The organism is Albimonas marina, from assembly GCF_029223255.1.
Taxonomy (GTDB): Bacteria; Pseudomonadota; Alphaproteobacteria; order Rhodobacterales; family Rhodobacteraceae; genus Albimonas.
In genome coordinates this window covers 113485-169120 of sequence record NZ_JARHUC010000007.1, presented here as the reverse complement: position 1 = coordinate 169120, position 55636 = coordinate 113485, and the positions used below count along the sequence as shown (strand labels likewise).

The following is a 55636-nucleotide window of genomic DNA, read 5'->3' as shown; positions in this document are numbered from 1 at the left end:
CGCCGCCCCGGCTGGAAAGCGAAACGCCCCGCGGCCTGTCCGGCCGCGGGGCGTGTGGTTTCCGTCGTGCGGCCTGCGGGCCGGGGCGTTCGCCTCAGGCGGCGCCCTTGCGCGGCTCGACGACCGGCTCGGCCTGGGCCTCGACCGCGTCCTCGGCGGCGTCGGCCACGTCCTTGCGCGCGGTCTCGGGCGGCGTCGCGGTCTGCCCCTCGAGGCTGGCGAGGATCACCGGCAGCAGGGCCTGCTGGGCGGCCGCGCTCTCGCCCGCGCCGGCCGGCTGCTTCCAGCTCAGCGAATCCACCGCCCGGCACTCGCCGCAGACCGGGGTCCAGGCCTCGTGCACCGTGCCGCAGGCGTCGCAGGTCCAGGCCTCGCCGCGCGGGGCGGAGAGGGCCTTGGCGAGCCAGGCGCGCACCACGTGGTCGTCGGCGCCCGAGCCGCGCTCCACCGCGGCCATGATCGCCAGCGAGCGGGTGGTGGGCCGGGTCTCGGTCAGGTCGCCCAGCGCGCGGCGGGCGCCGGGGAAGTCCTCGGCGGCCAGCGCCAGCTCGGCCTCCAGCAGCTTCGATTCGACGTGGTCGACGTTCTCCGAGGTCAGGCCCTTGAAGCGGCGGCGGCGCGCCTCGGGGCTCTCGTCGGGGACGAGGGCGGCGAAGGCGCCGGCGATCTCGGGATGCGGCGACTGCTTCCAGGCGGCGCGCAGCACCTTCTCGGCCTTGGCGACCTGGTTCTGCTGGGCCAGGGCGCGGGCCGCGGCCACCGCGGCGGGGGCGAGGGCGGGGGAGCGGCGGTTCGCCTCCAGCGCGGCGTCGCGGGCGCGCTCATGCTCGCCGTTCGCCTCGGCCACGCGGGCCTCGGCCAGGGCCAGCACGGCGTCGCGGCGGGCGCCGACCTCGCGCGGCAGGGCGCCGGCGCGGACCTCGGCGGCCAGGGTGCGGCGCGCGGCGCCCCAGTCCTCGGCCCCGGTCTGCAGGTCGAACAGGCGCGTCATCACCCCGGCGTCGCGCGGCCGCAGGGCGAAGGCGCGCTCGGCCAGCATCAGCGCCTTGTCGGTCTCGCCCCGCTCCATCGCCTGGTCCAGCAGGCCGCGGACGCCGATCGCCTGGGTGCGCTTGGTGCGCGCCAGCGCCTTGAAATAGACCTCGGCGCGATCCTCCTGCCCCGCGGCGCGGGCGGCCTGGGCGGCCAGCAACTCGGCCAGTTCGGGGCGGTCGAGAAGCTTGCCCGCCCGCTCGGCCTTGGCCAGCGCCCGGCGCGGATCGCCCTCGGCCATGGCGATCATGCCGCCCTCCAGCGCCTCGAGCCCCCGGCGGGTGCGCGAGCGGCCGAAGAAGCGGCTGACCGCGGTCTCGTCGCCGGTGAGGAAGGCGATGCAGGCCATCGTCAGCCCGATCAGCTTCCACAGCAGCCACAGCGCCAGCACGGCGCCGAGGAAGATCGCCACGAAGGTCAGCGGATCGAAGGAATAGGCGCGCCCGTCCCAGACGATCTCGATCCCGCCGGGCGTGTCCAGAAGCACCCCGATCCCGTAGGCGACCGCCGCGGCCAACGCCACGAACACGCCCACGCGCACCAGAAGCCAGATCATCCCCTGCATCCTTCCTTCTTGCGTCCGGTCGCGCCGGACGTGTCAGCGGCGCGCCGCCCCGCGTCCGTCGCGCCCGGGGGCGCGTCGGTCGAGGGGCGGCGCGGCATTCTCAGTTCGCGCCCAGCAGCTCGCCGCGCCAGGTCTCGGCCGCGTCGATGGCGGCGACGCGGGCGCGGGCGCGCTCCATCCACGGGCCCATCGCCTCGCCCGCGGCGGGGGGCAGGCCCTCCAGCGCCTCCAGCGCCTGGGCGACCTCGCCCTCGCGCAGGGCCGCGGCGGCGGCGCCGAGCTGGGCGTCGAGCCCCTCGCCCTCGACCTTGTCCACCGGCACGCCCTGCAGACGGGCGCGGAAGGCGGCCAGCGCCTTCGAGGCGAAGGCGTCGCCGGCCTCGGCGGTGGCCTGCGCCTCCATCGCGTCGTGAGCGGCGGGGGTGAAGCTCTCGCGCAGGTCGGCGATGCGGGGCACGCCCGCGTCGGCATGGGCGGCGAGCGGGTCCGGCGCGGGGCCGAACTCGGTCAGCGAGGCCATCGGGCCGGCGTAGGGCCGCCCCTCGTCGAGGGCCAGCATCAGCTGGGCGAAGCCGGCGTTGACCTGGGCCTTGCGCTGGGCGTCGGCGGCCTCGGTCTGGGCGGTCTGCGCCGCGCTCTCGGCGGCCGAGGCGCGCTCGTCGAAGCGGGCCTCCGCCTCGTCGAGCCGGGCGGCGAGCTGGTCGACCCGCTCGTTGACCGAGCCCATCTCGGCGCGCAGCGCCTCGGTGGCGGCGGCGAAGCCGGACAGGCGCTCGGCGGCCTCGGGGGGCAGGTTCCCGGCGGCGTCGCCGAGATTGGACAGGCTCCCCGACAGCGAATCGAGCTGCGCGCGCAGGTTCGACTGGGCGGCCGAGAGATCCTCGACCTGCTGGGCGAGGCCCGCGTCGCCGCCCGAGGCGGCGCCGCCGAGGGTCTCGATCCGGCTCTCCAGCTCCGCGACCCGGCCCTCGAGGGTCGAGAGGTCGGCGCCCGCGGCGCCCCCCTCGGCCTCGGCCAGGCGGGTTTCCAGCGCGGCGATGCGGGTGGCGTTGGCCTCCTCGATCTCGGCGCGCAGGGCGGTCAGGTCGGCCTCGGTCACCATGCCGGGGGCGCGCACGGCCTCGGCGATGGGGGCGGGCAGGTGCGGGGCCACGCGCGGCAGCGCCCACAGGGCGATGGCCGCGCCGATCAGCAGGATCACCAGCGCCTGCAGGGCGCGGGCGGCCAGGCTGGTGCGGCCATGCTCGTCATGCTCGTCGTGGAACGGGTCGTCCTCCGCCGGCCGCTCGCGCTCCTCGTCGCGCGCATCGTAGTCCGAACCGCTGTCGAGCCCGGCGGCGAGCTCCTCCGGGCGGTCGTTGGGCCAGGTGGAGCCGTCGCCGTGGGGGAATTCCTCGGCCGTCGCGCCCTCGCGCAGCTCCTCGCCCGCCACGGGGTCGAGGCCGGCTTCGGCCGCGTCGCTTCCGGGCGCCGTCTCGGGGTCGCGATCCGGCTCGGGACCGGCCAGCGTCACGGGGTCGACGCCGGGCTGGGCCGCGGCGAGCTCGTATTCCTCGGCGGTCATCGCCTCCGCGTCGGCGGGGCGGGTCTCGGGCGTCGGCGCCTCGTCGGCGGGCTGCGCGTCCTCGATCTCGTCCGGGCGCGGCTGCGCGTCGATCGGATCGGCGGCCGCGGGTCCGGCGGCCTCCGCCTCCGGCGCCGCGTCGGGCGCGCCCTCGGGGGTCTTGGTCCCCTTGCCGGGCGTCTGATCGGGGTCCGTCTTGTCGCTCATCTCGCCGTCCTGATCTCCCGTTCGAGGGGCCGCGGCCCCCTATGGGACGTTATGGGATGCGCCCGCCGCAGAACAACACCGGCGGGTGCGGCGAACCGCGCGGATCGGCCCCGCGAGGGGCCGGCGCGGCCGGTCTTCGGGCCTTGCGGCCCCTGCGCTCAGGCCTCCCGGCCCGTGTCCTGCGCCCCCGAAGGAGCGGGATCCTGCGCCCCGTCCGGGGCGGATCGCGCCGCGCGCCGGCGCGCGGCCTTCGCGACGTCGCCCATGGCGGCGCGCATCGCCTTGCGGGTCGGCGCCGCGGCGATCTCGACCCGCGCGAAGCCGCAGGCGTCGAGCCCCTCGGCCGCCGCGCGGCTGATCGCGACCGCCACCGTACGCGACAGATCGTGACGCCGCGACAGCAGCCGCGCAAGGATGGCGCCCGATCGCGGCGAAAAGACGGGGATCATCTTCACCTCGCCCGCGGCGAGCGCGGCGTCCGCCTCGGGCGGCAGCGCCTCGGCCGCCGACATCGCGTAGACGACCGCCTGGCGCAGGCGCAGGCCGCGCGCGGCCAGCGCCTCGGCCAGGTCCTCGCCGCCGTGGCGGCCGCGCAGGTGCAGGATCTCGGCGCCCTGCGGGGCCTGCGCCGCGATCAGCTCGGCGAGCGCGGCGGCGTCGCCGTCGGCGGCGCGCACGTCGGCGAAGCCCGCGGCGCGGGCCGCCTCGGCCGTCGCCTCCCCCACGCAGAAGCAGGGGGGCGCGCGCAACGCCTCGCCCGCCGGCGCGGCGCGCGCGCCGCTGGCCGAGGTCAGCGCGATCGCCCAGGCCCCGGCCGGATCAGCGGGGGCGGGCAGCGTCTCGAACCGCATCAGGGGCGCGGAGAGCGTGCGCCAGCCCTCGGCCTCCAGCGCCGCGGCCAGCCGGGCGGCGGCGGGCTCGGGCCGCGTGACGAGGGCGAGCGGCGCGACCGGAGCCTCGGGCGCCGCGCCCGCGGGCGCCTCCGCCTCGGGCGCTCCGGCTGCGCTCATGCGAAGAAGTCCGGGCCGCCGCGCCCGCGCAGCTCGGCGGCCGCGTCCGCGCCCATGGCGGCGGCGTCCGAGACCGGCCCCTCCCGTTCCGTCGCGTGGCGGACCGAGCCGTCGGGGCGGATGATCTCGCCGCGCAGGCGCAGGCGGTCGCCGGGCAGCAGCTCGGCCAGCCCGCCGATGGGCGTGCGGCAGGAGCCGTCGAGGCCGGCGAGGAACGCCCGCTCCGCCGCCAGCCGCTTCTTCGTGTCGGAATGGTCGATGGCGCCCAGCAGGGCCGAGACGGCGGCGTCGTCGGCGCGCTGCTCGATGCCGATGGCGCCCTGCGCGACCGCGGGCAGCATCTCGTCGGTGGCGATGGCCTTCTCGGCCAGCTCGTCCATCCCCAGCCGGCGCAGGCCGGCGCAGGCGAGGAACGTCGCCGCCGCCACCCCGTCGGCGAGCTTGCGCAGCCGGGTCTGCACGTTGCCGCGGAACTCCACCACCTGCAGGTCGGGGCGCCGGTTCAGCGCCTGCGCGCGCCGGCGCAGCGACGACGTGCCCAGCACCGCGCCCTGCGGCAGGTCCGAGAGGCCCCCGAAGGCGAGGCTGACGAAGGCGTCGCGCACGTCCTCGCGCGGGAGATAGGCGGTCAGGGCGAGCCCGTCGGGCTGCTCGACCGGCATGTCCTTCATCGAGTGGACGGCGATGTCGATGGCGCCGGAGGTCAGCGCCTCCTCGATCTCCTTGGTGAACAGGCCCTTGCCGCCGATCTCGCTCAGCGCGCGGTCCTGCACCCGGTCGCCGGTGGTCTTGATGACCACGATCTCGAACGCCTCCAGCGGCAGGCCGTGGGCGGCGGCCAGGCGGCCGCGCGTCTCCTCGGCCTGGGCCACGGCAAGCGGCGAGCCTCGGGTGCCGAGGCGGAGCGGGCGGTCGGGGCTGTAAGGCGTCTCGGTCATGAAACCGGCTTAACGTCCGGCGCGCGCGGAGTCACGGGACTCCATCGCCTCCATCAGCTCATGGAACCGCGCCAGGAAGCGCTCGCGCGCCTCGCGCGGGGAGAGGGGGGTCAGGCGGAAGCTCTCGGCGCCGGGGAACCTGGGGCGGCCGAAGAAGCGGTCCGCCTCGGCGTGGGAGAAGCCGGCGAGCTGCGTCGCCTCGAACCAGGCGCAGGCCCGGTCGGCGCGCTTGATCTGGGCCTTCACGCCCTTGGGCGTCTCGGAGGGCAGGCCGAAGCGCACGTGCACGGCCCGCTCCAGCCGCGCCTCGAAGGCCTTGTAGTCGATGCCCAGCGCCGCCTTGAACGGCGAGATCATGTCGCCGATCACGTATTCGGGCGCGTCGTGGAGCAGCGCCAGCAGCCGGTCGCGGGGCTTCGGCGCCGCCGTGAGCGTGCCGAAGATCTCCTCGACCAGCAACGAATGCTCGGCGACCGAGAACGCCCAGTCCCCCAGCGTCTGCCCGTTCCAGCGGGCGACGAAGGCGAGGCCGTGGGCGATGTCCTCGATCTCCACGTCGAGCGGCGCAGGATCGAGCAGGTCGAGCCGGCGGCCCGACAGCATGCGTTGCCAGGCGCGGGGGGGCGTGCCGGACATGGAACCTCCGAAGGCGGCGAGGGGCGGGCGCGAGGCTTAGCGCCCCGCGCACGCCCCGTCGAGAGGGCGCGCCGCGGAACCCGGGCCGGGGGGCGCGCGGCCGCTTCGGCGGGGCGCGCGTCTCAACCGGAAATTCATCTCTTGCCGGCATAGCCGGCGCCGCCGCGTCCGGGGCGCCGCGCGCCGTCTCGTTGCGATGCGGCGCCGGCGCTGATAACGATCCAATCCAGATGACAGGACCCCTCCCGGCCGCGGCCGACACAGGCCGCGCCGCCCCGCGCAGGAGACACGCATGACCGACTATATCGTCAAGGACATCAGCCTGGCCGAGTTCGGCCGCATCGAGCTCGACATCGCCGAGACCGAGATGCCCGGCCTGATGGCCCTGCGCGAGGAGTTCGGCGAGCAGAAGCCGCTGAAGGGCGCGCGCATCGCCGGCTCGCTGCACATGACCATCCAGACCGCCGTGCTGATCGAGACGCTGGTGGCGCTGGGGGCGGAGGTCCGCTGGGCCTCGTGCAACATCTTCTCGACCCAGGACCACGCGGCCGCCGCCATCGCCAAGGCCGGCATCCCGGTCTTCGCGATCAAGGGCGAGACCCTGCCCGAGTACTGGGACTACGCCGACAAGATCTTCCAGTTCCCCGAGGGGGGCTGCAACATGATCCTCGACGACGGCGGCGACGCGACCCTCTACATCCTGATGGGCGCCCGCGTCGAAGAGGGCGAGACCGACCTGATCGAGAACCCGCAGTCGGAGGAGGAGGAGGCCCTCTTCGCCCAGATCAAGAAGCGCATGAAGGAGAGCCCCGGCTGGTTCATCAAGCAGCGCCACATGATCAAGGGCGTGTCGGAGGAGACCACCACCGGCGTCCACCGCCTCTACCAGCTGATGGAGAAGGGCCGCCTGCCCTTCCCCGCGATCAACGTCAACGACAGCGTCACCAAGTCGAAGTTCGACAACAAGTACGGCTGCAAGGAATCGCTGGTCGACGGCATCCGCCGCGCCACCGACACGATGATGGCCGGCAAGGTCGCGGTCGTGTGCGGCTACGGCGACGTGGGCAAGGGCTCGGCCGCCTCGCTGCGCGGCGCGGGCGCGCGCGTGATCGTGACCGAGATCGACCCGATCTGCGCGCTTCAGGCGGCGATGGACGGCTTCGCGGTCTCGACGCTTGAGGACGTGGTCAAGACCGCCGACATCTTCATCACCACCACCGGCAACAAGGACGTCATCCGTCTCGAGCACATGCGCGAGATGAAGGACATGGCGATCGTGGGCAACATCGGCCACTTCGACAACGAGATCCAGGTCGCGGCTCTCAAGAACATGAAGTGGACCAACGTGAAGCCGCAGGTCGACCTGATCGAGATGCCCAGCGGCAACCGGATGATCCTGCTCTCCGAGGGGCGCCTGCTGAACCTGGGCAACGCCACCGGCCACCCCTCGTTCGTGATGTCGGCCTCCTTCACCAACCAGACGCTCGCGCAAATCGAGCTGTGGACCAAGGGCGACCAGTACGAGAACAAGGTCTACGTGCTGCCCAAGCACCTCGACGAGAAGGTGGCCAAGCTGCATCTCGACAAGCTGGGCGTGAAGCTGACCGAGCTGTCGCAGGCCCAGGCCGACTACATCGGCGTGACCCCCGAGGGCCCGTTCAAGCCCGAGCACTACCGCTACTGAGGCTCCGGCGGGCGTCCCCGCCCGCCCGCGCCGCCCCGCCCGCGGGCCGGCACGCCCCTTCCGCGCATCGCCGCGCCGCCCTTCCCGGGGCGGCGCGGTTTTCGCTTGCGGACCGGCGGGCGTCGCGCGCGGTCCCCAGCGCACCTGCCCGAGCGCACCGGCCCGAGCGGATCGCCCCCGGCGCCGCTTCCGGCGCGCCCCCGCCTCTCCGTCCCCTCCCGACCTTGAGCCGAGCGGCCCGCCCGACGCGCGGAGGCGCCGCGTCGGGCCGCGCGCCCGTGCGACGGCTCCGCCCGCGGCGCGCGGCGGGCGCGGACGCCGGGGGCGACCGCCGCGGGCGGGACCGCCGGGCCCGGGCGCCGCGCCGGCCCGGCGCCGCGGGCGGGCCGCCGGGGCCCGCGCGACGGCGGACGCGGCGCCTGCGCGGGGGCGGGCGGGACGGCCGCGGGGGTCGAGGCGATCGGGCCGCGGCGGATGACGTCCGCGTGATCGGCGAAACCCTGCGCGCGGCTGCGCGTAGCTGACCCCAGCGACGGGCCTCCTGCCCGCGCGTGATAGGGAGACGTCCATGACCCGCATCCTCGCCTCCGCCGCCGCGCTCGCCGCGCTGTTCGCCGCCCCCGCGCTCGCCGACGCCGCCATGGTCGAGGCCTCGGACCAGAGCGTCGCGAACGGGGTGGTCTCGGCCGAAAAGGTGCTGGCTCCCGCCAACGGCTGGCTGGTGGTGCACCGCACCGACGCCGCGATGAAGCCCGGCCCCGTCGTCGCCCACGCCCCTCTGCGCATGGGCGAGAACCGGGACGTCGCCGCGATCCTGACCGAGGCGGTCGCGCCCGGCGAGATGCTGATGCTGATGGTTCATTCCGAGGAGGGCGGCATGAAGACCGGCGTCTTCGAGTACACCCTCGGCGCCAAGGAGGACGGCCCGATCAAGCCCGACGGCAAGCTGGTGATGACGGTCGTCTCCGCCCAGTGAGCGGAGACGGGCGGGGCCGCCGGGCGCCGGTCCCTTGATGATCGTAGCCCCGGGGAGCGCCGCGCGCTCTCCGGGCGCGATCGTCGAGAGGGTCCTCGCCGGGCGCCCGCGTCCGCAGAGGACCGTCGACGTCCGGGGCCGCCCTGTCCGCCGCCTTGGACGCCCCTCGCCGTCCGGCCTGCTCGCTTCGGAGCCTAGACGTCCGGGCGCACCGGGTCGGCGCGACGCACGAGGTTCCAGCGGAGACGCGACAGTCTCGCGGGACATTGCTGCAACAGGCCGCCAGAGCGCCCGACGCGCCCGGGCGGTCCAGCTTTTCGGAGCCGAGGACCGAGCGACGGGTTCCTGGCATTGGGTCCGGGCGCCGGACGCGGCCGCAGAGGGCGCCCTCTGCACCCCCCTGGAAAATTCTCCCTCGGCCCTCCTCGACCGGGACCGATCAGGCGGCGGCGCCAGCGGCGCCGTCGCGGAGGTCCAGCTGCACCAGGGTCTGGTTGAGCAGGATGTAGGCGATCTCGCCGAAGGTGGCGGGGCCGAGGTAGCCGCCGGCGGCCTTCCCCTCCAGCCCGCCGTGGAGGTAGTTCAGCACGCAGTTGCACGACAGCCGCTCGGCCGCGTCGCCGGGGGCGGCGGCGGCGAAGGCGGCGGCGTAGTCGGCCAGCGGCCGGGCCTGGCGGTATTCGACGCCCGCCACGACCGGCGCATAGAACCGCACCTCGCCCGAGCCGGCGTCCACCGACCGGAACGAGACGTTGACCCGCGCGCCGGCATAGTTCGCCACCAGCGGCAGGCGCAGGTCGACCGCGGCCTTGGTCAGGTAGTCCGCCAGCGCCACCTCCCGCCCTTTCACCGTCGCGGTGCGGGCGGAGAAGCCGGTCTCGGCGAAGACGAAGCGGGTGGCGGGCTCCTCCCCCGGCTCGAACGGGTTGAGGATGTCGAGCTCGACCGAGACCCCCGGCGGAAGCGCCAGGTGCATCAGCACGGCGCCTTCCTTAAGCATCCGCCCGCTCTCGCCGTCGATCACCTTGGCGCGCGCCCGCTCCGCCTCGTCGGGGTGGACGCCCGCGATCCAGCCCATCAGCGGCTGCTCGAACAGGCCCGGCCAGGTCGCGCCGTCGAGGGCGAACCGCTCGTGCGCCTCGCAGAAGGCGGGGATCAGGATCAGGGTCGCGCCATGGGCGTAGCGTTCCTGCGCCAGGGTGGGCAGCGCCTCGGGCGTCAGCGTGCGCACGCGGGCCTCGAGCGCGCTCTCGATCTCGGTGCACATCAGGCGCGCGCGATCCTCCCGCCCGCCCTGCGCGGTGATGAAATGGCTCGCCGTGCCGCCGATCCAGCGCCCGCGGGGAAGCTGGGCGAGGGCGGGCGCGGCGCCGGCCGCCAGCATCACGGAGCCCGCGCGGATCCGCTCCGACGCCTCGGCCACGGTCATCATCCGGGTCTGCATCAGCCGCTCCCCCTGCCCGCGCGGATCACAGGCGCGCGACGTCGGCGCGCACGACGTCGTTCTTCTCGAAGAAGCCGCGAAGCTCGGCGACCTTGGCGGACAGCGAGGGCGGGTCGGCCTGAACCTCCCGGCGCAGGCGCGCCACCAGCAGACGGGTCGCGAGCGCAGCGGAGGCGTAGTCGCAGTCCGTCGTCAGCGCCCGTTTCCAGCGGGGATCGGAGATGTCGGGGATCACGCCTCGCCTCCTGCTCCATGGCTCGCGCAGGGATCTAGGACCGAAAGCGTTGCGAGGGCGTTAAGCGCCGCGCGCCCCCGTCCCCCGGACGCCGAGGCGCCCCGACCGGCCGGCCGGTCTTGCCTCCGGCCCGCGCTGCCGACACTCTCCGCCCCCGACAGGGCGGACCGCCCGCGAGGAGGAGACCCCATGGCAGACCGGCTGAGCGACTTCGTCACCTACGAGCGCGTGGACGGCGTCGCCGTCATCCGCACCGACAACCCGCCCGTGAACGCGCTGGGCGCCGACGTCCGCGCCGGGATCGTGGCGGGGATGGAGCGGTTCGACGCCGACCCCGACGCCGCCATCGCCCTGATCCACTGCGACGGCCGCACCTTCCACGCCGGCGCCGACATCAAGGAGTTCGGCACGAAGCGCGCCGATCCGCAGATCTGGACCCTGTGCGACCGGATCGAGGCCGCGACCAAGCCCGTGGTCGCCACCCTGCACGGGACCGCGCTGGGCGGCGGGCTCGAGGTCGCCATCGCCGCGCACTGGCGCATCGCCCAGCGCGACGCGAAGGTCGGCCTGCCCGAGGTGCACCTGGGCGTGATCCCCGCCGCCGGCGCCACCCAGCGCGCGCCCCGCCTGATGGGCGCGGCCCGGGCGCTGGAAGCGATCACCACCGGTCGCCACATCCCCGCGCCCGAGGCCCGCGACCTGGGCCTGATCGACGAGCTGGACGACTCGGGCGACGCGCTCGCCGCCGGCCTCGCCTATGCCCGGCGCCTCGCGGCGGAGGGCAAGGGCGTGCGCCGCACCGGCGAGATGCCGGTCCCCGACGCCACGCCCGAGCTGTTCGCCGAGTGGCGCGAGCGGGCGGTGAAGACCGGCCGCGGCCTGAACGCCGTGCTCTACTGCGTCGAGGCGGTGGAGGGCTGCCTGCTGCCCTTCGAGGAGGGCCTGCGCCACGAGACCGCCGTCTCCGACAAGTCCCATGCCGATCCGCAGCGCGACGCGATGGTCCACGCCTTCTTCGGCGAGCGGGCGGTGGCCAAGATCCCCGAGGCCTCGGCCGCGCCCCGCAGGCTCGAGACCGTGGGCGTGGTCGGCGGCGGCACCATGGGCGCGGGCATCGCCGCGGCCGCGCTGAACGCCGGCCTGAAGGTGGTGATGGTCGAGATGGATGCCGAGGCGCTGGCCCGCGGCGAGGCGAACCTGCGGCGCAACTTCGCCTCCTCGGTCGCCAAGGGTCGGATGAGCCAGCAGGCGCTGGACGAGCTGCTGGCGACGCGCTGGACCGGCGCGGCCGATTTCGCCGCGCTCTCGGACGTCGACCTGGTGGTCGAGGCGGTGTTCGAGAAGATGTCGGTGAAGAAGGAGGTCTTCGCCAAGCTCGACGCCGTCGTGCGCGAGGGTGCGGTGCTGGCCACCAACACCTCCTATCTCGACGTGAACGAGATCGCCGCCGTCACCCGCCGCCCGCAGGACGTGCTGGGCCTGCATTTCTTCTCGCCGGCCCACGTCATGCGCCTGCTGGAGGTGGTGGTGGGCGCCAAGACCCTGCCCGAGGTCGTGGCCACCGGCTTCGCGCTGGCCCGCAGGATGGGCAAGATCGCGGTGCGCGCGGGCGTCTGCGACGGGTTCATCGGCAACCGGATTCTGGGCGCCTACCTCAAGGCCGCCGACATGATGGTCGAGGACGGCGCCTCCCCCTACGAGGTCGACGCGGCCGTGCGCGGCTTCGGCTACCCGATGGGGCCGTTCCAGATGGGGGACCTCGCGGGGCTCGACATCGGCTACCTCAACCGCCGCGGCAAGGACGAGACCCGCGATCCGGGCGAGCGCTACTCCGAGGGCTTCCTCGACCGGATGTACGAGAACGGCTGGCTGGGCCAGAAGACCGGGATCGGCTTCTACGACTATGCCGGCGGCGCCCGCTCCGGCCCGCCGAACCCGCAGGTCCTGCCGATGATCGAGGCCGAGCGCCGGCGCCTGGGGATCAACGCCCGCAGCTTCACGCGCGAGGAGATCCTGCGCCGCTACATCGCCGCGATGACCAACGAGGCGGCGAAGGTGGTGGGCGAGGGCATCGCCCTGCGCCCGCTCGACGTCGACATGACCGCCATCGCCGGCTACGGCTATCCCCGCTGGCGGGGCGGCCCGATGCACCATGCCGACACGGTGGGCCTGGCGAAGATCCTGAGCGACCTCCAGGAATTCGCGCAGGAGGACCCCGGGTTCTGGGCCCCCGCCCCGCTGCTGGAGCGGCTGGTGGCCGAGGGCCGCAGCTTCGCGGACCTGAACGCCCCCGCCGCGGGCTGAGAAGCGGCTCCGGCCGCGGCGCCGCGACCGGCCCTGCAGGATCCGGGGGCGGCGTCTCGGCGTCGCCCCCGACCCGACGCGGCCGGGCGCCCTCCGCGGCGCCCGGCGGCGGGGGCCCGCGCCATCGTCCCGCCCCCGCCGACGCCGCCATTCGGGACGGCGACGAATTGCGGCGGGCGGCCGTCAAATGATCATGAAGTCTCCCCTTGCCCCGCGCCCGCGCATGGGCCACGCTTGCCTCACGCCCGGCCTGATCGGGCGCGGCTTGCTTCCTGATGGAGAGCCCTTGGCGCAGACCGTCCTGTCCGCCGAATCTGGTCGCCGGAGCCCCTCCGACGACGGCCCCGCGATGTCGGGCGCCCCGTCCGAGACCCTCCTCGACTTCCCTGACAACCGCCTGCTGATCGACCTCTGCGGCGGCTTCGACCGGAACCTCGCCCAGGTGGAGCACGCGCTGGGCGTGCAGATCCTGCGCCGGGGCAACGTCCTGGCCGTGCATGGCGAGCCGGAGGCCGTGAACGGCGCCGCCGACGCGCTGCAGGCGCTGTACCGACGGCTCGAACAGGGCCGCCCGGTGGAGCCCGGCGACGTCGACGCCGCCCTGCGCTTCGGCGCGGCGCCGGCGCCCGAGCCGTCGAAACCCGGCGGCCCCTCGCCCGAGAGCCAGCTCGAGATGTTCGCGGGCGGCCGGCTCGAGATCCGCACCCGCAAGAAGACGGTCGAGCCGCGCACGCGCACCCAGCGCGACTACGTCAAGGCGCTGTTCGACAACGAGATGGTCTTCGGCATCGGCCCCGCCGGCACCGGCAAGACCTATCTCGCCGTGGCCGTGGGCGTCTCGATGTGGCTGGAAGGCCGGGTCGACCGCATTCTCCTCAGCCGTCCCGCCGTCGAGGCGGGCGAGCGCCTGGGCTTCCTGCCCGGCGACATGAAGGAGAAGGTCGATCCCTACATGCAGCCGCTCTACGACGCGCTGAACGACCTGCTGCCGCCGGCGCATGTCCAGAAGGCGATCGCGGAGAAGAAGATCGAGATCGCGCCGCTGGCCTTCATGCGCGGGCGCACGCTCTCGAACTGCTTCGTGGTGCTCGACGAGGCGCAGAACGCCACCGAGATGCAGATGAAGATGTTCCTCACCCGACTGGGCGAGGGCGGGCGCATGGCCATCACCGGCGACCTCAGCCAGGTCGACCTGCCGCGCGGGGTCCACTCGGGCCTGCGCCAGGCGACGCGGCTGCTGGAGGGGGTGAAGGGCGTGGGCCTGGTGCGCTTCGCCGCCGAGGACGTGGTGCGCCACCCGCTGGTCGCCCGCATCATCGAGGCCTACGACCGCGAGACCGGCCGCGACCAGCCCTACGAGCCGGGGCGCGACCGCGCCCCCGGCCGGGGCTACGAGCCGGGGCGCGACCGCGCCCCCGGCCGGGGCTACGAGCGCGGCCAGGATCGGGGCCAGGATCGGAGCCGCTCGCGCAACGCCGCGCTGGAGGCCGCCGACGAGACCGCGAAACGGGAGGAGGGCGATGCCTCCCCCGGCTGACCGTCCCCCGACGACGACCGAGCCCGGCGCGGACCTCCCCGCGCCGGTGGTCGAGCTGGCGCTGGAGGAAGAGGCCTGGGCGGACGCGCTGGGGGGCGAGGCGGAGGTGGAATCGCTCGCCGCCCGCGGCGCGGCCATGGCGCTCGCCGCCGCCGGCGTCTCGGCGCAGGGCCGGGCGGTGAGCTTTCTCTTCGCCGACGACCGGACCATCGCCGGGCTCAACGACTTCCACCGCGGCAAGCCCACGCCCACCAACGTGCTGTCCTGGCCCGCGTGGGAGCTGGGGGCCGCCCCCTCGGGCCTGCCCGACGGGACCCGGCCGCTGGACCCGCCCGAGCCCGAGCCCGCGCCCGAGATGGCCGGCTTCCCCGCCATGGACGACGAGGGCGAGAGCCTCGGCGACCTCGCGCTCGCCTACCAGACCTGCGCGCGGGAGGCCGAGGCGCTCGGCCTGCCCCTGCGCGACCATGCGCTGCATCTTATATTGCACGGAACGCTCCATCTCCTGGGGTACGATCACGTTCGGGAGGCGGACGCGGCATTGATGGAAGGGCTCGAGACCGAGGCGATGCTTGCGGCCGGGCTGGCGGACCCCTACAGGTCCGCCGACGATTTCGAGGAGGCCGGGCGTCCTGCCGCGGCCGAACGGACTGGGAGCGATGGACTCTGATCAAGGACGCGGCCGGGAGGCGAGAGCCCCGGCCACGGAAGCGGGCGCCGCGGGCGGCCAGGACGACGGCGCCGAGGCGTCGAGTCGAAGCCTGATCGCGCGGCTCTTCGGCCGGGCGAGGAACGTCGAGCCGAACCCCGACCAACGCAGCGCCGCCGAGGAGGCGGCGCGCAGCGCGGGCGAGCGGGCGATGCTGCTCAACGTGCGCCGGCTGCGCGAGCTGAAGGTGCTCGACGTGATGGTGCCCCGCGCCGACGTCGACGCGGTGGAGGTCGACGGCGGGCTCGAGGAGCTGGTCTCGGCCTTCCGCAAGACCCGCCACACCCGCCTGCCCGTCTACCGCGAGACGCTGGACGATCCGCTGGGCTTCGTGCACCTCAAGGACCTGGCGCTGCGCTTCGGCTTCAACGGGGCGGTGCAGGACGACTTCGACCTGCGGCCCCTGCTGCGCCCCATGCTCTACGTGCCGCCCTCGATGCCCATCGACGCGCTGCTGCAGAAGATGCAGGGCGGGCGGATGCACATGGCCCTCGTGATCGACGAGTACGGCGGCGTCGACGGGCTGGTGACCATCGAGGACGTGCTCGAGACCATCGTGGGCGACATCGAGGACGAGCACGACGTCGCCGACAGCTTCTCGTTCCGCAAGGAGGCCGAGGGCGTCTACATCTGCGCCGCGCGCCTCGAGATCCCCGAGTTCGAGAGCGAGGCCCGCGTCGACCTGCTGGCCGACGACCTCGACGAGGACGTGGACACGCTGGGCGGCCTGGTCTTCATGCTCGCCGACCGCATCCCCGAGCGGGGCGAGGTGATCCTGCATCCCGACGGACACGAGTTCGAGGTGCTCGACGCCGATCCCCGCCGCATCAAGCGCCTGCGGGTGCGGCTGAAGCGGGCGGGGGAGGACACGTCGGAGACGGTCGACACGGCCGAGACCGACGCCGAGGCGACGCTGGCCGCAGCCCCGGCCTCGACGGCCTCGATCCCCGCGGAGGCGCGGGCGGCCGAATGACCGCGCGATCCGGGGGCCGCCGCTCCGAGAGCCGATCCGGGCGGGGGGCGACCCGCCCCGCCGCGCCCCGGCGCCTGGCCCCCGGCCTGCGCGGTCGGCTGGGCCGCGCCGCCGGGACCCGCCGCGGGCGCCTTCTGCTGGCGGCGGCCTGCGGCGTGGGGCTGACCCTCGCCCAGCCGCCGGTCGGCCTCTGGCCGCTGGTCTTCCTCTGCATCCCCGCGCTCGCCTGGCTGGCGCTGGCGAAGGGCGAGCGGGCGGAGGCGTTCCGCATCGGCTGGGCGGCGGGCACGGCCTTCTTCCTCACCGGGCTCTACTGGGTGGCGGAGGCGTTCCTGGTGGACGTCGCCCGCCACGGCTGGATGGCGCCCTTCGCGGTGACCGGGCTCGCCGCCGGGCTGGGCCTGTTCTGGGCGCTGGCCTTCTGGGCCGCGCGGCGGCTGTGCGAGGCGACCTCGGCCCGGGGCCTGCCCGCGGCGCTGGCGCTGGCCGGCGCCTGGACGCTGGCCGAGTTCGCCCGCGCCCATGTCCTGACCGGCTTCCCCTGGGCCCTGCCCGCCTACGCCTTCGCCCAGACCTGGCTGGCGCAGACGCTGTCCCTCTTCGGCCCCCACACGCTGGGGCTGCTGGTCCTGGCCTTCGCAGGCGCCCTCGCCTCGCCCTGGCTGACGCCGGGCGGCGTCATCCCGGCGGCGCGCGCCGAGGGCCGCCTGTCGGCGATGGCCCTGCGGGCCGGCCTTCGGCCGGGCTTCGCCGCAGCTTGCGCGGCGGCGGTCCTGGCGCTGGCGGTCGGCTTCGGCTGGTCGGGCTGGCGGCTGGCCGGCGCCCCCGCCGACCCCGCGCCCCCCTCGGCCCCCGAGGTGCGCCTAGTGCAGCCCAACGCCGCCCAGCGCGCCAAGTGGGACCCCGACGAGATGCCCCGCATCTTCGCCCGCCTGCGCGCCCTCTCTGCCCCCGAGCCCGGCCGCCCCGCCCCCGACGTGGTGATCTGGCCCGAGACCGCGGTGCCCTGGATCCTGGAGCGCGAGCCCGCCGCGCGCGAGGCCATCGCCGCCGCCGCCCGCGGCGCGACCGTGCTGGTGGGCGCGCGCCGCATCGTCCCCGACGCCTCGGGCCGCAACTCCTGGCGCAACGCGCTCGAGGCGATCGGCCCCGGGGGCGAGATCCTGGCCGCCTACGACAAGCGCCACCTGGTGCCCTTCGGCGAATACATGCCGCTCCATGGCCTGATGGCCCAAGCCGGCCTCGGGCCCCTGGTGGGCGAGAGCGGCGGCTTCGCCTCGGGCGAGGGCGCGGCGCATCTCGACCTGCCCGGCCTGCCCGCCTTCGCCCCCCAGATCTGCTACGAGACGATCTTCCCCCACGAGATGCCCTCGGCCGATCCCGAGGCGCGGCCGCGCTGGATGGTGCAGATCACCAACGACGCCTGGTTCGGCGCCTCGGCCGGGCCCTGGCAGCACTTTCACCAGGCGCGGATGCGCGCGATCGAGCAGGGCCTGCCGCTGGCGCGCGCCGCCAACACCGGCATCTCGGCGATGATCGACCCCTGGGGCCGGGTGGTGGAGCGCCTCGGCCTGCTGGAGGCGGGCGCCGTGCAGGCGCGCCTGCCCATCGCGCTCGCCCCCACGCTCTACGCCCGCAGCGGGGATCGGCCGTGGATGACGCTGGCGATCCTCGCGCTGCTCGCGCCCGCGGGGGCGGCGGGCCTGCGGCGTCTGCGCGCGGAACCGGCCCGGAACGGGGGCTGACGCCCGCTTCGGCCCCCCGCCGCCCGGCGCTCGCCTTGACCGCGCGGAGCCGGCCTGCTTAGACGGGGGCCGTTCATGTCCAAACTCGCCGCGTCCCCCAGCGCGGCCCGTGTTCGAGGGAGCGCCCGCTTGGCCCGGAACAGCTACATCTTCACCTCGGAGTCGGTGTCCGAGGGACATCCGGACAAGGTCTGCGACCGCATCTCCGACGCGGTGCTCGACGCCTTCCTCACCGCGGATCCCTACAGCCGCGTCGCCTGCGAGACCTTCGCCACCACCGACCGCGTGGTGATCGGCGGCGAGGTGCGCGGGCCCCAGTCGGTGATCGACTCGGTCGAGGACATCGCCCGCAAGGTCGTGAAGGACATCGGCTACGAGCAGGACGGCTTCCACTGGAAGACGATGAAGGTGCAGAACTACCTGCACGCCCAGTCCGCCGACATCGCCCAGGGCGTGGACGCCGCCGGCGACAAAGACGAGGGCGCCGGCGACCAGGGCATCATGTTCGGCTACGCCACCGACGAGACCGACGCGCTGATGCCCGCGCCGATCCACTACTCCCACGCGATGCTCAAGAAGCTGACCGAGGTGCGCAAGAACGGGACCGAGCCGTGGCTCGGCCCCGACGCCAAGGCGCAGCTGACCATGCGCTACGAGAACGGCATGCCGGTGGCGGTGACCTCGATCGTGCTCTCGACCCAGCACCTCGACGCCTCGCTGACCTCCGCCCAGGTGCGCGAGCGGGTGGAGCCCTACATCCGCGGCGTGATCCCCGACGGCTGGATCGCGGCGGACGCGGTGTGGCACGTGAACCCCACGGGCAAGTTCGTGATCGGCGGGCCGGACGGCGACGCGGGCCTGACGGGGCGCAAGATCATCGTCGACACCTACGGCGGGGCCGCGCCCCACGGCGGCGGCGCCTTCTCGGGCAAGGACCCGACCAAGGTGGACCGCTCGGCGGCCTACGCGGCGCGCTACCTGGCCAAGAACGTGGTCGCCGCGGGCCTGGCGAAGAAATGCGTGATCCAGCTCAGCTACGCCATCGGCGTCAGCCAGCCGCTGTCGATCTACGCCTCGACCTTCGACACCGGCGAGGTGCCCGAGGAGCGGATCGAGGCCGCGATCGGCAAGGTCATGGACCTGTCGCCCCGCGGCATCCGCGAGAAGCTGCAGCTCAACAAGCCGATCTACGAGCGGACCTCGGCCTACGGCCACTTCGGCCGCGCCCCCGAGGCCGACGGCGGCTTCTCCTGGGAGGCGACCGACCTCGCCGAGGCGATCAAGGCCGCCGTCTGAGGCGCATCCGGAGGGCTCCGCCCCTCCCCTGCCGGACATCGCGCCGCCCCTGCCCCGGGGCGGCGCTTTCGTTTCCGGGCGGCTGACGCCGCACCTCTCGTCTCCGCGCCCCCGACGTTCGCCCGACGTCCCTTCCTCGCCCGCCTGTCGCCGCCGCGGCCGCCCCGACGCCCCCGTCTCGCCGGCCTCGACCTGGCGCCGCGTCGACCCTCCTGCGCGGGGCCGGCCTTCCGTCCGCGGCGCATCCCGGCGTCCCGCCTCCGGCGACGGCCGCCCCCTGCGCGCCGTCCGCCCTGAGCCGCGGGCGCGCCCCGCGCCACGGTAGCGTCCGCCGACGCGGCGCCCGGCTCCGACGGCCGGTCCGGGCTGCGACGGCCGAGGCGGTGGCGCGGGCCGGCGCCGCGAGGCACTGTGCGGCGCGTTCGTCCCAGGTCGTTTCGAAGGAGCTCCGCCGTGTCCGATCCCGCCGCGCCCGCCCCCGCCCCCGCCGCCGACGCCGACGCCTCCGGCTGGCGCCTGCCCTGGGCCGGCGGCTGCCGCTGCGGAGCGCTGCGTTTCGCCGTGACGGCGCCGCCGATGCTCTCGGCCGCCTGCCACTGCCGGGGCTGCCAGCGGATGACCGGCTCGGCCTTCTCGCTGACGCTGATGCTGCCCGAGGCGGGCTTCGCCCTGACGCAGGGCTCTTCGATCCGCGGCGGCCTGGGCGGCGCGCTGGAGCGGGGATGCGCCGGGGCCACGGGCCTCGCCGAGGCCGAGGCCGCCGAGCAGGGCGGCGACGGCCTGCCGCCGTCCGGCATCGACCACCGGATCTGCCCCGCCTGCGGCTCCTGGGTGTTCACCCGCATCGCGGCCTTCGGGGGCCTCGTGAACCTGCGCGCCACGATGCTCGACGACGCGGGCTGGACGGTCCCGTTCCTCGAGACCATGCGCGCCGACGCCCTGCCCTGGGCCGGCACCCCCGCCCCCCATCGCCACGACCGCTTCCCCGGGCCGGAGGCCTTCCCGGCCCTCCTCGCCGCCTACGCCGCCGAAGGGGCCCGTCCCGGCCGGCCCGGCTGAGCCCCGGCGAGGCCGCTCCGCCGCCCGCGCGCCGCGCGACAGGCTCGACAGCGGCGGCCGACCTCGCTAGAGCGCGCGCCATGACCGAGACACCCATCCGCGAGGACGGCGCCCCCTGGCGCAATTTCCACGGCCGACGGCACGGCAAGAAGCTGCGCCAGGGCCAGGCCGAGCACCTGGAGACCACGCTCCAGGCGCTGCGCCCGCCCCGCGTCGGCTGGGACGAGAACCCCGACCGCGAGCCCATCGACCTCGCCGCCCTCTTCGGCGACGCCCCGGGCGCGGCGCGCCCGGTGTGGCTCGAGGTCGGCTTCGGCGGCGGCGAGCACATGCTCTCCCAGGCCGAGGCGGACCCCGCGATCGGCGTGATCGGCTGCGAGCCCTTCATCAACGGCGTGGCGATGTGCGTGGCCGACCTCGCCCGGCGCGGCATCGACAACGTGCGCATCCACCCCGGCGACGCGCGCGACCTGATGGACGTGCTGCCCGCGGGCTCGGTCGCGCGGGCCTTCGTGCTCTACCCCGACCCCTGGCCCAAGAGCCGCCACCACAAGCGCCGCTTCATCAACCCCGAGGGGCTGGACGCGCTGGCCCGGGTGATGGCGCCGGGGGCCGAGCTGCGGGTGGCCACCGACATCGAGGACTACGTGCGCCACTCGCTGGTCCAGTGCCGCGCCCATCCCGCCTTCGAGTGGCTGGCCGAGCGCCCCGCCGACTGGCGCGAGCCGTGGGAGGGCTGGACCCGCACCCGCTACGAGGCGAAGGCGGTGCGCGAGGGGCGCACGCCCCACTACCTGCGCTTCCGCCGCCTCTGACCGCCGCGGCCGGCGGCCGGCGGGGGAGCGCCGCGTCGCCCCGCGCGCCCGGCCGTCCCCGCCGGCCCGCGGCGCAGGGCGAGCGACGGCGCCCGGCCGGACCGAGGCCCGCGACCGCGCTCGGCGCCTCCGCCGTCGTCCGGCACCCGCTCCCGGGCCGATCCTCCAGCAGTCCCGCATCCCCGCGCCCGCCCGTCCGGCGCCGCTCGCCGCCCGCGCCACGCCGGGATGCGCCGCGGGCGAAGGGCCGGCCGCGGGCGCGCGGGCCGACGCGGCGCCCCTGTCCGCGGGCGCGCCCGGTGGACGACGCCGCCCGGATCGTCTAGGCGTTCCCCGTCCCCAAGCCGGAGCCCGCCCATGTCCGCCCACGGCCAGCCCGTTCCCCTGACCGCCCGCGCGGGCGCCCCCTTGCGCGGCGAGGCCGTCGTGCCCGGCGACAAGTCCGTCTCCCACCGCGCGCTGATCTTCGGCGCCCTCGCGCTGGGCGAGACGCGGATCACCGGCCTGCTGGAAGGCCAGGACGTGCTCGACACCGCGCGGGCCATGTCCGCCTTCGGCGCGCAGGTCGAGCGCACGGGCGAGGGCGCCTGGCGGGTCCGCGGCGTCGGCGTCGGCGGCTTCGCCGAGCCCGAGGACGTGATCGACTGCGGCAACTCCGGCACCGGCGTGCGGCTGATCATGGGGGCCATGGCCACCACCGCGATCTCGGCCTGCTTCACCGGCGACGCCAGCCTGCGCCGCCGCCCGATGGGCCGCATCACCGATCCGCTCGCCCTCTTCGGCGCCGAATCGCGCGGCCGCCGCGGCGGCCGCCTGCCGCTGGTGCTGACCGGGGCGGCCGACCCGCTCCCCGTCTCCTACCGCCTGCCCATGGCCTCGGCGCAGGTGAAGTCCGCGGTGCTGCTCGCCGGCCTCAACGCGCCGGGGATCACCGAGGTGATCGAGCCCGAGGCGACCCGCGACCATACCGAGCGGATGCTCGCCGGCTTCGGCGCGACGCTGGAGAGCGAGACCCTGCCCGAGGGCGGCCGCCGCATCCTGCTGACCGGCCAGCCCGAGCTGACCGGCCAGACGCTGGCCGTGCCCCGCGACCCGTCCTCGGCCGCCTTCCCGATGTGCGCGGCCCTGCTGGTCGAGGGCTCGGAGGTGCGCCTGCCCGGCATCGCCATGAACCCCACCCGCACCGGCCTGATCGCCACGCTGCAGGAGATGGGCGCCGACCTGAGCCTCGAGAACCTGCGCGAGGAGGGGGGCGAGCCCACCGCCGACGTCGTCGCGCGCTTCTCGCCGAACCTCAAGGGCGTCGAGGTCCCGCCCGAGCGCGCGCCCTCGATGATCGACGAATACCCCGTGCTCGCCGTCGTCGCCGCCTTCGCGGAGGGCGCGACGGTGATGCGCGGCATCGGCGAGCTGCGGGTGAAGGAGAGCGACCGCATCGACGCGGTGGCCCGCGGCCTCGAGGCCAACGGCGTGCGCGTAGAGGAGACGGAGGACAGCCTGACCGTCCACGGCCTCGGCGCCGGGGGGATGCCGGGCGGCGGCACGGTGGCCACCCACCTCGACCACCGCATCGCCATGTCCTTCCTCGTCGGCGGGCTGGCCGCGAAGGCGCCGGTGACGGTCGACGACGGCGGGCCCATCGCCACCTCCTTCCCCGACTTCCGCCCCCTGATGGCGCGCCTCGGCGCCGCGATCGGCGAGACGGAGGACGCATGAGCGACGACGACGCCCCCGTTCCCGATCCCGGCCCCACCCCCGGCGGCGTCCCCGGGACCCGCGCCACCGGCGGGTGCCTGTGCGGCGGCGTGCGCTACCGGGTGACCGGGCCGCTCCGCCCTGCGGTCGGCTGCCATTGCGAGATGTGCCGGCGCACCTCCGGCCACCACGTCGTCGCCACCGCCTGCCTGCCCGAGCACCTGGTGCTGGAGAGCGGCGGCACGCTGACGTGGTACCGCTCCTCCCCCTCCGCGCGGCGGGGCTTCTGCGGGACCTGCGGGGGCAACCTGTTCTGGGCGCCGGACGCCGAGACCCATGTCTCGATCATGGCCGGCACGCTCGACATGCCCTCGGGCCTGACGCTGGTCGGCCATATCCACGTGGCCGGCAAGGGCGACTATTTCGAGCTCGACCCCGCCCTGCCCGCCTTCGCCGGGGACGAGCCCGAGGATTACGGCTGGCTGAAAGGGGGCTGGTCGTGATCCTGGGCGGCGGATGCCTGTGCGGCGGCGTGCGCTGGCGCGTCGAGACCGGGCCGGTCCCCGTCGTCGCCTGCCATTGCGAGGATTGCCGGCGCACCACCGGGAACCACGTCGCCTGCGCCACGTTCCCCGCCGCGGACGTGCGCATCGAAGAGACCACGCTCCGCTGGTACGCGTCCTCGGAGACCGGCCGCCGCGGCTTCTGCGGGACCTGCGGCGGGAACCTGTTCTGGACCGCCACGGACTGGGACCGCCTCGAGATCTGGATGGGGACCGCCGACATGCCCACCGGCCTGCGCCTCTCGGCCCATGAATTCACCGCCTCGAAAGCCGACTGGGACGCGATCCCCCCGGACGGCCTGCCCCGCTACGACCGGATCGCCCCGGGCGAGGTGGCGGGCCGATGAGCGCGCCGGGACGGTTCGTCGTCGCCATCGACGGCCCCGCCGCCGCGGGCAAGGGCACGCTGTCGCGCGCGCTGGCCGAGCGCTACGGCTTCGCCCATCTCGACACCGGGCTGCTCTATCGCGCGACCGGCCTGAAGGCCCTGCGCGACGGCCGCGGGACCATCGACGCCCCCGTCGCCATCGCCGCCGCCCGCGCCCTGAAGCCCGAGGACCTGAAGGCCGACGGCCTGCGCACCGGCCCGGTGGGCGAGGCCGCCTCGGTCGTCGCCGCGATCCCCGAGGTGCGCCAGGCCCTGCTCGACTTCCAGCGCGCCTTCGCCGCCCAGCCCTCGGGCGCGGTGCTGGACGGGCGGGACATCGGCACGGTGATCTGCCCCGACGCGGACGTGAAGCTGTTCGTCACAGCCTCCGACGCGGTGCGCGCCCAGCGCCGCCATGCCGAGCTGGTCAAGACCAACCCCGCGATCACGCTCGAGGAGGTGGCCGGCGACCTCGCCCGCCGCGACGCCCGCGACGCCCAGCGGGCCGACGCGCCCCTGAAGCCCGCGGACGACGCGCTCTTGCTCGACACCACGGAATTGACTATAGACGCGGCCATCGCCGAAGCGGCGGCGCTGATAACAAGAAAACGCGAAGGCTGATCGAGCAGGCCTGGGGCACGCCCCCGGGCCTTCGCGTTTGCGCCAGGGTAAGCGCCTCGCCCGCCTGAGGTTCAACGCAAGACCGCCGGACCCAACCGGCTGGCCCGAATACGCACGAAACGGAGAATGACTGCACATGGCTAATGCCACCATGGAAGACTTCGAGGCCCTGCTCGCAGAGAGCTTCGAGCTCCACATGCCCGATGAGGGCAGCGTCGTCCGCGGCAAGGTGCTCGCGATCGACAACGGCCAGGCGCTGATCGACATCGGCTTCAAGATGGAAGGCCGCGTCGAGCTGAAGGAATTCCAGCGTCCCGGCGAGAAAGAGATCGGCGTCGGCGACGAGGTCGAGGTCTATCTCGACCGCGTCGAGAACGCCAAGGGCGAAGCGGTCCTGAGCCGCGACAAGGCCCGCCGCGAGGAGGCCTGGGACCGTCTCGAGTCCGCCGCCTCGCAGAAGGACGCCCGCGTCGAAGGCCAGATCTTCGGCCGCGTGAAGGGCGGCTTCACCGTCGACCTCGGCGGCGCCGTGGCCTTCCTGCCCGGCTCGCAGGTCGATGTGCGCCCGGTGCGCGACATCACCCCGCTGATGGGCGTTCCGCAGCCCTTCCAGATCCTCAAGATGGACCGCCGCCGCGGGAACATCGTGGTCTCGCGCCGCGCCGTTCTCGAGGAGAGCCGCGCCGAGCAGCGCGCCGAGGTGGTGGCCCGCCTGACCGAGGGCGACACCGTCGACGGCGTGGTGAAGAACATCACCGACTACGGCGCGTTCGTGGACCTGGGCGGCGTCGACGGCCTGCTGCACGTCACCGACATGGCGTGGCGCCGGGTCAACCACCCCTCCGAGATCGTGAACATCGGCGAGACCGTGAAGGTCCAGGTGGTCAAGATCAACAAGGAGACGCACCGCATCTCGCTCGGCATGAAGCAGCTTCAGGCCGATCCGTGGGAGGGCGTCGAGGTCAAGTATCCCGCCGGCATGAAGCTGATGGGCCGCGTGACCAACATCACCGACTACGGCGCGTTCGTCGAGCTGGAGCCGGGCGTCGAGGGTCTGGTGCACGTCTCCGAGATGTCGTGGACCAAGAAGAACGTCCATCCGGGCAAGATCGTCTCCACCTCCCAGGAGGTCGAGGTGATGGTCCTGGACGTCGATCCGGTGAAGCGCCGCGTGTCGCTGGGCCTGAAGCAGTGCCTGCGCAACCCGTGGGAGCTGTTCGCCGAGAACTTCCCCGCCGGCACCCATGTCGAGGGCGAGGTCAAGAACATCACCGAGTTCGGTCTGTTCATCGGCCTCGAGGGCGACATCGACGGCATGGTCCACCTGTCCGACCTGGACTGGGATCGTCCCGGCGAGCAGGCCCTGGCCGAGTACCAGAAGGGCGACATCGTCCAGGCCGTGGTTCTCGATGTGGACATCGAGAAGGAGCGGATCTCGCTGGGCGTCAAGCAGCTCTCCGAGGACTCGTTCACCACGACGGCCGGCGGCGTGAAGCGCGGCGAGATCGTCACCGTCACGGTCACCAAGATCGAGGACGGCGGCATCGAGGTCGAGTACGAGGGCATGAAGGCGTTCATCCGCCGTTCCGACCTCGCCCGCGACCGCGCCGACCAGCGCCCCGAGCGCTTCAACGTCGGCGACAAGGTGGACGCCCGCGTGACCAACATCGACAAGAACGCCCGTCGTCTGGGCCTGTCGATCAAGGCGCGCGAGATCGCCGAGGAGCGCGAGGCGGTCGAGCAGTTCGGCTCGTCGGACTCGGGCGCCTCGCTGGGCGACATCCTGGGCGCCGCCCTCAAGACCCGCGACGAGTGATCGTCGCATCCGCAGGGCTCCGGCCCCGCGGAGGTCTGGAAAGACTGGAGAAGGGCGCCCCTCGCGGGCGCCCTTTTTCGTTGCCCCGACTCCCCTCGGCGGCCAAGGTGCCGGCGAGAGGCCCGACCTGACGTTTCCATTCCCCTCCCCCGCCCTCGGCGCCCGCACCGACGCCGACGCCGACGCCCCGGGCGAGGCATTTCCCCGACCCCGGCGCCTCTCCGATCCGGCCGCCCCGGCCGCCTCGCGGTCCGGCGCAGGCGCGCCCCCGTCCCCGCACGCCCGCGCCTGACGCGGCCGACCCGGCCGCGCGGCGCCCGCCGGACCTAGCAGGGCCGGCCCCTCGCCCGCCGGGGCGCCCCGCCGTCCGGGCGGGGCCTCCGCGACCAAGAAACGACCCGCAAAGGGAGAGACGCCATGACCGACGCGCGCATGACCCCCATCGGCAGCCCCGCCGCCGGGGCGCTGCTGATGTGCGTGGGGGTGGCGAGCCTGAGCGTCAACGACGCCATCGCCAAGACGCTGACCGCCACCTACTCGCCCCTGCAGATCCTGTTCCTGCGCAACGCCATCGCCCTGCCCTTCGCCATCGCGCTGGCCTGGGCGACGGGGGGCGCGGGGGCGCTGCGCTCGCACCGGCCGGCGGCGCACGTGGTGCGGGGGGCGCTGTGGATCGTCGCGACGCTGCTGTTCTTCACCTCGATCAGCCGCATGGGCCTGGCCGAGGCGACGGCGCTGGCCTTCGTCGCGCCCCTGTTCATCACCGCCCTCTCGGCCCTGCTGCTGGCCGAGCCGGTGGGCTGGCGGCGCTGGCTGGCGGTGCTGGCGGGCTTCGTGGGGGTGCTGATCGTGGTCCGCCCGGGGGCCGAGACCTTCCGCCCCGTCTCCCTGCTGCCGGTCGCCACCGCCTTCGTCTACGCCTTCCTGATGATCGGCGCCCGCTGGCTCGACCCGCGCGAGAGCGTGTGGACCCTGCTCCTCTACCTCACCGGCGCCGCGGCGCTGCTGAGCGGGATGGTCGTGCCCTTCGTCTGGATCCCGCTGCGGGCGCAGGACCTGTGGCTGTTCGGGGCCATCGCGGTCTTCGGCACCGCGGGCATGACGATGATGACCCAGGCCTTCCGCCTCGCGCCCGCGGCGGTGGTGGCGCCGCTCGACTACACCGCCCTGATCTGGGCGACCCTGCTGGGCTGGCTGATCTGGCGGGAGATCCCCGACGCCCCCGCCGTTCTGGGCGCCGCGGTGATCGTGGCGAGCGGCGGCTTCGTCCTGTGGCGAGAGCATCGCCTGCGGGGGTGAGCCCCGCGCCCCGGCGCAGGAGGCGCCGCGGCCGACGTCGCGCCCGGCCTTCCCCTCCCGCCCGCGGCGCGCGGCGGCCGGGGGCGCCCGGACGCACCCTCTCCCGCCGCCCGCGTCCGGGAGAGCGGGCCGACGTCGCCGCGTCCGCCGCGCGCCGCGGGCGCGGCCTCGCCCCGGGCGCACGGGTCGACGCGGCGCCTCCGGGCCGGGACGCGCCGCCGCCCCCTCTGGTCCTCGGCCCCGCGCGGGTCCATATCGGTCTCCACCCGCCGTGCAGGAGACCGCCCATGACCGACGCCGCCCCCGACGACCGCCCCGCGCTGCATGGCGAATACAAGGTCCACGGCGGCAAGCTGGTGATCGCGGACTTGGGCGTGCGCGACGGACGGCTCGCCGACGTGCGGATCTCGGGCGACTTCTTCCTCGAGCCGGACGAGGCGCTCGACGACATCCTCGCCGCGCTCACGGGCCTGCCTGCGGACGCCCCGGTCGAGACCCTCGCCGCCGCCATCCGCCGCGGCCTGCGCCCCGAGGCGGCGCTGGTCGGCTTCTCGCCCGAGGCGGTCGCCATCGCCGTGCGCCGGGCGCTGGGCCTCGCGCGCACCTGGCGCGACCACGAATGGCGCATCATCGGCGAGCAGCCGGTGACCCCGCCGATGCAGATGGCCCTCGACGAGGTGCTGGCGCGCGAGGTCGCGGCCGGGCGCCGCCCCCCCACCCTGCGCTGGTGGGGGTGGGAGCGGCCGGCCATCGTGATCGGCAACTTCCAGTCGCTGAGCAACGAGGTGGATCTCGCGCAGGCGCAGGCCCATGGCATCGAGGTGGTGCGCCGCGCCACCGGCGGCGGCGCGATGCTGGTCGAGCCGGGCGCCACGATCACCTATTCGCTCTACGCCCCCGACGCGCTGGTGGCGGACATGAGCCTCGCGGACAGCTACGCCTATCTCGACCAGTGGGTGATCACGGCGCTGCAGGGCGTGGGGATCGACGCCGAGTACAAGCCGCTCAACGACATCGCCTCGCCCAAGGGCAAGATCGGCGGCGCCGCGCAGCGCCGCTTCGCCGGCGGCGCGGTGCTGCATCACGTGACCATGGCCTACGACATGGACGGCGAGAAGATGGCCCGCGTGCTGCGCATCGGGCGCGAGAAGATCTCGGACAAGGGCATCGCCAGCGCCGCCAAGCGCGTCGATCCCGTGCGCAGCCAGACCGGCCTGCCGCGCGAGCAGGTGATCGAGCGGCTGACCGCCTCCTTCGTCGCCCTCCACGGCGGGACCCCCGACGCGCTGACGCCCGGGGAGCTGGCCGCGGCCGAGACGCTGGCGGCGGAGAAATACGCCTCCGACGCCTGGCTGCGCCGCATCCCCTGAGCCTCCGCCCCCGGTCCCCCGCCATGCCCCCAGCCGCCCCCCGTCGCCCCGCGCTGACCGAGGCCCACGTGCGCCGCATCGCCCCGCACGCGGGCGAGGCGCCGCCCGACTGGGGCACGCCCCTGACCGAGGACGACAAGCGCGCCCTCGCGCGCGAGCTGCTGGACGGCGCCCAGGGGGGGCCGTTCTGGGTCTTCGCCTACGGCTCCCTGATCTGGAAGCCGGCCTTCGAGCATCTCGAGGCCCGGCGCGTCGCCGTCCACGGCTGGCGGCGGGCCTTCTGCATGGACATGCACGACTGGCGCGCCACGCCCGCCGAGCCCGGGCTGATGATGGCGCTCGCCCGCGGCGGCTCCTGCGTGGGCGTCGCCTACCGGATGCCCGAGGACGACCCCGAGGGACGGATGCTGCGCCTGCTCGAGCGGGAGGTCGCCTGGCAGGAGGACCGGCCCTGGCTGCGCTGGGTGCCGGCGCGGGCGGGGGGCGAGACGATCCGCACGCTCGCCTTCTACTGCGCGCCCCCCGCGGCCCGCGGCGTGCTGCACCTGCCGATCGAGGCGCAGGCCGCGCGCATCGCCCGCGCCGCCGGCCCCGCGGGAAGCTGCGCCGAATACCTGCGCAACACCGTCGTCCATCTCGAGGCGCTGGGGATCCACGACCGCTACCTGTGGCGGCTCCAGGCGCTGGTCGCCGCCGAGATCGAGGCCGTTCACGGCGCGCCCGCCTGATCCCCTGGCCGAGCCCGCCCGCGGCGCCGCCCCGCCCGCCTGCAGGGGCGCCGCGCGGTTCGCGCTGGACGGCCGCCGCCGACCGTGAGAAGACCCGTTTCATGAAGCGCATCTTCACATTCTGGCGTCTCTTCGCCCTCGCGGTGCTGGGCGTCGCGATCTACGCCGCCACGACCACCGACGCGGTCGAGGTCGGCCGCCCCGGACCCCATGTCGCCCGTTTCGACGTGTCCGGCCTGATCACCGCCGATCCCGCGCGCGACGCGCTGCTCAAGGACCTGGCCGAGGACGCCTCGGTCGCGGGCGTGATGATCCGCATCGACAGTCCCGGCGGCACCGTCGCGGGGTCGGAGGCGCTTTACGAGGCGATCCGCAAGATCGCCGTCGCCAAGCCCGTCGTCGCCCAGATGGAGGAGGTCGCGGCCTCGGGCGGCTACATCGCCGCCATCGCCGCCGACCATATCGTGGCGCGCGGCAACACCCTGACCGGCTCGATCGGCGTGGTGAAGCAGGAGGTCGACGTGCGCGGCCTGATGGACCGGCTGGGCGTGACCATCTCCGAGCGGCGCTCCGACATCTACAAGGCCCGCCCCTCGCCCTTCTCGGCCACGCCCCCCGAGGTCGACGCCTGGGAGGAGGAGCTGATGGCCGACGCCTACCAGTGGTTCCGCGGCCTGGTGGGGGAGCGGCGCGCGCTCTCGGACGCCGCGCTGGACGAGGCGGCCAACGGGCGCGCCTTCTCGGGCCGCCAGGCGCTGGAGCGCGGGCTGATCGACGACATCGGCGGCCCCGACGAGGCGCTCTCCTGGCTGGTCTCGCAGGGGGTGCCCTCCGACCTGCCGGTGCGCCAGGCGGAAGTGGAGCGGGAAGGCGAGTCGCTGCTCGGAAAGCTTCTCGGCCTCCACCTGTCGGAATTCGACGCCATGACCGCGCAACTGAAACGGTTGACGTTCGGACCCAGATTCTACTCTATTCTCCAGTGATTGCGTTGCGATAGGCGCTTTTTTCGCCTCAAATGATGTGACAACGGTATTCGAACCACGGATAATGAATCACGAGGCGGGGGATCGGAGGCTTAGCCCTCGCCACGAGAGGGGACAGGGATGATCAAGTCGGAGCTGATACAGCGCCTGACCGAGGAAAACCCGCATCTATATCACAGGGACGTCGAGCGCATCGTCTCGACCGTCTTCGACGAAATCGCGTCCGCCCTGTCGTCGGGAGACAGGGTCGAACTGCGCGGCTTCGGCGCCTTCTCTGTGAAGCGGCGGGATGCAAGAATGGGCCGCAATCCCCGAACGGGGGAGGCGGTCCCCGTGCCCGAAAAGCACGTGCCCTTCTTCAAGACGGGCAAGGAGCTGCGCATGCGCCTGAACGGCGGCGCGGACGGGGACGACGACGACGAGGACTGAGACAGGGCGCGGCGGCTTCGGTTCCGGGCGCGCCTGGAAATCCGAGGGGAGAGCTGGGTGCGCTATCTCAAGTACCTGTTCCTGATCGTGGTCGCCGTCGCGGCCGTGCTTCTGGCGATCGCGAATCGCGGGCCCGTGACCTTGCGCTGGCTGCCCGAGGGCGTCGGCGTGCCGGGGGCCGAGGGCATCCCGACCGAGGTCACGCTGCCGATCTACGTCGCGCTGTTCCTGGCGGTGTTCCTGGGCATCCTGATCGGGCTCGTGCTCGAGATGCTGCGCGAGACCGAGCACCGCCGCAAGGAACGGCTCTACAAGAAGGAGGCCGCGCGCCTGGACGCCGAGAACCGGCGCCTGGCGCAGAAGGCGGGCGAGGAAGACCACGACATCCTCGGCCTGACCCGCGGCTGATCCGATCCTGACCTGACCGCGCGCGCCCCCCGACCCGGGGGGCGCGCGTCTCATTCCGACGAGGGCTCGCCATGACCGTCCGCGTGAAGATCTGCGGCCTGGACACCGCCGCCAACGTCGCCGCCGCCGCCGCCGCCGGCGCGGCCTACGTGGGCTTCGTCTCCTTCCCCAAGTCGCCGCGCCACCGCTCGCTGGCCGAGATCGCCGACCTCGCCGTCTCGGCCCCGCCGGGCCTGTGCAAGGTGGTGCTGACGGTGAACGCCGACGACACGCTGCTCGACCGGCTGATGGACGCCGCCCCGATCGACATGATCCAGCTCCACGGCGCCGAGAGCCCCGAGCGCGTGGCCCAGGTGCGCGAGCGCTTCGGCCTGCCGGTGATGAAGGCGATCGGGGTGGCGGACGAGGGCGACCTCGCGGCCATCGCCGAGCATTCGCGCGCCGCCGACCAGTTGCTGATCGACGCCAAGCCCCCCAAGGGCGCGCCCCTGCCCGGCGGCTCGGGCCTGCCCTTCGACTGGCGCCTGATCCAGGGCCGCCGCTGGGCGACGCCGTGGATGCTGGCGGGGGGCCTGACGGCGGGCAACGTGGCCGAGGCCGTGCGCCTGACCGGCGCGCAGCAGGTGGACCTGTCCTCCGGCGTCGAATCGGCCCCCGGCGTGAAGGATCCCGACCTGATCCGCGCCTTCTGCAAGGCCGCCCAGGCTGCGGCGCTTCCGGCGTAGAACCGGGCCGCCGCCTCGGCTATCGTCCCCGCAAAACCATAAGGGGAGGGGACGAATGCCCGTGATCGCGGCGATTTCCGAGGCGCTGGAGGCGCATGTGCAGGCCGGCGACACGGTCGGCTGCGTCGCGGTGGTCGCCGACCACCACGGAACCCTGCACCAGAGCGCCCACGGCCTGCGCGCCGCCGGCGGCGCCCAGCCGATGACGCTCGACTCGGTGTTCCAGATCGCCTCGATGACCAAGGCGATCGGCTGCGCGGCCCTGATGCGCCTGGTCGAACAGGGGCGGTGCAGCCTCGACGACGACGCCGGCGCGCTGCTCCCCGACCTCGGCGCCCTGCCCGTGCTCGACGGGTTCGACGGCGACACGCCCCGCTTCCGCCCCCGCCGCCGCCCGGTCACGCTGGGCCAGCTCGCCAGCCACACCGCGGGCCTGGGCTACGAGATGTGGAACGCCGACCAGCTGCGCCTGCTCGCCCAGCGCGGGGTGAAGCGGCGGGACGCGGGCCGCGCGGGCCTGGCCAACTTCCCCTTCCTGCGCGAGCCGGGGGAGCGCTGGGAATACTCGGTCGCCATCGACTGGATCGGCATCGCCATCGAGGAGATCGCGGGCGAGCCGATCCGCGAGTTCCTGGCGCGCGAGATCCTCGGCCCCCTGGGCATGACCTCCACCGACGTGACGCTGACCGAGGCGATGCGCCCGCGCCTCGTCTCCAACCATCGCCCCGGCGAGGACGGCCGCCTCGCCCCCGCCCCCGGCATCGGCGAATACCCCGACGGCTTCTTCGCCATGGGCGGCTGCATGTCGGGGACGGCCCCCGACTACGCCCGCTTCGCCCGCATGATCCTGCGCGACGGCGAGCTCGACGGCGTCCGCGTCTTCGCGCCCGAGACGGTGCGCGCCATGTCCGCCAGCATCATCGGCGACCTGCGCGTGCGCAACCTGCCCAGCGCCCTGCCCATGCTGACCGCGCCGCTGGAGATCTTCCCCGGCGTCGAGAAGACCCACACCCCCCTGTTCATGCGCGTCGAGCAGGACGTGCCCGGCATGCGCCGGGCCGGCACGCTGTTCTGGGCGGGGCTGTTCAACACCCATTACTGGATCGACCCGGCCTCGGGCCTCGCGGCGGTCCTGATGATGCAGCAGAGCCCGTTCCTCTCGCCCCCCGCCCGCGCGGCGTTCGAGAGCTTCGAGCGGGCCGTCTACCGGGAGCTTTCATGACCGAGACCCTCGCCGAACCGCAGGCCGAAACGCTGATCGTGCGCCCCGCGCGCGAGGCCGACCTTCCCGCCGTCGTGGCCCTGCTGAGCGACGACGACCTCGGCGTCGAGCGCGAGGCGCCGGCCGACGACCCCCGCTATCTCGCCGCCTTCCACGCGATCGAGGAGCAGCGGGGCAACACGCTCTACGTGGCGGTGACGTGCGACCGGGCGACGGGCCCGGTGGTGGGCTGCTTCCAGCTGATCTTCATGCCCGGCATCTCCTGGGCCGGCGCCACGCGCGCCGAGATCGAGAACGTGCGCATCGCGCGCGACCTGCGCGGCACGGGCCTGGGCGCGAAGATGATCGCCGAGGCGGTCGAGATCGCCCGCTCGGGCGCCGCCGCGATCCTCCAGCTCACCTCCAACAACGCCCGCCCCGACGCCCACCGCTTCTGGCAGGCCCAGGGCTTCGAGCAGAGCCACCAGGGCTTCAAGATGAAGCTCTGAGGGAAGGCGCGGGCGGCCCCGTCCGTCCGCGCGTCCCGCCTGGCGCATCGAAATGCGTCCTACGGCGCCCGGCCGCCCCGCGCCCCCTTCACCTCCGGCCCGTCAGGGGTTAAACCGCCCTCGACGCGCGCGAGAGAGAGTTCCCATGACCGCAGACGGCCTCAACAGCTTCCGCTCCGGCCCCGACGAGCGCGGGCGCTTCGGCATCTTCGGCGGCCGCTTCGTCTCCGAGACGCTGATGCCGCTCATCCTCGACCTCGAGGCGGAGTATACCCGCGCCAAGGACGACCCGTCGTTCTGGGCCGAGATGGACGACCTGTGGGCGAACTACGTGGGCCGGCCCTCGCCGCTCTACTTCGCCCCCCGCCTGACCGAGGAGCTCGGCGGCGCGAAGGTCTACTTCAAGCGCGACGAGCTCAACCACACCGGCGCGCACAAGATCAACAACGTGCTGGGCCAGATCCTGCTGGCGCGGCGGATGGGCAAGACCCGGATCATCGCCGAGACCGGCGCCGGCCAGCACGGCGTGGCCACCGCCACCGTCTGCGCCAAGTTCGGCCTGAAGTGCGTGGTCTTCATGGGCGCCACCGACGTCGAGCGCCAGAAGCCCAACGTGTTCCGCATGCGCCTGCTGGGCGCCGAGGTGGTGCCCGTCACCTCCGGCCGCGGCACGCTGAAGGACGCGATGAACGAGGCGCTGCGCGACTGGGTGACCAACGTCTCCGACACGTTCTACTGCATCGGCACCGTGGCGGGCCCGCACCCCTACCCGGCGATGGTGCGCGACTTCCAGTCGATCATCGGCAAGGAGACCCGCGCCCAGATGATGGAGGCCGAGGGCCGTCTGCCCGACGTGCTGGTGGCCTGCATCGGCGGCGGCTCCAACGCCATGGGCCTGTTCCACCCGTTCCTGGACGATCCCGACGTGCGCATCGTGGGCGTCGAGGCCGGCGGCCACGGCGTGGACGACCGCATGGAGCATGCGGCCTCGCTGACCGGCGGGCGCCCGGGCGTGCTCCACGGCAACCGCACCTACCTGCTGCAGGACGAGGACGGCCAGATCATCGAGGGGCACTCGATCTCGGCGGGGCTCGACTATCCCGGCATCGGGCCCGAGCACGCCTGGCTGCACGACATGGGGCGGGTCGAATACGTCTCGGTCACCGACCGGGAGGCGCTCGACGCCTTCCAGCTATCCTGCCGCACCGAGGGCATCATCCCGGCGCTTGAACCTGCGCACGCTTTGGCGCATGTCACGAAACTCGCGCCGACGCTGCCCAGGGACACGCTGCTCGTGATGAACATGTGCGGTCGCGGCGACAAGGACATCTTCACCGTCGCCGAGGCGCTGGGGACGTCCATCTGATCCAATATCGCTCCGGGGGGTCCGGGGCGAGCGAACAACCACGTTCCAGCCGCGATGCGGCGGGGCGAATCGAAGGTTACGTTACGTGGCGAAATTCAGCGCGGGCGACATGGTCGTCCTGATCTCGGGCTCGATGCGCATGGCGGTCGAAAGCGTCGAGGGTGACGACGTCAGCGTGGTCTGGTGCCACGAGGGCAGGATCGGGCGCGACACCTTCAACGACTCCCTGCTCAACAAGTGGGAGTTCCGCGGCGGCGACGACCGGGGCGAGCGCGGCGGCTTCCGCGGCGGCGACCGGGGCGGGGATCGCGGCGGCTTCCGCGGCGGCGACCGGGGCGGCTTCGGCGGCGGCGACCGGGGCGGCGACCGCGGCGGTCGGTTCAACGACCGCAACGAGGACGGCGGCGGCTTCGGCGGCAAGCCGGGCCGGGACGACAACCGTCGCGGCAAGACCGGCTGGGACGGCAAGCCGCGCGAGAAGAAGTACTTCCGCGACGACGATTGATCGCGCGCGGGCCCTCAGGCCCGCCTTGCGACCGGCGTCGGGCGATCGCGCCCGCGCCCTGACCTGCGCCGCCCGGGCCCCAGGGCCCGGCGCGGCCCCCCTCTCCGACGACTTCACCGATCCAAGCGCATGAGGACGGCATGACCCGCATCGACCGACGCTTCGCGAAGCTGAAGGCCGAGGGCCGGCCGGCCTTCGTCTCCTACGTGATGGCGGGCGACCCCGACCTCGAGACCTCGCTGGAGATCGTGACGGGCCTCGCGGGCGCGGGCGTCGACGTGATCGAGCTGGGCCTGCCCTTCACCGATCCGATGGCCGACGGCCCCACCATCCAGCTCGCCGGCCAGCGCGCGCTGGAGGCGGGGATGACCCTGAAGAAGACCCTCGGCGTGGTCCGCGAGCTCCGCGAGAGCGACGACGAGACCCCGGTGGTCCTGATGGGCTACTACAACCCGATCTATTCGATGGGCGTCGAGACCTTCCTCGCCGAGGCGAAGTCCGCCGGCGTCGACGGCCTGATCGTGGTCGACCTGCCCCCCGAGGAGGACGAGGAGCTCTGCCTCCCCGCCCAGGCCGCGGGCCTGAACTTCATCCGCCTGGCGACCCCCACGACCGACGACCGCCGCCTGCCCAAGGTGCTCTCGAACACGTCGGGCTTCGTCTACTACGTCTCGATCACCGGCATCACCGGCGCGGCCGAGGCCGCGGCCTCCGCCGTCGGTCCCGAGGTGGCGCGGATCAAGGCCTCGACGCCGCTGCCGATCTGCGTGGGCTTCGGGATCAAGACCCCGGCGCGCGCCGCCGAGATCGGCCAGGTCGCGGACGGCGTCGTGGTGGGCTCGGCCATCGTCGAGCGCATCGCCGCCGGCGACGCCCCGGCCGAGGTCCTCTCCTTCGTGAAGAGCCTCGCCGACGCCGCCCACGGTGCCCGCGGCTGACCCCTCCGGCGCGCCCCGCAGGCGCGCCGCCCTCCCCCCCTCGTCTCCCGCCGAAGGCGCCGCGTCTCCCGTCGCGCCTGAGGCCCACGTCCGGCCCGCGGCGCGCCCTGCCCGCGCCGCGCGTGGCCCACGTCTCCGGCCGCAGCCGCCGCGCCCTCCCCCGCCGCCGCGCTGCGCCGCCCGGCGCTCCCGCCGCATCGGCCCGCGCCCCCCTCGCCCTCTCATTCCCGGCGCCGGCCCCACGCCCCGCCCGCAGGCCTCGCGGAGCGCCTGTTCTTTGGTGAGCTCCCGAAGCGACCTCTCCCCGCGCAGCGCCCCGGCCCAGAACCCCTTCCCCTGCCGCGCCCGCCCTCCTAGCATCGCGCCGTTCCCAGCGACGGAGCCTTCCATGGCCAAGCAGTACGATCGCATCGAGCCCCCGCTCGCCCGTTTCATCTCGCGGCAGAAGATCTTCTTCACCGCCACCGCGACGGCCGACAGCCGCGTGAACCTCTCGCCCCGCTCCACGGACGCGCTTCGGGTGCTGGACGAGAACCGGGTGTGCTACCTCGATCTCACCGGCTCGGGCTCCGAGACCTCGGCGCATCTGCTGGTCGACGGGCGCATGACGATCATGTTCTGCGCCTTCGAGGGGCCGCCGATGATCCTGCGCCTCTACGGCCGCGGCCGCTCGCTGTTCCACGGCACGCCCGAATATGCCGAGCGGCTCGCCGCCTCCTACGACGGCGAGGCCCCGCTGGGCGCGCGCCAGATCGTCGAACTGACCGCGGACCTGGTGCAGTCCTCCTGCGGCTACGCCGTCCCCCTCTTCGACCACCAGGGCGAGCGCGACGTGCTGACCCGCTGGGCCGAGGGCAAGGGCGCCGAGGGGCTGGTCGAGTACCGGGCGGAGAAGAACGTCGTCTCGATCGACGGCCTGCCCACCGGCGTGCCGGCCTGAGCGTCCCCCGCAGAACGCCGGGCGCGGGCCGCGCATCCGCCCGCCCCCCCTCGCGCCCGGCGGCGACGCGACCTATGTTGTGCGCAACCGATAAGGACGCCGAACCGACCGGAGGCCGCCCGATGATCCCCTATTCCCTGCTCGACCTCTCGCCGATCTGCGAGGGCGCGACCGCCGCCGACAGCTTCCGCGCCACGCTCGACCTGGCCCGCGCGGCGGAGCGGGAGGGCTTCACCCGCTACTGGCTGGCCGAGCATCACAACATGCCCGGCATCGCCTCGGCCGCGACCTCGATCCTGATCTCCCACGTGGCGGCGGGCACCTCGACCATCCGGGTGGGCTCGGGCGGGATCATGCTGCCCAACCACTCGCCGCTGGTGATCGCCGAGCAGTTCGGCACGCTCGCCACCCTGCATGGCGACCGCATCGACCTCGGGCTGGGCCGCGCGCCCGGCACCGACATGCCCACCGCCCGCGCGCTGCGCCGGGGGATGGACGGGGTCGACCGCTTCCCCCAGGACGTGATGGAGCTGATGGACTACCTCGGCGATCCCGATCCCGGGCGCCACGTGAACGCGATCCCCGGCGTGGGCACGAAGGTGCCGGTGTGGATCCTGGGCAGCTCGCTCTACGGCGCGCAGCTGGCGGCGCATCTCGGGCTGCCCTACGCCTTCGCCTCCCATTTCGCGCCGCAGCTGGTGTTCGAGGCCGCCCAGGTCTACCGCGACAACTTCCGCGACACCGGCCGGATGCCCGCGCCCCACTTCATGCTGGCCGCCAACGTCTTCGCCGCCGACACCGAGGCCGAGGCGCGCCGGATCCGCACCTCCTCCCAGATCGCCATGGCGCGGCTGCGCACGGGCACGCCGGGCCCGCTGCCGCGCCCGGTGGCGCGGATCGAGGACGTGCTCTCCCCCGCCCAGCTCGCCATGGTCTCCGAGATCCAGGCGGTCTCGGCGGTGGGCGATCCCGACCAGGTGCGCGACCAGCTCGCCGCCCTGATCCGCCGCCACCGGCCCGACGAGGTGATCCTGGCGGGCCACATCCACGACCCCGCCGCCCGCATCCGCAGCTTCGAGATCGCCGCCGAGGCGATGAGGACCATGGCCCCGGCGACCGCCGCCTGAGGCGCCCCGGCCGGTCGGGGCGGCCCTCGCGTCCGCTGCGCGGCCGCGTCGCCCCGCCCGACCGTCCCCGCTCCGGCCGGACGCGCTCCCGGCGCGCCGCGCGAGGGTTTGCGGACGCGGGCGCTCGGAGAGGCGGGAGGGGGGCCAGCCCCCTAGTCCTGCGCCCTTACAGACCGCTTGCGAGCGAAGCCCAGGTCAGGAGCAAGAAGGGCTCCGCCGGCCCTGCGCGGCTGCGCAGAGCCCGGCGACGCTCCGGCCGGTTTCGCCAGGGCGGTCGTCACTGGCCTGCCTCGCGGGCCTGGCCCGGACGAGCATCCGGGTTGAAAGCGCCCCGCCCAAGACCCGACCTTCTCGTCGCCGCACGAGCCGCGTTCCCCGCCCAAGGCGCCGCCCCACCCGTTCGCGGCCGAAAGGGGGACGGCCGGGCGGGGCGATGCGGGCGCGCAGCGGCCGCGAGGGCCGCCCCGGCCGGATTGCCAGCGCCGCCGATCGGGGCTATCGCGCGTGCATGCGCACCCACCTGACCCTGCTGGGCCTCGAGTCCTCCTGCGACGAGACCGCCGCCGCCGTGGTCCGCGCGCCGCTCCGCGACGGCCTGCCCGAGGGGCCGGGAGAGATCCTCTCCTCCATCGTCATGGACCAGGCGACGCTCCACGCGGCCTACGGCGGCGTGGTGCCCGAGATCGCCGCCCGCGCCCATGCCGAGCGCCTCGACGTCGCCGCCGAGCAGGCGCTGGCAGAGGCGGGCCTGCCCCTGGGCGCCCTCGACGCCGTCGCCGCCACCGCAGGCCCCGGGCTGATCGGCGGCGTCCTCTCGGGCGTGATGTGCGCCAAGGGGATCGCGCTGGGCGCGGGCCTGCCCTTCGTGGGCGTCAACCACCTCGCCGGCCACGCCCTGACGCCCCGCCTGACCGAGGGCCTGCCCTACCCCTACCTGATGCTGCTGGTCTCGGGCGGGCACTGCCAGATCCTCGCCGTGCTCGGCCCCGACCGCTTCCGTCGGCTGGGCGGCTCGATCGACGACGCGCCCGGCGAGGCCTTCGACAAGGTCGCGAAGCTCCTGGGCCTCGGCTACCCCGGCGGCCCGGAGGTGGAGCGCGAGGCGCGCGCCGGCGACCCGACCCGCTTCGACCTGCCCCGCCCGCTGATGGACCGCCCCGGCTGCGACATGAGCTTCTCGGGCCTCAAGACCGCGCTGCGCCGCGCGCGCGACCGGCTGGTCGAGGCGCAGGGCGGCCTCACCCGCCAGGATCGCGCCGACCTCTGCGCCGGCTTCCAGGCGGCGGCGGCCGAGGTGCTGGCCAAGAAGACCGCGCGCGCCCTGCGCGAATTCGCGCCCGAGGCCGGCCCCTCCCCCGCCATCGCGGTCGCGGGCGGGGTTGCGGCCAACGCCGTGCTGCGCGCGGAGCTGGAGACGGCGGCGGCGGCCGAGGGCTGGCGCCTCGTCGCCCCGCCCCTGCGCCTGTGCACCGACAACGCCGCCATGATCGCCTGGGCGGGAGCCGAGAAGCTGGCCCGCGAGGGGGACGACGCGCTCGACCTGCCGGCGCGGCCGCGCTGGCCGCTGGACGCGGGCGCTGCGCCGCTGATCGGATCGGGGAAGCGCGGGGCGAAGGCCTGAGGCGAGACGAGGAGCGGAGGCGCCCTGCGGGCGGGCTTGGGCCTCCTGCGGGCGGCGCGCCTCTGTTGGGGAAGGCGGGAGCCTCCGGCGGGCTCCTGACTCACCCAAGAACAAGCCCGCGCCTGTTCTCCGGAGCCGTCTCTCGCTGATGGATGCCTGAGCGACTCGGGGGGCGGGGTCAAGGACAAGCCCCCTTCGGGGGTCGCTGCGCGATCCTTGACCCCGCCCCCCGAGTCGCTCTTTCCGGCATCCGCGAGAGACGGCTCCGGAGAACAGGCGCTTCGCGAGGGTTGGGGGCGTCGCGCCGGGGCGCATGGGGCGGGCGGCGGGGGCGAAAGGAAGAACGCCCCGAGCCTGGGGAGGCCGGGGCGTTCGGTCGGGTCGAGGCGGGCGCGCCCGGCCGGGATCAGTTCACGCCGTCGAGCAGGCGGCGGGCGATGACCTGGGCCTGGATCTCGGCGGCGCCCTCGAAGATGTTCAGGATCCGCGCGTCGCAGAGCACCCGCGAGATCGGGTATTCCAGCGCGAAACCGTTGCCGCCGTGGATCTGCACGCCGTTGTCGGCGCAGGCCCAGGCGACGCGGGCGCCGAGGAGCTTGGCCATGCCGGCCTCGAGGTCGCAGCGCCGGCCCTCGTCCTTCTCGCGCGCCGAGTGGTAGCTCAGCTGGCGGGCCACCATGATCTCGACCGCCATCATCGCCAGCTTGTCGTAGACCCGCGGGAAGTGGACGATCGACTTGCCGAACTGCTTGCGGTCCTCGGCGTATTTCAGCGCGATCTCCATGGCGCACTGGGCCACGCCCACGGCGCGCGCTGCGGTCTGGATGCGGGCGCCCTCGAAGGTCTTCATCAGCTGCTTGAAGCCCTGTCCCTCGACCCCGCCCAGAAGGTTCTCGCCCTTCACCACAAAGCCGTCGAAGCCGAGCTCGTATTCCTTCATGCCGCGGTAGCCGAGCACCTCGATCTCGCCGCCGGTCATGCCCTCGGCGGGGAACGGGTTCGCGTCGTCGCCCCGCGGCTTCTCGGCGAGGAACATCGAGAGGCCCGAGTAGTTGTCGGTGTCGGGATCGGTGCGCGCCAGCAGGGTCATCACGTCGGCGCGGGCGGCGTGGGTGATCCAGGTCTTGTTGCCGGTGATCTTCCAGTCGTCGCCCTCCTTCACCGCGCGGGTGCGCAGGGAGCCGAGGTCGGAGCCGGTGTTGGGCTCGGTGAAGACCGCCGTGGGCAGGATCTCGGCCGAGGCGATGGCGGGCAGCCACTTGTCCTTCTGGGCCTGGGTGCCGCCGTTGAGGATCAGCTCGGCCGCGATCTCGGAGCGGGTGCCGAGGCTGCCCACGCCGATGTAGCCGCGCGACAGCTCCTCGGAGACCACGCACATCGCGGTCTTGCCCAGGCCCGAGCCGCCGTACTCCTCCGGCACCGTCAGGCCGAAGACGCCCATCTCGCCCATCTCCTGCACCAGCGGCATGGGGATGAACTCGTCCTTGAGGTGCCACTCGTGGGCGTAGGGCACGACCTTCTCGTCCGCGAAGCGGCGGAACTGGTCGCGGATCATCTCGAAATCCTCGTCGAGCCCGCAGTCGCCGTAGGTCGAGGCGCCGGCGCGCTCGCGCATGATCTCCACCAGGCGATGGCGCGCGGCGTCGGTGTTGCCGCCGGCGATCAGGGCCGCGACGGACGGGTCGGCGGCCATCGCCAGGCCTTCGGCGGCCAGCCCGAGGTCCGCGAGGCGCGCGAACTCGTTCTGGCTCATCATGATGCCGCCGGTCAGCTGGGCGAGGTATTCGCCGAAGCTGATCTGCAGCAGCAGCTTCTCGATCTCGCCGAACTTGCCCTGCTCGGCCAGGCGCACGGACCAGGCCTGCATCTGGCGCAGGGATTCGGCGTAGGTGGCGATCCACGACAGCGCGTGGGCGGCGTGCTGCTCGCGGTCCATCACCGCGCCCGAGACCTTGCCGTCCACCGTCACCCGCTCGCGCAGGGCGCGGCGGGCGGACATCGCGATGTCCTCGACCGCAGGCATCGCGCCGGCGCAAAGCGTTTCGAGATCAGCCAGAATCGGCTCGACGGTCGGGATCGCGGTCGCTTCGTTCATCGATGGAACCTCTCCGGTCGGCGGGCGGCCCGGCGGTCGGAAACCGGGGCTGGCCGCGAGGCGCGCGCAGACGATGCTGCGCCGCGGAATCTGTCACGTTTCGGGCGCGGACGCTAGTTAAGCGCCGTCGCGGGGTCAATGGGCGCGCAAGATCATTTCACCAAGACAGGGCGCCGCAAGCGATATCTTGCGCGAAACCAGCCGGCGGTCGGCGGCGGGCGCGTACACGAAATGTGCATACGCCCGCCGGGACGCGCACGGATCACCTGTTCGCCGCCCGCGCGCAATGCTAAGGGCGCCTTCATGGACTTCACCGGACTCTTCGCCGATCACGGCATGACCGCGCTGACGCTGGCGCTGCTGGGGATGCTCGTTGCGGGCTTCGCGAAGGGCGTGGTGGGCTTCGCCCTGCCGATGATCGCGATCTCCTCGATCGGCTCGGTGCTGCCGGCGCCGCTGGCGGTGGCGGCGATCATCCTGCCCGCGGTGATCACCAACATCTGGCAGACCTTCCGCCAGGGGCTGGGCGCGGCCTGGGAGACGCTGCGCCGCTTCTGGCTGCTGAACCTGGTGATGTTCCTCGCCATCGCGATGACCGCCCAGCTGATCATGGTGATCTCCGAGGCGCTGCTGTTCGGCATCCTGGGCGTGGGCGTGTGCGGCTTCGCGCTGATCCAGCTGCTGGGCTGGCGCCCCGCCGCGCCCCGGAAGCGCTGGCTGAAGCCGGTCGAGGCGGGCGTGGCCATGGTGGCGGGGTTCTTCGGCGGGCTCTCGGGCGTGTGGGGGCCGCCGATCCTGCTCTACCTCACCGCGCTGGAGCTGCCGAAGAAGGAGCTGGTGCGCGCCCAGGGGGTCAGCTTCCTGCTCGGCTCGCTGATCCTGGTGGCCTCTCACCTGCGCTCGGGCCTGCTGCTGGGCGAGGGGGGCGCGATCTCGGTCGTGATGGTCGTGCCGGCGATGATCGGCATGGCCGCGGGGCTGGCGGTGCAGGACCGGCTGGACCAGCAGCGCTTCCGCCGGGCGACGCTCGTGGTGCTGGTGGTGGCGGGGCTCAACCTGCTGCGTCGGGCGCTGATGGGCTGAGGGCCCCTCGTCTCGGTCAGCCGAACAGGAAGTCGTCCTCGCCGATCTCGGCCGGGCTCATGTGGCGCAGGGTGATCGTGGCCGCCCCGTCGATGGTCACCACCACGTCGTCGCCGTCGCCGCGGATGGTCAGGTCGTCGAAGTCCAGCGTCCCGCGCGAGGAGATGCGGATCTGGTCGCGCCCGTCGTCGAAGTCGCGGATCACGTCGTCGCCCGCGCCCTTCCAGAACACGAACACGTCCTCGCCCTGGCCGCCGCGCATCTTGTCGTCGCCCTGCCCGCCGTTCAGCCGGTCGTCGCCGTTGCCGCCCAGCAGCACGTCGCGCCCGCGCCCGCCCTGCAGCACGTCCTCGCCGCCGCCGCCCTTCAGCACGTCCTTGCCGCGGGCGCCCTTCACCAGGTCGTCCTCGCGGTAGCCGTTGAGCGTGTCGCGCTGGCGCGAGCCCTGAAGGACGTCGTCCTCCTGCATCAGCAGGCGGAAGAAGGCGCGCGAGTCGCCCGCGAGCTGCATGGCCACGAAGGGCTGACGCACCGGACGCTCGAAATCGTAGATGGCGAAGTGCTGGAAGCCGCCCTCCTCGACCGAGACGCCGCGCAGGGTGCCGCTGGGCTCGAAGCCGTAGGGGTGCCAGATGGCGCCGAAATAGGCGATCGAGTCGCCGTCCGCCCCGAAGCGCACCACCTCGTTGCTGATGATGGTCCGCTCGGTATGACGGACGTCGTAGCGGTTCATGTCCAGCGACTGGTACGCGCGCAGGATGGCCATCGGCGGACGCCTCTTCGAAATCCGGGCCGACGCGACAGGGCCCCGGCGAGGCGGGGCCCGATGCTGCGCGGCCAATACGTTGCGCGTTCATGTGAAGATCAGACCGCAGCCCGGCTCAACCCCGCAGCGCCCGGTTCCGGAAGCGTTTCGCCCGAGTGTGGGCGCCGCGCTACGCCGGACGGGGCCGACGCCCGGGAACCGGGAGCGGGCGGCGCGGCGACGCCCCTGCGGCAGGGGCGGCCACAGGCGCGGGCGCCGCGCCGACGCGCGCCGTCGCCGCCGGCCCGCCCGGCCGCCCCTCCAGCCGCGGGGCGAGGGCGGCGGCCACCGCCGCCTCCGCCGAGTGGGGGACATGCTCGGGCAGCAGGGCGGCGAGGCGCGGATCCTCCAGCCGGTGCGGGGTCGACCACAGGTAGCGCATCTCCACCAGCTCCCGCCCCATCGGCCAGACCGGCGCGGCGAGGCGCAGCGCCCACCACGGGAACGGCCGCGGCGCCAGCGGCCGGCCGGCGGCCCGCGCGGTCAGCGCCAGCAGCTCCGCCCCCGTCAGCGCGTGGCCGGGGTGGTTGAAGGCGGCGAAGGGGGGCAGCGCCTCCCGCCGCGCGGCGAGGCCGGCGATCACCGCGGCGAAGTCGGGCAGGAACGACCAGGCGTGCACCCGGTCGAGCGGGCCGGGGTAGACGAAGCGCCCCGCGTCGAGCTTCGCGGTCATGTGGCTGTCGAACCAGTTGCCGGCGATCTCGGTGTCGAGGAAGTCGCCGCCGCGCAGGACGATGCAGCGGATCTCCCCCGCCTCGGCGGCGGCGCGCAGGCGCATCTCCTGCTCCGCGCGCAGGCGGCCCTTCACCGTGTCGGGGCGGTAGGGCGTGTCGGGGGTCGCCCGGGCGGGGATGGCGGAGCCGTAGCCGTAGACGTTGCCCGGATGCACCAGCGTGGCGCCGGTGGCCTTCGCGGCGGTCAGCAGCGCGTGGGTGGTCCTCGGCAGCGCCTCGCGCCAGTCGGGATAGGGCGCGTTCAGGCCGTTGACGATCACGTCGGCGTCCTCGGCCGCGCGGGTCAGCGCCTCGGGGTCCAGGGCGTCGCCGGCCACCGGCTCGGCGTTCTCGAAGCCGCGCGCGCCGGTGCGGGTCATCGCGCGCACCCGCCAGCCGGCCTCGGCGAAGGCGGCGGTGGCGTGGCGGCCGAAGCGGCCGCGGGCGCCGACGACGAGGGCGGTTCCGATCTGGGTCATGGCGGGGCTCCGCAGAATGGTCGGTGTCGATGGAGCGAAGATGAGGTATTCTCACCCGGATCGGAAGCCGCGGAAATGGATGGGAGCCATTCAGAAATGGATGACCTGGACTGGTCGGAGCTCCAGGCCCTGCTCTCGGTCGCGCGGGCGGGCTCGCTGTCGGCGGCGGCGCGCGGCGGGCCGCTCAGCCAGCCCACGCTCTCGCGCCGGCTCGCGGCGCTGGAGGGGCGGCTGGGCGAGGTGCTGATGGAGCGCGGCGCCGCGGGCGTGCGCCCGACCGATGCGGGGCGCGAGGCGCTGGCCCGCGCCGAGGAGATGGAGGCCGCCGCCGCCCGCCTGTCCCGCGCGGCCGAGGGGCGGGCGAGCGGCGTCTCGGGCACGGTGCGGGTCACCGCCAGCCGGATCGTCGCGACCTACCTGCTGCCCGGCGCCGTGGCCGAGCTGATGGAGGCCGAGCCGGCGCTGGAGATCGAGCTGGTCGCCTCGGACGACACCGCCAACCTGCTGCGGCGGGAGGCGGACGTGGCGGTGCGCATGTACCGCCCCGGCCAGGCCGACCTGGTGGCGCGCAAGGTGGCGGAGATGCGCCTGGGCCTCTTCGCCTCGCACGGCTACCTCGCCCGGCACGGCGAGCCGCGGACGATGGAGGAGCTGGCCCGCCACCGGGTGGTGGGCTTCGACCGCTCGGAACTGATGCTCGACGGGTTCGCCAAGGCCGGGATGCCGGTGCCGCGGCGCTTCTTCCGCCTGCGCACCGACGACCAGGTGGCCTACTGGCAGGCGGTGGCGGCGGGTGCGGGGATCGGGGCGGGCCAGACGGCGGTGGCGGCGCTGGAGCCGCGGGTGCGCCAGGTGCTGGCGGGGGCCGAGCTGGGGTCGCTGCCGGTGTGGCTGGCGGCCCACGCGGACCTGCGCGGCTCGGCCCGGGTGCGGCGGGTCTTCGACCACCTGGCCGAGGCGCTGCCGCGCCTCGCGCGCACCGGGGAGGCGGAAATGCGCCCGGCGGGCGAGGGCGGGGCGGATATGCGCCCCGCGCCCGCGACCGATCGGCCCTGATCGCACGCCCGCGTCTTGTTATGGGCGGTGCGCAGGGTAAAATAGGGGGGAGAGACGCGACGGGCCGCGACGGCCCGGACGGGCGCGCCCGGATGCCCCGGGGGCGCCCCTGTTCGCGGGCGGCGCTGCGGCCAGGAGGGTCGCGGCGCACGCGCCGCGTGTAAGCCATGGAGTACGTCATGTCCTGGACCGACGAGCGGGTCGAGCTGCTCAAGTCCATGTGGGGCGAGGGCAAGTCCGCCAGCCAGATCGCCAAGGCGCTGGGCGGCGTGACCCGCAACGCCGTGATCGGCAAGGTCCACCGCCTGGGCCTGTCGAACCGCACCGCCGCCCCCAAGACCGGCGGCAAGGAGGAGGCCGAGGCGCCCGCGCCCGCCGCCGCGGCCGCGCCCCCGCGCCCGGCGCCCGAGCCGGCGCCCGCCCCGCGCCCCGCGCCCGCCGCCGCGGCCGCGCCCGAGCCGGCCCCCGCGCCGCGCCCGGCGCCCGCCGCCGCGCCGGCCCAGCCCGCGCCCGCGCCCCGCGCCGCCGCCCCGGCCGAGGAGGCGGTCGAGCGCCCGATCGCCCGCGCCCCCGTGCCCACGCCGCCGCTGGGCCCGCAGCCGCCCCAGGTCTCGGAGGTCTCCGAGGAGGCCCGCCGCAACCTCGAGGAGGTGGAGAAGAAGGCCAAGCGCCTGAACCTCCTGCAGCTGACCGAGCGCACCTGCAAGTGGCCGATCGGCGATCCGGCGACGGACGATTTCTTCTTCTGCGGCCTGCCCTCGCTGGGCGGGAAGCCCTATTGCGAGACGCATGTCTCGGTCGCCTTCCAGCCGATGAGCGCGCGGCGCGACCGCTCCCGCTCCCGCTGAGACGACGCATCCCGGACGCCGCCCGCGGCGCCCCAGGCAAGTGAAGGCCCGCCCGGACGACCGATCCGGGCGGGCCTTTTCCTTGGTCCGGCCCCCTGCCGCCCTGTCGGGAGGCGCCGCGTCGGGCGCAGCGCCCGGCCCCGGCCCGTCGCCCGCGGCGCTCGGCGGGCGGAGGCGCCCTGGCCGCGACGGCCGCCCGGGGCGGAGGCCGGGCCCGGGCGCAACGGCGGCCCTGCGCCGCGGGCGGACCGCCGGGGCCCGCGCGACGCCCGACGCGGCGCTTGCGAGGCCGAGCCGGCGCTCAGTCGGCGGCGGCGTCGATCTCGGCGCCGCGCAGCATCCACCAGGTGGCGGCGGCGACGTGGCGGGCCTGGTCGCCGATCCGCTCCAGGTCCTTGGCCATGAACAGGCGCCGGGCGCCGGCGACCACCGGCTCCGCCCCCTCGGCCATGCGGTCGAGCAGCGCGCGGGTCAGCGCCTCGTGATGGGCGTCGAGCTCGCCGTCCCGCCGCCAGACCGCACGGGCGGCCTCGGCGTCGCGGGCCTGGTGGGCGGAGATCGCGGCCGAGAGCTGCGCCAGCGCCCGCAGGCCGAAGCGGCGCAGGGCGGCGTTCATCTCCTCGGCGCCGTCGACCGGCTCGCCCTCGGCGCGCAGCCGCGCGGCGCCCTCGGCGAGGTTGGCCGACAGGTCCCCGCTGCGCGCCAGCGCCGCCAGCGCCCGCAGGGCGGCGAGCAGCTGGCGCAGGTCCGCCCCCATCGGCTGGCGCAGCGCCACCAGGGAGGCGGCGCGGTCGTTCGCCTCCCGCGCCAGGCGCCGCTGGCGGTCGCGCAGGGCGCGCAGCTCGGCGGCCTCGGCGAGGTCGCCGCGGCTCAGCAGGGTCAGGGCCCGCGAGAGGAGCTCCTCGGCCATGCCGCCCACGCGCGCGGTCTCGACCGCGACCTGGCGCAGGTCGGCGTCGAAGGAGCTGACCGTGTGCCCGCGCCCCAGGCGCAGATCCTGCGGGCGGTCGGGCCGCAGGGGGTCGGGTGGCTGAAACATGACTTCCGGTGAAAACGCTGACGTTTCGTCACCTTACAGGCGAACCATGACACACGTATGTCGGAGCGGCGCGGAACGGCCCGGACGCGGTGGATTTTTTGCGCGATCCGGCCCGGACGCGGGCGCCCGGACGCCCCGCGCGCCCGGGACCGGCACCGGGACCGGGCGGCGCGCCCGGCCGGCGGAGGCCGCCGCGCGGCGGCCCGCTCAGTCGGCGGAGGCCTGCGCGGCGCGGGGCGCTGCGCGGGCGGCGCGGCCTGCGGCCTCTCCCCCGTCGGCCGGGAGCCAAAGGGTGAAGCTCGCGCCCTCGCCCGGCTCGCTCTCCACCGTCAGCTCGCCGCGGTGGCGGGACATGATGTGCTTGACGATCGCGAGGCCCAGCCCCGTGCCCCCCTGGTTGCGCGAGCGGCGGACGGAGACGCGGTAGAACCGCTCCGTCAGCCTCGGCAGATGCTCGCGCGGGATGCCCTCGCCATGGTCGCGCACGGTCAGGCCGACCATGCCGGGATGGCTGGCCGAGGCGGGGGCGGGCAGGATCTCGACCGGGCCCTCGCCGTATTTCATCCCGTTCTCCAGCAGGTTGCCGATGGCCTGGATCAGCTGGTCGCGGTCGCCGCGCACCATCGGGCCGGAGGCGGGGGCGAGCACCCGGATCTCCACCCCCCGCTCGTCGGCGACGGGGGCCAGCGCCTCGGCGGTCTCGTGGGCGATCTCGCCCAGGTCCTGGCGCTCGGTCGGGGCCACGTGCTCGTTGAGCTCGATGCGGTTGAGCGACAGCAGGTCGTCCACCAGCCGCTGCATCCGGCCGGCCTGCGCCTGCATGATGCCCAGGAAACGCTCGCGCGCCTCGGCGTCGTCGCGGGCGGGGCCCTGCAGGGTCTCGATGAAGCCGCGGATCGAGGCGAGCGGCGTGCGCAGCTCGTGGCTGGCGTTGGCGATGAAGTCGGTGCGCATCCGCTCCAGCCGCAGGTCCTGGGTGCGCTCGTGGAACAGGCACAGCACGTGGCGGCGGCCGGGGCGGTCGGGGCGGCCCGGCTGCTCGGCCCCGTCGACATGGGCCCGGATCACCCGGTTGCGGTCGCCGTGCAGCGTGAAGTCGAAGCTGCGCGGCGGCGCGCCCGCCTGCGCCTCGGCCAGCGCGTCGAGGAAGTCGGGCGCGCGGAAGGACATCGAGTGATGCTCGCCGACCCGCAGCCGCTCGAACAGGGCGCGGGCGGCGGGGTTGGCGTATTCGATCAGGCCGGCGGGGTCGATCAGCAGCAGCGGGAAGGGCAGCCGCTCGAGCGCGGCGCGCCCCAGCCCCGGCTCAAGTCCGCCCGGGCGCGGCGGCGGCGGCGCGGCGGCGCCGCGCTCCTGCGGGATGCGCAGAGCGAAGGCGAAGAGGGCGGCGCCGAACAGGCCCGCCGCCCCCTGCGCCCAGAGGGGCGCGCCCAGCCCGCCGGCGGCGCCCGCCGCGCCCAGGGCGGCGAGGGCGACGGCGATTCGGCGGGCGGTCTCGCCGCGGAGGGGCATGGACGTCCTTTCGGCGCGCGGCGGGGCCAGGGGCCGGGGCCGGCGCAGGCGGGGTTTCGGGGTCACGGACCCGATACCATGCGTCGCGGACGGGGCGAAGACGGTTTGCCTTCATGAATGCGTCGCATATTTAAGGCGCGTCGGGCGGAAGGATCCGCCGGACGATCCGCGGCGCCTTCGGGGGGAGGGCCGCTCGACCTATCGGGACGCCGAGCCATGATCCGCTACACGCTGCGCTGCGACGACGGGCACGAGTTCGAAAGCTGGTTCCAGTCGGCCGAGGCCTTCGACAAGGTGAAGGCCGCCGGCGGGCTCGCCTGCGCCATCTGCGGCAGCGGCGCGGTCTCGAAATCGCTGATGGCGCCGCGCCTGGGCGCGGGCACGAAGAAGGGCGCGGCCCCCGCGCCCGAGGCCCCGCCCGAGACGGCGCCCATGCTCTCCGCCCCCGGCAGCCCGCTCGAGGCCGCGATGAAGGCCCTGCGCGAGCGGGTGGAGGCCTCGGCCGAGAACGTGGGCCGCGACTTCGCCAAGCTCGCCCGCCAGATGCACGAGGGCGCGCTCGAGGATCGGCCGATCTACGGCGAGGCCACCCGCGAGGAGGCGCGCGACCTGCTCGAGGACGGCGTCCCGGTCGCCCCCCTGCCCTGGCGCTCGGGAAAGGGCAACTGACGGCCCGGGCCGGCCTTCCTTCCGCAAGTCCCTGATGCCGCGGAGTTGACAGCTGTCAACTTGCGGGGCCGCGCGCGCGCCCCGTCGCCCAGGCCTGCGCCTGCGGGACATCTGCGCCCGCGCCTCCGGGACGGCGGCCGTCCTCTCCCCCGCCGGTGGACAAGCCCGGCCCTCCGGCGGAAAGTCCCGCGCAGGATGGAGGCAGGGAGGAGACCGCCATGCATGTGCTCATCACCGGGGGATCGCGCGGCATCGGGGCCGCCACCGCGCGGCTCTGCGCGGAGCGGGGCTGGGACGTGACGATCAACTACGTCTCGAACGCCGAAGCCGCCGCGAAGGTCGTGGCGGAGGTCGAGGCGCTCGGCGCCCGCGCCGCGGCGGTGCAGGCCGACATGGGCGAGCTCGGCGCGGCCGAGGCCCTGTTCGACGCGGCCGAGGCGGCGCTGGGGCCTGTGAAGGGCTTCGTGAACAACGCGGGCGTCGTCGCCAAGGCCTCGATGCTGGCGGACATGGCGCCCGAGCGGGTGAAGCGGCTGATCGACGTGAACGTGACCGGCGCGATCCTGGCGCTGCGCGAGGCGGCGCGGCGGATGCCCACCGACCGTGGGGGGCCGGGCGGGTCGATCGTGAACGTCTCGTCGGCGGCCTCGCGGCTCGGCTCGCCCGCGACCTACGTGGACTACGCGGCCTCCAAGGGCGCGATCGACACGCTGACCATCGGCATGGCGCAGGAGCTGGGCCGGTCCGGCGTGCGGGTGAACTGCGTGCGCCCGGGGATCGTCGAGACCGAGATTCACATGGACAGCCACGGCTTCGACCGCGCCGCCAAGGCCGGTCCCAGCCTGCCGATGGGCCGGGCCGGGCGGCCGGAGGAGATCGCCGAGGCGATCGTCTGGCTGCTCTCGGACGCGGCCTCCTACACCTCGGGCGCGCTTCTGGACGTGGCCGGGGGGCGCTGAGGCGAGGGTCCCGCCCGGCCGCCCCGGAGGCGCCGCGCCGCCGGTCGCCGCGCGACGCGGGCGGATCGGTCCGGCCGGGCGCGCGGGTCGACGCGGCGCCTCCGGGGCGGCGACGCCGGGGGGGAAACGCGGAACGGCCCGCCGGGGGAGAGCTCCCGGCGGGCCGCGGTTCAGGTCAGGCGCCGCGCGGCGGGCGTGCCGGCCCGAGGGCCGCGCGGCGCCGCCTGCGCCTCGCTCAGTTGACGGTCTTGGCCTCGATCTCGGCCGGCTTCGGCTCGGCGCGCGCGATCTCGATGCGGCGCGGGCGCAGGGCCTCGGGCACCTCGCGCACCAGCTCCACGTGGAGCAGGCCGTTCTCGGTCCGCGCGCTCACCGGGCGCACGTGGTCGGCGAGCTGGAAGCGGCGCTCGAAGGCGCGCTCGGCGATGCCGCGGTGCAGGAAGGTGCGCTCGGCCTCGTCCGCGGCGCGGCGGCCGGAGACCACGAGCTGGCCGTCCTTGCTCTCGACCGTCAGGTCGGCCTCGGAGAAGCCGGCGACCGCGAGCGTGATGCGGTAGGCGTCGGCGCCCGTCTTCTCGATGTTGTACGGGGGGTAGGCGGGCTGGGCGGTCTCGCCCGAAAGGGCCGCGTCCATCATTCCGGCGAGCCGGTCGAAGCCGACGGTGGAGCGATAGAGCGGCGACAGGTCGAAGTTGCGCATGGGTCTCATATCCTCTGCGAAGCGATATGTCCGATGAGGACCCTCCGTCCGGACGGGTCCCGCGTCAGGCGTCGACCCCGGTGACCGGCGGCCGACCTGCCGGATTTGGGAACCGGCCGGCGGGGTTTCAAGACCTTTCGGGATGCGCCCCGGACGGGCGGCGCGCGGCGTCGTGCGCGGCCCCGGGAGGCGGAGGCGGGAGGCGACGACGAGGGCGCAGGGTCTTGCGGAGCGCCCCCGCCGATCAGGCGGCGCGTCCCCTCGGCGGCGGGAGGCGGAAGGCTCCGGGCCGCGCGGCAGGCGCCCGCCCGCCCACGAATGCGAAAGGGCGCCCCGTCTCCGGAGCGCCCCTCGCATGGCACGGGTCCGGGCCGCGCGGGCCCGGGAGATTACTGCGTGGCCGCAGGCGGGCGGGCCGAGGCGAAGCCGCTGGAGGTCTGCTGCGAGGCGCCGTGGCCCACGGGCTGGGCGTAGCCGCCCCCGGCCGAGGCGCCGCCGACGGCGCCCATCATCGCGGTCGGGTCGATGCCGCTGGGGACCTGGTGGGTCGGGGTCGGGCCCTGCGCGTTCTTGAGGAAGTCGGGCAGCTGGTTGGGATCCATCCCGATGGCCGAGGAGCCGGCCATGGCGATGCGCTTGGCCACGCCCAGGGGCCCGTCGAGCGCGGCCATGATGCCCGAGCCCGCGTCCTCGATGCTGGTCAGGCCGCCGGGGCCGGCCGCGGGCGCGGTCGGGCCCTTGCCCAGGTCGAACATGCCGAAGCCGGCCAGCATCGCGACGCCCGCGCCGGGCATCAGGACGTATTTCCCCAGAGTCTTGATAAGCATCGTCGGAACCCTTCTTCCATCAAGATCGGCCGCGCCACGGCGGCGTCATGTTCCTTTCGGCGCGCCTTTCGGCGGGCGGCGCCGGGCCCGGCCCGGCATCGGTTCACTCCTCGGGCGGGCGGCTGGTCTTCCAGCCGCCGGCCCGCGTCGACGGCCCCAGTCCGTCCGCGGTCTCCGGCCGCGCCGCGGCGCGGCGGATCTGCTGCTTGTCCATCGCCCAGCGAAGCAGCGGCAGCGTCTCGGAGGCGGCCGAGGCGTAGCTGCCGCCGCGCCCCTTGGCCGAGATCACCCCCGCCAGCCGCAACGCGCCCCCGGCGTCGCGCACCAGCACGGGGCTGCCCGAGGAGCCGGGCCCGACCTCGCAGTCGAGGGCGGCGACCGGCCCCTGCCGCCCGGTGACGCGGCAGGGCTCCTGCAGGGACAGCGCGCGGTCGCGTCCCGCCCCGTAGGACAGGAGCGCGACCGCGCCACCGGGCGAGGGCAGGTCGCCCGGATCGTAGCTGGGGAAGTCCGAGGTCAGCAGCGGCTGGTCGAGCTCGATCATCGCCACGTCGGCGGCGATCTCCTCGAAGGCCGCGCGGGGACCGTTCCAGCGGTAGTTGGGATGCACGGCGTAGCGGCGCACCTGGCGCACAGCCTGGGCGCCGCCGTCGCGAAGGCCGGCGCGGAACCACAGGTCGGCGGTGCGGCGGGGCTGGCCGCGGTCGTCGAACAGGCAATGGGCGGCGGTCAGCGCGTGGGAGGCGTCGAAGAGCGTGGCGGTGCAGTAGGCCGCGCCCATGTCGAGCCGGCCCACGCCGCGGAAATCGAGCTGTTCGTGCGCGGCGAGCAGGCGGCGCGGCGCCGTCCCCTCCTGCGCCGCCGCCGGCAGGGCGGGGGCGAGGACCGCGGGGGCGACCGCGAGGGCGGCGGCGAGGCGCAGGGCGCGCCGCAAAGCGCGGGCGGGCCGGGTCACTGCGCGGCCTCCGCCTGGGCGAGGGCGCGGCGCAGCCCGGGCATCAGCCCCTGCGGCGCGACGGCGAGCGCGGGGCCCAGCATGGCGGGCGGCTCGGCCCCCACGGAGGCCACGATGACGCCTACGAGCTCGGGTCCGTCCGCCCCCTCGCGGACCAGCGGCGCGCCGGAGATGCCCGGCAGCGCGTCGCAGTCGGTCCGCAGCAGGTCTCCCTGCCGCGCGACGACCGCGCATCCCGACTGGACCGACAGGGCCTGCCCGCGGTCGCGCCCGTAGGAGAGCGCGAGCACGGAGGCCGCGAGGGCCTCCGCGCTCGCCACCGGGATCGGATTTGGCGCCCCTTCCGCCGCCTCCGACACCCGGATCAGGGCCAGGTCCCGCGCGGGACCCGGATTCTCGAGATAGCCCGGCGCCAGCGCCGCGGCGCGGCCGCGCATCACGGCGGCGGCGGCGTCGATATGCCAGCCGGGCAGGAAGACCAGCCGCTCGGCCCGCCAGGTCGCGCCGGTGCGGCGGTTGACGAGGCAGTGGGCCGCGGTGAGGGCGAGGTCGGGTTCGATGAGGGTGGCGGTGCAGTGGCCCTGCCCGCCCACGTTCAGCCGCCCGACGGCGACGAAACGGGTCTGCTGCGCCTCGGTCGCCAGCGCGCGCGCCTCCGCCGAGGCGGAGGGGGCGCCGAGCGGCGCCACGGCCAGGAACGCGGCCAGAAGGCGATACGCAACATACATGAAGATACCATGAACGACGTAAGGTGAGTCGCGCAACCGATTTCGTTCACCTCGCCGTCAGAATTCCTGACGGGAGGTCCGCTGGTCGACCACGCCCGACACGCCCCCAGATGCCCCCCGCCCGGTTTCGATCCGGTGAAGACGCGCGGCCCGGCAACGGCGGAGGTCTCGACGCGCCGCATGGCCCCGCTCCCTGCGCGACGGCGACGGCGAGGCCCGGGGCGGCCGGGCGAGGCCTGCGAGGTTCGCGCCGGGGGCCGCCAGGCCCCGCGGCCGAGCGGGGCTCGACGCCCCCGAGGACGCCCACCTGCCCCCCTGGACGGGGCCCGGCTATTCGGCGGCGTGGAGGCGGTCGAGCCCGGCGGCGGCCAGCGCCGCGGGGACCGGGCCGCCGGTGGCCCAGTCCAGCAGCTGGGCGGTGTGCAGGATCGGGACGCCGGCCCCCTGCCCCAGCTGCATCATGCAGCCGATGTTGCCCGCCGCGATCACCTGCGGCGCGGTCTCGGCGAGGGTGGCGAGCTTGCGCTTCTTCAGCTCCCCCGCGATCTCGGGCTGCATCAGGTTGTAGGTGCCGGCGGAGCCGCAGCAGAGATGCGGGTCGCGCGGCTCCTTCACCTGGAAGCCGGCGGCCTTCAGCAGGACTTTCGGCGCCTCCTTCACCTGCTGGCCGTGCTGGAGCGAGCAGGCGGAGTGATAGGTGACCCGCAGCGCCGGGGCGTGGGCGTCGCGCAGGCCGATCTCCTCCATCAGCTCGGAGACGTCGCGGGCGAGGCCGGCCACGCGCGCAGCATCCGCCTCCAGCGGGTCGCCCGCGAACATGTGGCCGTAGTCCTTCACCGTCGTGCCGCAGCCGGAGGTGTTGATGACGATGGCGTCCAGCCCCCCGGCCTCGATCTCGGCCGTCCAGGCGCGGATGTTGGCGGCGGCGGAGGCGTGGCTCTCGTCCACCTTGCCCATGTGGTGGGTGAGGGCGCCGCAGCAGCCCATGCCCTTCGCGATCACCACCTCGCAGCCGTGGCGAGTCAGCAGGCGGATGGTGGCGGCGTTGATCTCGGGGTCGAGCGCCCGCTGGGCGCAGCCGGTCATCAGGGCCACGCGGCGGGTGCGGGCGCCTTCGGCCGGGATCGTCTGGGGCCGGTCGTGGGGCGAGGGGCCGGCGATCTTCGGGGGCGCGAGATCGACCATCGCCTTCAGGCGGCCCGGCATCAGGCCCTTGAACGGGCGGGCG

The 55636-nt window shown here is 74.5% G+C and carries 52 protein-coding genes (1 of these 52 cut by a window edge); 35 read left to right on the top strand and 17 right to left on the bottom strand.

The annotated features are described in order from the left end of the window. Positions 1 to 94: 94 nt before the first annotated feature. From P2H44_RS19160 to P2H44_RS19140, 5 genes are all read right to left on the bottom strand, one after another. Positions 95 to 1588 carry a heme biosynthesis protein HemY gene (locus P2H44_RS19160; protein WP_275766032.1) on the bottom strand — a complete coding sequence of 498 codons (1494 nt, stop codon included), beginning with the start codon at positions 1586 to 1588 and terminating at the stop codon, positions 95 to 97. A 109-nt stretch (positions 1589 to 1697) separates the two neighbouring features. After that, the gene (locus P2H44_RS19155; RefSeq protein WP_275766029.1) at positions 1698 to 3368 is read right to left on the bottom strand and encodes a hypothetical protein; all 1671 of its coding nucleotides are present in this window, start codon (positions 3366 to 3368) and stop codon (positions 1698 to 1700) included. A 158-nt stretch (positions 3369 to 3526) separates the two neighbouring features. Next, the gene (locus P2H44_RS19150; protein WP_275766026.1) at positions 3527 to 4378 is read right to left on the bottom strand and encodes a uroporphyrinogen-III synthase; all 852 of its coding nucleotides are present in this window, start codon (positions 4376 to 4378) and stop codon (positions 3527 to 3529) included. Then, positions 4375 to 5316, bottom strand: coding sequence for a hydroxymethylbilane synthase (hemC, locus tag P2H44_RS19145; protein WP_275766024.1), 942 nt, complete (start codon positions 5314 to 5316; stop codon positions 4375 to 4377). The genes P2H44_RS19150 and hemC overlap by 4 nt, the downstream gene beginning before the upstream one ends. Before the next feature lie 9 nt (positions 5317 to 5325). Next, on the bottom strand, positions 5326 to 5952 hold the full coding sequence (locus P2H44_RS19140; protein ID WP_275766021.1) for an HD domain-containing protein: 627 nt from the start codon (positions 5950 to 5952) through the stop codon (positions 5326 to 5328). Between the two features lie 292 nt (positions 5953 to 6244). On the opposite strand from P2H44_RS19140, the gene ahcY reads away from it, so the two are divergent. Together ahcY and P2H44_RS19130 are read left to right on the top strand one after the other, a co-directional pair. Then, the gene (ahcY, locus tag P2H44_RS19135) at positions 6245 to 7636 is read left to right on the top strand and encodes an adenosylhomocysteinase (protein ID WP_275766018.1); all 1392 of its coding nucleotides are present in this window, start codon (positions 6245 to 6247) and stop codon (positions 7634 to 7636) included. Between the two features lie 568 nt (positions 7637 to 8204). Then, on the top strand, positions 8205 to 8612 hold the full coding sequence (locus tag P2H44_RS19130) for a DUF7282 domain-containing protein (protein ID WP_275766016.1): 408 nt from the start codon (positions 8205 to 8207) through the stop codon (positions 8610 to 8612). A 439-nt stretch (positions 8613 to 9051) separates the two neighbouring features. Here P2H44_RS19130 and P2H44_RS19125 read toward each other — a convergent pair whose 3' ends face one another. Further along, positions 9052 to 10056 carry a DUF6976 family protein gene (locus P2H44_RS19125; RefSeq protein ID WP_275766014.1) on the bottom strand — a complete coding sequence of 335 codons (1005 nt, stop codon included), beginning with the start codon at positions 10054 to 10056 and terminating at the stop codon, positions 9052 to 9054. A 25-nt stretch (positions 10057 to 10081) separates the two neighbouring features. Further along, on the bottom strand, positions 10082 to 10291 hold the full coding sequence (locus P2H44_RS19120; protein WP_275766012.1) for a hypothetical protein: 210 nt from the start codon (positions 10289 to 10291) through the stop codon (positions 10082 to 10084). Between the two features lie 189 nt (positions 10292 to 10480). On the opposite strand from P2H44_RS19120, the gene P2H44_RS19115 reads away from it, so the two are divergent. The 28 genes from P2H44_RS19115 to tsaD all read left to right on the top strand — a co-directional run bounded on the left by P2H44_RS19115 (position 10481) and on the right by tsaD (position 39940). Continuing rightward, on the top strand, positions 10481 to 12595 hold the full coding sequence (locus tag P2H44_RS19115; protein WP_275766010.1) for a 3-hydroxyacyl-CoA dehydrogenase NAD-binding domain-containing protein: 2115 nt from the start codon (positions 10481 to 10483) through the stop codon (positions 12593 to 12595). 286 nt (positions 12596 to 12881) lie between these two features. Beyond that, positions 12882 to 14132, top strand: coding sequence for a PhoH family protein (locus P2H44_RS19110; RefSeq protein WP_462976307.1), 1251 nt, complete (start codon positions 12882 to 12884; stop codon positions 14130 to 14132). Further along, the gene (gene ybeY, locus P2H44_RS19105) at positions 14116 to 14802 is read left to right on the top strand and encodes an rRNA maturation RNase YbeY (protein ID WP_275766008.1); all 687 of its coding nucleotides are present in this window, start codon (positions 14116 to 14118) and stop codon (positions 14800 to 14802) included. Before P2H44_RS19110 ends, ybeY begins: the two co-directional genes overlap by 17 nt. Next, entirely contained in the window at positions 14792 to 15814 is a 1023-nt protein-coding gene (locus P2H44_RS19100) for a hemolysin family protein (RefSeq protein WP_462976306.1), read from the top strand. Before ybeY ends, P2H44_RS19100 begins: the two co-directional genes overlap by 11 nt. Continuing rightward, on the top strand, positions 15811 to 17559 hold the full coding sequence (gene lnt / locus P2H44_RS19095) for an apolipoprotein N-acyltransferase (RefSeq protein ID WP_275766006.1): 1749 nt from the start codon (positions 15811 to 15813) through the stop codon (positions 17557 to 17559). Before P2H44_RS19100 ends, lnt begins: the two co-directional genes overlap by 4 nt. A 129-nt stretch (positions 17560 to 17688) precedes the next feature. Further along, on the top strand, positions 17689 to 18855 hold the full coding sequence (gene metK / locus P2H44_RS19090; RefSeq protein ID WP_275766004.1) for a methionine adenosyltransferase: 1167 nt from the start codon (positions 17689 to 17691) through the stop codon (positions 18853 to 18855). A gap of 453 nt (positions 18856 to 19308) precedes the next feature. Next, a complete protein-coding gene (locus tag P2H44_RS19085) occupies positions 19309 to 19914 on the top strand; it encodes a GFA family protein (RefSeq protein WP_275766002.1) in 606 nt (201 codons plus the stop codon). An 80-nt stretch (positions 19915 to 19994) separates the two neighbouring features. Continuing rightward, entirely contained in the window at positions 19995 to 20729 is a 735-nt protein-coding gene (trmB, locus tag P2H44_RS19080; protein ID WP_275766000.1) for a tRNA (guanosine(46)-N7)-methyltransferase TrmB, read from the top strand. Positions 20730 to 21086: 357 nt separating this feature from the next. After that, complete coding sequence (aroA, locus tag P2H44_RS19075; RefSeq protein WP_275765997.1) at positions 21087 to 22445, top strand: 3-phosphoshikimate 1-carboxyvinyltransferase; 1359 nt, start codon at positions 21087 to 21089, stop codon at positions 22443 to 22445. Beyond that, positions 22442 to 22927, top strand: a complete 486-nt coding sequence (locus P2H44_RS19070) for a GFA family protein (protein ID WP_275765995.1) — start codon at positions 22442 to 22444, stop codon at positions 22925 to 22927. Before aroA ends, P2H44_RS19070 begins: the two co-directional genes overlap by 4 nt. Then, a complete protein-coding gene (locus P2H44_RS19065) occupies positions 22924 to 23334 on the top strand; it encodes a GFA family protein (RefSeq protein ID WP_275765993.1) in 411 nt (136 codons plus the stop codon). Before P2H44_RS19070 ends, P2H44_RS19065 begins: the two co-directional genes overlap by 4 nt. Then, a complete protein-coding gene (gene cmk, locus P2H44_RS19060; protein ID WP_275765991.1) occupies positions 23331 to 23975 on the top strand; it encodes a (d)CMP kinase in 645 nt (214 codons plus the stop codon). Before P2H44_RS19065 ends, cmk begins: the two co-directional genes overlap by 4 nt. 136 nt (positions 23976 to 24111) lie before the next feature. Next, positions 24112 to 25791, top strand: coding sequence for a 30S ribosomal protein S1 (gene rpsA, locus P2H44_RS19055; protein WP_275765990.1), 1680 nt, complete (start codon positions 24112 to 24114; stop codon positions 25789 to 25791). A gap of 417 nt (positions 25792 to 26208) precedes the next feature. Beyond that, on the top strand, positions 26209 to 27090 hold the full coding sequence (locus tag P2H44_RS19050) for a DMT family transporter (protein WP_275765987.1): 882 nt from the start codon (positions 26209 to 26211) through the stop codon (positions 27088 to 27090). Positions 27091 to 27377: 287 nt separating this feature from the next. Continuing rightward, complete coding sequence (locus P2H44_RS19045) at positions 27378 to 28460, top strand: lipoate--protein ligase family protein (RefSeq protein ID WP_275765985.1); 1083 nt, start codon at positions 27378 to 27380, stop codon at positions 28458 to 28460. 23 nt (positions 28461 to 28483) lie between these two features. Continuing rightward, a complete protein-coding gene (locus P2H44_RS19040) occupies positions 28484 to 29188 on the top strand; it encodes a gamma-glutamylcyclotransferase (protein ID WP_275765982.1) in 705 nt (234 codons plus the stop codon). Positions 29189 to 29289: 101 nt separating this feature from the next. Beyond that, positions 29290 to 30171 carry a signal peptide peptidase SppA gene (gene sppA / locus P2H44_RS19035; protein ID WP_275765980.1) on the top strand — a complete coding sequence of 294 codons (882 nt, stop codon included), beginning with the start codon at positions 29290 to 29292 and terminating at the stop codon, positions 30169 to 30171. A gap of 120 nt (positions 30172 to 30291) precedes the next feature. Then, positions 30292 to 30600 carry an integration host factor subunit beta gene (ihfB, locus tag P2H44_RS19030; protein ID WP_275765977.1) on the top strand — a complete coding sequence of 103 codons (309 nt, stop codon included), beginning with the start codon at positions 30292 to 30294 and terminating at the stop codon, positions 30598 to 30600. Between the two features lie 57 nt (positions 30601 to 30657). Further along, positions 30658 to 31008, top strand: a complete 351-nt coding sequence (locus tag P2H44_RS19025) for a LapA family protein (protein WP_275765975.1) — start codon at positions 30658 to 30660, stop codon at positions 31006 to 31008. 71 nt (positions 31009 to 31079) lie between these two features. Then, positions 31080 to 31733 carry a phosphoribosylanthranilate isomerase gene (locus P2H44_RS19020; protein ID WP_275765974.1) on the top strand — a complete coding sequence of 218 codons (654 nt, stop codon included), beginning with the start codon at positions 31080 to 31082 and terminating at the stop codon, positions 31731 to 31733. 55 nt (positions 31734 to 31788) lie between these two features. Further along, complete coding sequence (locus tag P2H44_RS19015; protein WP_275765972.1) at positions 31789 to 32955, top strand: serine hydrolase domain-containing protein; 1167 nt, start codon at positions 31789 to 31791, stop codon at positions 32953 to 32955. Further along, complete coding sequence (locus P2H44_RS19010) at positions 32952 to 33443, top strand: GNAT family N-acetyltransferase (RefSeq protein WP_275765970.1); 492 nt, start codon at positions 32952 to 32954, stop codon at positions 33441 to 33443. Before P2H44_RS19015 ends, P2H44_RS19010 begins: the two co-directional genes overlap by 4 nt. 145 nt (positions 33444 to 33588) lie before the next feature. After that, positions 33589 to 34809, top strand: a complete 1221-nt coding sequence (gene trpB, locus P2H44_RS19005) for a tryptophan synthase subunit beta (protein ID WP_275765968.1) — start codon at positions 33589 to 33591, stop codon at positions 34807 to 34809. Between the two features lie 85 nt (positions 34810 to 34894). Continuing rightward, complete coding sequence (locus tag P2H44_RS19000; RefSeq protein WP_275765966.1) at positions 34895 to 35314, top strand: hypothetical protein; 420 nt, start codon at positions 34895 to 34897, stop codon at positions 35312 to 35314. Positions 35315 to 35454: 140 nt separating this feature from the next. After that, positions 35455 to 36252: a tryptophan synthase subunit alpha gene (gene trpA / locus P2H44_RS18995; protein WP_275765964.1), complete on the top strand. Its 798-nt coding sequence runs from the start codon at positions 35455 to 35457 to the stop codon at positions 36250 to 36252. A 388-nt stretch (positions 36253 to 36640) separates the two neighbouring features. After that, positions 36641 to 37192, top strand: a complete 552-nt coding sequence (locus tag P2H44_RS18990; protein ID WP_275765962.1) for a pyridoxamine 5'-phosphate oxidase family protein — start codon at positions 36641 to 36643, stop codon at positions 37190 to 37192. 122 nt (positions 37193 to 37314) lie between these two features. Further along, the gene (locus P2H44_RS18985; protein ID WP_275765959.1) at positions 37315 to 38319 is read left to right on the top strand and encodes an LLM class flavin-dependent oxidoreductase; all 1005 of its coding nucleotides are present in this window, start codon (positions 37315 to 37317) and stop codon (positions 38317 to 38319) included. A 508-nt stretch (positions 38320 to 38827) separates the two neighbouring features. Further along, positions 38828 to 39940, top strand: a complete 1113-nt coding sequence (gene tsaD / locus P2H44_RS18980) for a tRNA (adenosine(37)-N6)-threonylcarbamoyltransferase complex transferase subunit TsaD (RefSeq protein ID WP_275765957.1) — start codon at positions 38828 to 38830, stop codon at positions 39938 to 39940. Between the two features lie 406 nt (positions 39941 to 40346). Here tsaD and P2H44_RS18975 read toward each other — a convergent pair whose 3' ends face one another. Continuing rightward, positions 40347 to 42035: an acyl-CoA dehydrogenase family protein gene (locus P2H44_RS18975; protein WP_275765955.1), complete on the bottom strand. Its 1689-nt coding sequence runs from the start codon at positions 42033 to 42035 to the stop codon at positions 40347 to 40349. Positions 42036 to 42338: 303 nt separating this feature from the next. Here P2H44_RS18975 and P2H44_RS18970 point away from each other — a divergent pair, with 303 nt between their 5' ends. Beyond that, complete coding sequence (locus tag P2H44_RS18970; protein ID WP_275765953.1) at positions 42339 to 43118, top strand: sulfite exporter TauE/SafE family protein; 780 nt, start codon at positions 42339 to 42341, stop codon at positions 43116 to 43118. Between the two features lie 16 nt (positions 43119 to 43134). Here P2H44_RS18970 and P2H44_RS18965 read toward each other — a convergent pair whose 3' ends face one another. Both P2H44_RS18965 and P2H44_RS18960 read right to left on the bottom strand, forming a co-directional pair. Beyond that, the gene (locus P2H44_RS18965) at positions 43135 to 43884 is read right to left on the bottom strand and encodes a calcium-binding protein (protein ID WP_275765952.1); all 750 of its coding nucleotides are present in this window, start codon (positions 43882 to 43884) and stop codon (positions 43135 to 43137) included. Positions 43885 to 44053: 169 nt separating this feature from the next. After that, a complete protein-coding gene (locus tag P2H44_RS18960) occupies positions 44054 to 45115 on the bottom strand; it encodes an NAD(P)H-binding protein (RefSeq protein ID WP_275765950.1) in 1062 nt (353 codons plus the stop codon). A 96-nt stretch (positions 45116 to 45211) separates the two neighbouring features. Here P2H44_RS18960 and P2H44_RS18955 point away from each other — a divergent pair, with 96 nt between their 5' ends. Beyond that, entirely contained in the window at positions 45212 to 46171 is a 960-nt protein-coding gene (locus P2H44_RS18955; protein WP_275765947.1) for a LysR family transcriptional regulator, read from the top strand. Between the two features lie 179 nt (positions 46172 to 46350). Further along, positions 46351 to 47019 (top strand): GcrA family cell cycle regulator, encoded by a 669-nt coding sequence (locus tag P2H44_RS18950; protein WP_275765944.1) that lies wholly within the window; start codon positions 46351 to 46353, stop codon positions 47017 to 47019. A 301-nt stretch (positions 47020 to 47320) separates the two neighbouring features. Here the strand turns inward: P2H44_RS18950 and P2H44_RS18945 are convergent, their stop codons facing one another. Then, positions 47321 to 48058 carry a phosphate signaling complex PhoU family protein gene (locus P2H44_RS18945; protein WP_275765942.1) on the bottom strand — a complete coding sequence of 246 codons (738 nt, stop codon included), beginning with the start codon at positions 48056 to 48058 and terminating at the stop codon, positions 47321 to 47323. Positions 48059 to 48265: 207 nt separating this feature from the next. Then, the gene (locus P2H44_RS18940) at positions 48266 to 49570 is read right to left on the bottom strand and encodes an ATP-binding protein (protein ID WP_275765940.1); all 1305 of its coding nucleotides are present in this window, start codon (positions 49568 to 49570) and stop codon (positions 48266 to 48268) included. 216 nt (positions 49571 to 49786) lie between these two features. On the opposite strand from P2H44_RS18940, the gene P2H44_RS18935 reads away from it, so the two are divergent. Further along, complete coding sequence (locus P2H44_RS18935) at positions 49787 to 50239, top strand: DUF1178 family protein (protein ID WP_275765937.1); 453 nt, start codon at positions 49787 to 49789, stop codon at positions 50237 to 50239. Positions 50240 to 50457: 218 nt separating this feature from the next. After that, positions 50458 to 51198 (top strand): SDR family oxidoreductase, encoded by a 741-nt coding sequence (locus tag P2H44_RS18930; RefSeq protein WP_275765934.1) that lies wholly within the window; start codon positions 50458 to 50460, stop codon positions 51196 to 51198. 235 nt (positions 51199 to 51433) lie between these two features. On the opposite strand, the gene P2H44_RS18925 is transcribed toward P2H44_RS18930, so the two are convergent. From P2H44_RS18925 to glcF, 5 genes are all read right to left on the bottom strand, one after another. Next, positions 51434 to 51898, bottom strand: a complete 465-nt coding sequence (locus P2H44_RS18925; protein ID WP_275765931.1) for an Hsp20 family protein — start codon at positions 51896 to 51898, stop codon at positions 51434 to 51436. 389 nt (positions 51899 to 52287) lie between these two features. Then, entirely contained in the window at positions 52288 to 52725 is a 438-nt protein-coding gene (locus P2H44_RS18920; protein ID WP_275765928.1) for a hypothetical protein, read from the bottom strand. A gap of 103 nt (positions 52726 to 52828) precedes the next feature. Then, positions 52829 to 53680, bottom strand: a complete 852-nt coding sequence (locus tag P2H44_RS18915) for a trypsin-like serine peptidase (RefSeq protein WP_275765925.1) — start codon at positions 53678 to 53680, stop codon at positions 52829 to 52831. Further along, positions 53677 to 54408, bottom strand: coding sequence for a trypsin-like serine peptidase (locus P2H44_RS18910; protein WP_275765923.1), 732 nt, complete (start codon positions 54406 to 54408; stop codon positions 53677 to 53679). The genes P2H44_RS18915 and P2H44_RS18910 overlap by 4 nt, the downstream gene beginning before the upstream one ends. Before the next feature lie 330 nt (positions 54409 to 54738). After that, positions 54739 to 55636, bottom strand: the 3' portion of a protein-coding gene (gene glcF, locus P2H44_RS18905) for a glycolate oxidase subunit GlcF (RefSeq protein ID WP_275765920.1). 416 nt of this gene lie beyond the right edge of the window; the window shows 898 of its 1314 coding nt (coding positions 417–1314); the start codon falls outside the window, past its right edge — the gene reads right to left on this strand; it ends in the stop codon at positions 54739 to 54741.

What these genes read in the sequence shown, in the direction of transcription:
- P2H44_RS19160 (WP_275766032.1), bottom strand. Translation starts at nt 1,588, where the DNA reads ATGATCTGGCTTCTGGTGCGCGTGGGCGTGTTCGTGGCGTTGGCCGCG.
- P2H44_RS19155 (WP_275766029.1), bottom strand. Translation starts at nt 3,368, where the DNA reads ATGAGCGACAAGACGGACCCCGATCAGACGCCCGGCAAGGGGACCAAG.
- P2H44_RS19150 (WP_275766026.1), bottom strand. Translation starts at nt 4,378, where the DNA reads ATGAGCGCAGCCGGAGCGCCCGAGGCGGAGGCGCCCGCGGGCGCGGCG.
- hemC (WP_275766024.1), bottom strand. Translation starts at nt 5,316, where the DNA reads ATGACCGAGACGCCTTACAGCCCCGACCGCCCGCTCCGCCTCGGCACC.
- P2H44_RS19140 (WP_275766021.1), bottom strand. Translation starts at nt 5,952, where the DNA reads ATGTCCGGCACGCCCCCCCGCGCCTGGCAACGCATGCTGTCGGGCCGC.
- ahcY (WP_275766018.1), top strand. Translation starts at nt 6,245, where the DNA reads ATGACCGACTATATCGTCAAGGACATCAGCCTGGCCGAGTTCGGCCGC.
- P2H44_RS19130 (WP_275766016.1), top strand. Translation starts at nt 8,205, where the DNA reads ATGACCCGCATCCTCGCCTCCGCCGCCGCGCTCGCCGCGCTGTTCGCC.
- P2H44_RS19125 (WP_275766014.1), bottom strand. Translation starts at nt 10,056, where the DNA reads ATGCAGACCCGGATGATGACCGTGGCCGAGGCGTCGGAGCGGATCCGC.
- P2H44_RS19115 (WP_275766010.1), top strand. Translation starts at nt 10,481, where the DNA reads ATGGCAGACCGGCTGAGCGACTTCGTCACCTACGAGCGCGTGGACGGC.
- ybeY (WP_275766008.1), top strand. Translation starts at nt 14,116, where the DNA reads ATGCCTCCCCCGGCTGACCGTCCCCCGACGACGACCGAGCCCGGCGCG.
- P2H44_RS19100 (WP_462976306.1), top strand. Translation starts at nt 14,792, where the DNA reads ATGGACTCTGATCAAGGACGCGGCCGGGAGGCGAGAGCCCCGGCCACG.
- lnt (WP_275766006.1), top strand. Translation starts at nt 15,811, where the DNA reads ATGACCGCGCGATCCGGGGGCCGCCGCTCCGAGAGCCGATCCGGGCGG.
- trmB (WP_275766000.1), top strand. Translation starts at nt 19,995, where the DNA reads ATGACCGAGACACCCATCCGCGAGGACGGCGCCCCCTGGCGCAATTTC.
- aroA (WP_275765997.1), top strand. Translation starts at nt 21,087, where the DNA reads ATGTCCGCCCACGGCCAGCCCGTTCCCCTGACCGCCCGCGCGGGCGCC.
- P2H44_RS19070 (WP_275765995.1), top strand. Translation starts at nt 22,442, where the DNA reads ATGAGCGACGACGACGCCCCCGTTCCCGATCCCGGCCCCACCCCCGGC.
- cmk (WP_275765991.1), top strand. Translation starts at nt 23,331, where the DNA reads ATGAGCGCGCCGGGACGGTTCGTCGTCGCCATCGACGGCCCCGCCGCC.
- rpsA (WP_275765990.1), top strand. Translation starts at nt 24,112, where the DNA reads ATGGCTAATGCCACCATGGAAGACTTCGAGGCCCTGCTCGCAGAGAGC.
- P2H44_RS19050 (WP_275765987.1), top strand. Translation starts at nt 26,209, where the DNA reads ATGACCGACGCGCGCATGACCCCCATCGGCAGCCCCGCCGCCGGGGCG.
- P2H44_RS19045 (WP_275765985.1), top strand. Translation starts at nt 27,378, where the DNA reads ATGACCGACGCCGCCCCCGACGACCGCCCCGCGCTGCATGGCGAATAC.
- P2H44_RS19040 (WP_275765982.1), top strand. Translation starts at nt 28,484, where the DNA reads ATGCCCCCAGCCGCCCCCCGTCGCCCCGCGCTGACCGAGGCCCACGTG.
- sppA (WP_275765980.1), top strand. Translation starts at nt 29,290, where the DNA reads ATGAAGCGCATCTTCACATTCTGGCGTCTCTTCGCCCTCGCGGTGCTG.
- ihfB (WP_275765977.1), top strand. Translation starts at nt 30,292, where the DNA reads ATGATCAAGTCGGAGCTGATACAGCGCCTGACCGAGGAAAACCCGCAT.
- P2H44_RS19020 (WP_275765974.1), top strand. Translation starts at nt 31,080, where the DNA reads ATGACCGTCCGCGTGAAGATCTGCGGCCTGGACACCGCCGCCAACGTC.
- P2H44_RS19015 (WP_275765972.1), top strand. Translation starts at nt 31,789, where the DNA reads ATGCCCGTGATCGCGGCGATTTCCGAGGCGCTGGAGGCGCATGTGCAG.
- P2H44_RS19010 (WP_275765970.1), top strand. Translation starts at nt 32,952, where the DNA reads ATGACCGAGACCCTCGCCGAACCGCAGGCCGAAACGCTGATCGTGCGC.
- trpB (WP_275765968.1), top strand. Translation starts at nt 33,589, where the DNA reads ATGACCGCAGACGGCCTCAACAGCTTCCGCTCCGGCCCCGACGAGCGC.
- trpA (WP_275765964.1), top strand. Translation starts at nt 35,455, where the DNA reads ATGACCCGCATCGACCGACGCTTCGCGAAGCTGAAGGCCGAGGGCCGG.
- P2H44_RS18990 (WP_275765962.1), top strand. Translation starts at nt 36,641, where the DNA reads ATGGCCAAGCAGTACGATCGCATCGAGCCCCCGCTCGCCCGTTTCATC.
- P2H44_RS18985 (WP_275765959.1), top strand. Translation starts at nt 37,315, where the DNA reads ATGATCCCCTATTCCCTGCTCGACCTCTCGCCGATCTGCGAGGGCGCG.
- tsaD (WP_275765957.1), top strand. Translation starts at nt 38,828, where the DNA reads ATGCGCACCCACCTGACCCTGCTGGGCCTCGAGTCCTCCTGCGACGAG.
- P2H44_RS18975 (WP_275765955.1), bottom strand. Translation starts at nt 42,035, where the DNA reads ATGAACGAAGCGACCGCGATCCCGACCGTCGAGCCGATTCTGGCTGAT.
- P2H44_RS18970 (WP_275765953.1), top strand. Translation starts at nt 42,339, where the DNA reads ATGGACTTCACCGGACTCTTCGCCGATCACGGCATGACCGCGCTGACG.
- P2H44_RS18965 (WP_275765952.1), bottom strand. Translation starts at nt 43,884, where the DNA reads ATGGCCATCCTGCGCGCGTACCAGTCGCTGGACATGAACCGCTACGAC.
- P2H44_RS18960 (WP_275765950.1), bottom strand. Translation starts at nt 45,115, where the DNA reads ATGACCCAGATCGGAACCGCCCTCGTCGTCGGCGCCCGCGGCCGCTTC.
- P2H44_RS18955 (WP_275765947.1), top strand. Translation starts at nt 45,212, where the DNA reads ATGGATGACCTGGACTGGTCGGAGCTCCAGGCCCTGCTCTCGGTCGCG.
- P2H44_RS18950 (WP_275765944.1), top strand. Translation starts at nt 46,351, where the DNA reads ATGTCCTGGACCGACGAGCGGGTCGAGCTGCTCAAGTCCATGTGGGGC.
- P2H44_RS18945 (WP_275765942.1), bottom strand. Translation starts at nt 48,058, where the DNA reads ATGTTTCAGCCACCCGACCCCCTGCGGCCCGACCGCCCGCAGGATCTG.
- P2H44_RS18940 (WP_275765940.1), bottom strand. Translation starts at nt 49,570, where the DNA reads ATGCCCCTCCGCGGCGAGACCGCCCGCCGAATCGCCGTCGCCCTCGCC.
- P2H44_RS18935 (WP_275765937.1), top strand. Translation starts at nt 49,787, where the DNA reads ATGATCCGCTACACGCTGCGCTGCGACGACGGGCACGAGTTCGAAAGC.
- P2H44_RS18930 (WP_275765934.1), top strand. Translation starts at nt 50,458, where the DNA reads ATGCATGTGCTCATCACCGGGGGATCGCGCGGCATCGGGGCCGCCACC.
- P2H44_RS18925 (WP_275765931.1), bottom strand. Translation starts at nt 51,898, where the DNA reads ATGCGCAACTTCGACCTGTCGCCGCTCTATCGCTCCACCGTCGGCTTC.
- P2H44_RS18920 (WP_275765928.1), bottom strand. Translation starts at nt 52,725, where the DNA reads ATGCTTATCAAGACTCTGGGGAAATACGTCCTGATGCCCGGCGCGGGC.
- P2H44_RS18910 (WP_275765923.1), bottom strand. Translation starts at nt 54,408, where the DNA reads ATGTATGTTGCGTATCGCCTTCTGGCCGCGTTCCTGGCCGTGGCGCCG.